Source organism: Streptococcus rifensis, from assembly GCF_053203525.1.
The window spans coordinates 115344-171883 of sequence record NZ_JBRUCW010000004.1 but is presented as its reverse complement, the minus strand read 5'-3'; the positions used below and the strand labels follow the sequence as shown (position 1 = coordinate 171883).

The window sequence follows — 56540 nt, the reverse complement described above, 5'->3', positions numbered from 1 at the left end:
TCCATAAGACTCTAGGAAGTTTATCTTTTTCACTAGGGATTTAGCCTGAATACAATTGATTAAGTCAAGACACGATTGACAGCTGGTTAAAAACTTGTTATAGTATAGGTATTCAATTATGAGTGGGCAAAATGAAGTTATGAGGATTTTAGTCCGCATACCATTCACCATTCAGATTAGTTAAGCGATGATAGCCTAGGAGATACACCTGTTTCCATGCCGAACACAGCAGTTAAGCCCTAGAACGCCTGAAGTAGTTGGGGGTTTCCCCCTGTGAGATAGGGAAGTCGCTTAGCGAATAGGAACCTAAGAAGGTTCCATCAGGGAGTTTAGCTCAGCTAAGGAGGACAGAAGTCCGACTTTGTCGTAGCGAAAGCGCACGACAGGGACCAGTTTGAGCTAAGCCCCGACAAGGGAGTTTAGCTCAGCTGGGAGAGCATCTGCCTTACAAGCAGAGGGTCAGCGGTTCGATCCCGTTAACTCCCATTTTAATAAGCGGGTGTAGTTTAGTGGTAAAACTACAGCCTTCCAAGCTGTTGTCGCGAGTTCGATTCTCGTCACCCGCTTTGAACATACTGATTTGTTCATCTACCAAGCATATTTGTGGCTTGGGCGCGTAGCTCAGATGGTTAGAGCGCACGCCTGATAAGCGTGAGGTCGATGGTTCGATTCCATTCGTGCCCATTAACTGAATAAGTTAAAAATGGTCCGTTGGTCAAGGGGTTAAGACACCGCCTTTTCACGGCGGTAACACGGGTTCGAATCCCGTACGGACTATTTTGGAGGATTACCCAAGTCCGGCTGAAGGGAACGGTCTTGAAAACCGTCAGGCGTGTAAAAGCGTGCGTGGGTTCGAATCCCACATCCTCCTTTTTTTATTATCGCGGGATGGAGCAGTTAGGTAGCTCGTCGGGCTCATAACCCGAAGGTCGTAGGTTCAAATCCTGCTCCCGCAATGTTGGCTCGGTAGCTCAGTTGGTAGAGCAATGGATTGAAGCTCCATGTGTCGGCGGTTCGATTCCGTCTCGCGCCATATTAATTTAATAAATCTGGAGAGATAGCGAAGAGGCTAAACGCGGCGGACTGTAAATCCGCTCCTTCGGGTTCGGGGGTTCGAATCCCTCTCTCTCCATACCTTTACGGGCATAGTTTAAAGGTAGAACTAAGGTCTCCAAAACCTTCAGTGTGGGTTCAATTCCTACTGCCCGTGTTTAAATATGGCGGGTGTGGTGAAGTGGTTAACACATCAGATTGTGGCTCTGACATTCGTGGGTTCGATTCCCATCACTCGCCTATTTTATTATTAATGGGGTATAGCCAAGCGGTAAGGCAAGGGACTTTGACTCCCTCATGCGTTGGTTCGAATCCAGCTACCCCAGTCAAACATTGTGCCGGCGTGGCGGAATTGGCAGACGCGCTGGACTCAAAATCCAGTGTCCTCACGGACGTGCCGGTTCGACCCCGGCCGCCGGTATTGCATAATGTAGTGGAAAAGACAAGGTTGTTAGACCTTGTCTTTTCTCTTTGTCTTCTTTAGTAAGTTTGTGATTGGCAAGTAATGGTTCTTTATCTATTTTAGGGGGGTACTGAACAGTTTACAGTTGTAGAAGATCGTATAGGATCTATTTTTTGTAAGTACTAAGGGTATGTCGTACATCAGATCTAAGTCTTCCTTGGATACCTGGTTACTGATAAAGTCAATAGGCTCTCTATTCTGCTTATGGTGGAGATGTGATCGAATGAGTTTTAAATTTTGGTTATACGAACATAAACGGGGATTTCAAGATGTGTATATAAGACGGGAACTTCAGATTAGTTTCTAATAGATTTCTATAGAGCCTGTATTAATTAGTTAAGAAGTGCCCTATTTTAAAATATTACATATAACGAAATCGTATAGCCATTTAAATGACAAGATTGTCATATAACGCTTTCAATGCTTGATATATTAGCTTTTTTTATGTCATACTACACTAACCTTAAAAGAATCTTAAACTTTTTCTTAAAAATAGCTTAAAAACGGTTGACATTTATTTAGAGGTGTTATATACTATAATCAACCCAAATGGGAAAAATAAAATTTTAGGAGATTTTTAAAATGAAAAAATCACTTCTTACACTTGCTTTGGCAGGTTTGTTAGTTGCTCCAACTGTAGTTTTTGCAGCGGATATTACAGAAACTAGTAAACAAGTTTTTGTTAATACTGATGAAGAAATTTCAGACGAAGAGTTGGCAAAACTTCAAGCTCAACACGATAAGGAAGTTGATGCTAATACCGTAACAGAAGAAGAAGAATGGGTTGAAAATCCAGTAAATGACAATCCAAATGCGATTGATGTTAAATTCCAAGGTAAAGAAGAACCAATGCCAGGTGCTCAAGGTTCAACTGCTAAACCTGAAGAAAAGAAAGCTGCAGAAACTAAAGCTTCTGAAGACAAAAAAGCTGAAGGTGCTAAAGCCGTTAAAGCAGCAGCTACTAAAACTGCAGCTAAAGCACTTCCAAAAACATCTGCAGCTAAATAATTTAGTTTGCTAAATGAAAAGTTGCCTTCGGGCAACTTTTTCTATTTTTAGAGGAGAAATCATGACAAACAATAAATTGTGGTCAAGACTTATAGCTCTCGTGACTGTTGCCCTTTTATTTTTAGCAGGTTGTGGAAATAAGGAAGCTGAGAAAGCTGAAAAAACAACAACACCGCTTCAGATTGAATCGACTTACACAGTTAGTGATGAGGAAAAAGCAGAACGTCAGGCTCAGTTTGAAAGCTTAAAAGCGATTAATAGTGAGACTGTTGCCTATGTCTATGCTCCGGGGACGATGTTAGATGAACCTGTTGTTCAGACGACAGATAATGCGACCTACTTGGATAAAACCTTTGAGGGGGGCTATGAACCATATATGGGGACTGTCTTTATGGACATGGATAATGCAGCTGACTTTAGTGATAATCTCACCTGGCTATTTGGTCATGCTCGTGGTAGCACGGTCCCTGATCACCGGATGTTCAATGATGTTAACTATTATGATGATCAGGCCTTCTTTGATGAGCATCCTTATGTGGTGGTTCAAACCCCTGAGAGAAACTATTATTATGAAGCAGCCTTCTTGATTATCGTTCCTGAGACGACAGCTTACTACCGGACAGAGTTTGATAGTGATGAGCAGTTTGCTCAGCAGTTAACAGAAGTGAGTGAGCAGGCCCACACGAAGAATGCTAATATCAAAATCTCTGAGTCAGATAAGTATTTGGTCTTATCAACTTGCCGTGAGGATGATGAAACGATTCGTTCTAATCTTTACTTGCGTCAGATTCCAGATTCTGAATTGACCGAATTCTTGGCTGAGAATGAAGGGAAATTGGCTTACACGCCAACCCGTTAATAAATAAAAAGAAGTTGGGAGACCAGCTTCTTTTTTGCTTATTTTAAAAGTAGGACTATTTGTGTAAGTGCGTGTCCCATTTGGTCGGAAAAGATAGTATAATAGAAGAAAATGATGAGGAGGAAAGATATGGCGGATTATGGGTTTTTAGGGGTGTTGGATGAAGTCTTAGAGCAGGCGTTCACCTATGATTATGAGATTAACTGGGATAAGAAGAACCATGCGGTGGAGGTTAGTTTTCTTCTGGAGGTGCAAAATGCGTCTGCTGTGCAGACGGTGGATGCGGATGGGGAGCTGTCTGATCAGGACATTCTTTTTGAAGATATTCTTGTCTTTTATAACCCAGCCAAAAGTAAGATAGACTTGGACGACTATTTGGTTGCTCTGCCCTATGAGCCGAAAAAGGGCCTCTCTCGGGAGTTTTTGACGTATTTGGTCTATTTCCTCAATGAGACGGCAGAACGTGGTCTGGATGAGGTGATGGACTTTCTAGCGGACCCTGAGGCGGAGGAATTTGCTATTGTCTGGGATGAGGAGGCCTTTGAGGCCGGATTGAAGAACATAGAGGAGGCACATTTTTATCCCTATCCGAGGTATTAAGATGTTAGATGAACGGTTTCTTTTTTCAGGAACAGTATAAAAGGACAGGCGATTGCCTGTCCCTTTTAACCAGTTAGCCAGCCTCCAAACAGCGAGGAAGAAAGCTAACAAACTGGGGACTGTTATCAGCCTCCAAACAGCGAGGAAGAAAATAAATAGTCCCACAAAATGATATTATATGTATCTATAAGAATATTCTAATCGAAATTATGCTGTTTGTCAAGTATTTTGAAATTTATGATAAAATAAGGGATATAGAAATTAGAGGAAAGCTATGAAGCATTATATCTTTTTTGATGAGTCTAAAAAAATTGACCGTGAATCAGAGTACTCCTATTATGGTGCTATTTCGATTGAAGAAAGTGAACTAAGTAAAATTGAGGAGGAGATTGAGAAACTTCTTATAAACCTTGGTAGAAAATCGGAGTTACATTTTGTGGATTATCAAGGTGCGGATCTTAAAAAGTATTTTCAAGTATTAGACTTCTTTTTGTCCTGTTCATCCATAAAATTTAATATCTATCGGTTGAATAATACGCATTACTTTAAGCTAGGTGATGCGCTTGGCTATTCTGATTCAGAATTGCGTAAGTATTTTTATGTCAAAATTCCAGAGCGTCTGTTTTATGGTTTAGTCAGAGATGATAGCCAGATTGATGGCTTAGAAATTATAATGGATGATAGCACTGAGTTTCAAACGTTGGGAGTGTTTGAGAAATTAATTGACCAGATGAACGCTCACTCACTTTATAGAGGCAAGAACTACCATGTGGAGTCCATTGGGGGCATTAATTCTCAAAATTCTCGTATGATTCAGATGCTGGATGTTATTCTTGGTATTGTTGTGTATTTGTTAGAATATGAGCACTTAGGAGACCAAAGTAATACAAATCTAAACAAACAGGACTTTATCTATCGACTACTTTGTGAGGGGGATAACCTTCATCGTTTTCATCAGATTATCTCAATTTATACCTGGGAAAGTGAGAAAATAGATTCTGTATCAAGGATGGAAATTTCTGCGTTTACAAGTCAATTTTTAGCTAAGTGTAATCAAAATGAATTTTCTCACATGACAGCTGTTCAACAAGTTTACCTAAACAATAGGGAATATCTTGCAACGTTATCGCCTGATGATCGCCATTCGCGTATTAACCTGTTAAAGCAATCTCTACAAAATCCCTATTCAGATGATAGGAAATTAACGAATACATTGGTTGAATTATTTTTAGGCTATTTAAGTCAAATTGAGTTTAAGGACCGTAATAAATTTTTAAGATAAAACTAAAGTATTTGGCAATTGATCAGAAGACTCAAGAATAGGTACATGGTACAAAAGAAGTCCTTATCAATAGCGCACATTATCGTACAAACTATATTTAAAGGTTTACAGGATATACTTTTAGGTGATAGTGGGATATATTCTTTTAGCTTATCAGCATCTAAAAATAAAGTAGTTTTTTATTACAGGAAATAAGATATGTAGCAAGTAGGTGGTAAAATTGACAGGACTCAATGAGTGCTTTATTAGATAGTCTTGCTGAAATTATAAGGTTATTGACTATAATAAAAGGAAACTGTAAGAATATGGAAAATCAAAATAAGAATAAAGAAATCATGAGAAAGGTTCTGACAGAACTGGCTAGGTTGATTGTAGAACTATTCAGAAAAAGCTGGGGCTACTTAATTATAGTTGTAATTGTCCTCTGTGCAGTGATAATAGTTCTAGAGTATTTTTCAGAAATTACCTCAGTAATAATTATTCCAGGTACAACAGATGCTTGGCTTGGATTTTGGGGAGCGATCATAGGGACATTCCTGTCGGTTGTATTTACAATTTTTGTTATGCTTTATACCATGCAGGTTGATAAGGACAGTAGGGAAGCAGAGAAAGAACCTATCATAGTAGCCAGCAATACAGAATATAAAGAACTAGTTATGTTTAATAGAGATGACGATGGTACTTCGATGAGAAATGATCCAAAGATTATTGAGAATAACCCATATTTCAAGTTGGCAAATTTAGGTTCTACAGGGATATTTGATATTAAAGGAACAGTAACTGTCTTAAATAATGTAGGTGAATCGGATGGAGTAACAATTAAAGTAGAAAATTTATATGTTCACTCATATTCCTCAGACATGAGAAATTTAACATTTATACGAAAGCAAAACCTTAAATCATTTGCAAATAACAGTTTGATGCCTGGAGAATCAGTAAATATAGAATTTCCACCAGAGGTCACCCTCTTTTCAGTTGCTGGAAGTCAGAACATAATGAAAAAAAGACCAGAATTAGACTTTTCACCAGAATTAGAAATTGAGATTAGATACAAAAATTATAAGAATAAAGAGAAATATTATCTTTTTAGAGCAAGAATAGAAATAGAGAAGTATCATGTTTTCTGGAATAGAGAGAAGAGCACAAGGGAGTACGCCCTAAATGGTATGACAATAGTTGAGCAATGATTTATTGCAAGTACATTCTAAGAGTAAGTGTGTCTGGGAGTGGTTGCTCCTAATCAGACCTCGGTCTTTATGGTTGGCGAGTTAGCTCGGTCGGATTATGAGGCGATAAGATTTGGCGATGAAGGTCAGGGCTATAAACTGATGCCTATTGAAGGTTTTTTGACCGACAAGCAGGTTATTCCGCAGTTACAGGAGCGGTTGAGGGATTGGATGGAGGAGAATGATGAGTGAAGTTTTGGCTGCCCTTGTTGGGGCATTGGTGGCGGCTCTGGTAACGTATGTTATTTCGAATCGTGACTTAAGTGACTCGCTAGATTCAAAATCTGGCTGGCGGGAAAAATTGTTTACTGTGGCTTCGAAGTATGAGTTGACTTTAGATGATGCACAAACAGTTCGAACTGCTCTTAGAATTTTCCCTAAGTTCGAAGAAGTAGAGCAGTACTCTTTCAGTTGGTTTAGTGATATTATGATTGTACATTTGGATAGATATATCTTAAATAAGGATTTTAAGGACAAAGTCACTGAGAAAATTAGTAAAAAAAAGTCAGTTCAAATAAAAAATTTGCAATTAATTACTATTGAAGATGTACCTAATTCAGAATCAAATCTCTTAGATAGTGATACAACTGCTATTGTTCGATTATTTGCAATGTTTCTTCTCAAGCACCATTTTGATTATAGGAGTTCGATGGGAGCAAAAGATTATTTATATAAACTAGGAAGAGATAAGAATAAAATTTATAATCCGATTGTTGAAGAAACTTATGATAATTATTTGAAACTAATGAGGAGAATTGATATGTGTGAAGATACTGATAAAAAAGACGAAGGTAAAGAAACAGAGGGAAAAAACGGTGATAAAACACCAGAGAGGATAGGCTGTTTAGTAGGTTCCGTGGTATTTTTTGTACTAACAATAATTCTATTATTATTATTATTTGATTTTCTAGGAAAAGGCCAAAATGGTATAAGATTTATTAATTTGGAATGGAGTGACTTAGGAATCAGTAAATTATTACTTATTCCACTTTTTTTATTTGCATTATTATTCATATTCTCAATGCCAATATCTATTTTATCAGGTTTGGTTATAAGTCAGAAACTAACTTCTAGGCCTGTATCAAAATCAGATCACAATATTGTAGAGTTAAAAGACTTATGGGAAAAGATTTATGAGAAGTGAGAAAATGAATAAAAAATTTAATAAAAACGAAATGAGAACAACATGAACAACTGGCAGGAATTAACCATTACGATTCACCGTGAGGCGGAAGAGGCGGTGTCTCATCTCTTGATTGAGACGGGCAGCCAGGGGGTGGCTATTGACGATAGTGCAGATTATCTGGGGCAGGTTGGCAAATACGGCGAGCTGTTCCCAGAAGTTGAACAGGCTGACATGGTCAAAATCACAGCCTATTACCCAGACAGCGCAGATATAGTAGCCATCACTGAGCAGGTCAACGAGCGCTTGGCCAACTTGACGGGCTTTGGTTTGGCAACGGGAGTTATCCAGCTGTCTACACAGGCTTTAGCTGAGGAGGACTGGGCAGAGAACTGGAAGAAATACTATGAGCCCACTCGCATTACCCATGATTTGACCATCGTGCCCTCTTGGACAGACTACGAAGCGGGAGCGGGCGAGAAGATCATCAAGCTGGATCCTGGGATGGCTTTTGGAACAGGGACGCACCCAACAACCAAGATGAGCCTCTTTGCCTTAGAGCAGGTCCTGCGTGGCGGGGAGACCGTGATTGATGTCGGGACGGGGTCTGGGGTTCTCTCTATCGCCAGCTCACTCTTGGGTGCCAAGGAGATTTTTGCCTACGATTTGGACGATGTGGCGGTGCGTGTGGCACGAGAAAATATCGAACTCAATCCCAATATGGACGATATTCATGTATCAACAGGCGACCTTTTAAAAGGTGTGGGCCATGAAGCAGATGTCATCGTGGCTAATATCTTGGCGGATATTCTCATTCATTTGACAGAGGATGCCTACCGTTTGGTCAAGGATGAGGGCTACCTGATCATGTCGGGTATTATCTCTGAAAAATGGGACATGGTGCGTTCTTCTGCTGAAAGTGCAGGCTTTTTCCTTGAAACCCATATGGTGCAGGGTGAATGGAATTGCTGCGTCTTTAAGAAGACGGATGACCGTTCAGGTGTGATTGGAGGCTAGATGCAACAGTATTTTGTAAAAGGCAAAGCAGAAAATCCGGTGACCATCACTGATAAGGAAACGGCTAAACACATGTTTTCGGTCATGCGTCTGACAGAGGGTGATGAGGTGGTCTTGGTTTTTGATGATGGGGTAAAACGTCTGGCGCGTGTCCTCTCTAGCCAAGACCAGCAGTTTGAACTGGTCAAAGACTTGGTGGACCATGTCGAGCTGCCTGTTGAGGTGACCATCGCTTCTGGCTTTCCTAAAGGGGACAAGCTGGAATTTATCAGCCAAAAAGCGACCGAACTGGGGGCGTCGGCTATCTGGGCCTATCCTGCAGACTGGTCTGTGGTCAAGTGGGATAGCAAGAAATTAGCCAAGAAAGAAGACAAGCTAGCCAAGATTGTTTTAGGTGCTGCGGAGCAGTCTAAACGCAATCGTGTGCCAGAAGTCAGCCTCTTTGACAGCCAAAAGGATTTACTAGCTCGGCTTGCAGATTTTGACAAAATCTTTATCGCCTATGAGGAAATCGCTAAGGCAGGGGAACGCTCTACCCTAGCTAAGGAGCTGACTCAGGTTGCACCTGGTCAAAAGCTTCTCTTTCTCTTTGGCCCAGAAGGCGGTATATCGTCTCAGGAAATCGAAGCCTTCGAGGCTGCTGGTGGCATCAGAGTGGGCCTTGGCCCTCGGATTATGCGGACAGAGACAGCTCCGCTCTATGCCCTGTCAGCAGTGAGTTATGCTTTGGAACTAGCTGATCATGATTGAGAAACAGGATACCTGTTTCTTTTTTTGAGCCGTTTTTATCAGAAGTTATCCACAAGTTGTGGATAATCAGTGAAAATTGACGTGAAAAGTTTGGAAAACAAGTGGTTATCAGTCTAAAATGGGGGGTTGTTTTCCACATTATAAAACTTTTATCCACAATTCTGTGGATAAGTCTGTGTATAGGAGGACTTTTTGACCTTAACAGCTGAAAAAAGCAGGTCGCTCTGCTATTTTTCCAAAAAAATGGTAAAATAAGAACAAGATTTCAAGGAGATGTGCGGGTATGCCGAAAGAAGTGAATTTGACGGGCGAAGAGGTGGTGGCCTTAACAGCTCGCTATTTGAGTGAGAGCGATGTTATTTTTGTAAAGAAAGCTTTGGATTATGCGGTGGAGAGCCACGAGGGGCAGTTTCGTCAGTCGGGTGAACCCTATATTATTCACCCTATTCAGGTAGCTGGGATTTTGGCGGGTCTGCATCTGGATGCTGTGACCGTTGCTTGTGGATTTTTGCACGATGTGGTCGAAGATACGGACGTCACGCTAGAAGATTTGGAACGTGATTTTGGTGAAGATGTTGCTAAGATTGTGGATGGCGTCACCAAGCTCGGTAAGGTGGAGTATAAGAGCCATGAGGAGCAGTTGGCGGAAAATCACCGCAAGATGTTAATTGCTATGTCAGAGGATATGCGGGTGATTTTGGTGAAATTAGCAGACAGGCTTCACAACATGCGCACCATTAAGCATCTGCGTAAGGATAAGCAAGAGCGGATTTCGCGGGAAACCATGGAAATTTATGCCCCATTAGCCCACCGTTTGGGGATTTCCTCCGTGAAGTGGGAACTGGAGGACATGAGTTTTCGTTACCTTAACGAAGAAGAGTTTTACCGAATTTCACGCCTCATGAAGGAGAAGCGTCGTGAGCGCGAAGCCCTGGTTGAAGAGGTTGTGGAAAAGATTACGACCTATACAGAGGAGCGGAATTTAAGAGGGCAGGTTTATGGGCGTCCTAAGCACATTTACTCGATTTATCGTAAGATGCATGACAAGCATAAGCGCTTCGATGAGCTATATGACTTGATTGCCATTCGGTGTCTCATGGACACGCCGAGCGATGTTTATGCTATGTTAGGCTATATTCATGAACTCTGGCGCCCGATGCCGGGTCGTTTTAAGGATTACATTGCTAATCCTAAGGCCAATGGTTACCAGTCCATTCACACGACGGTTTACGGTCCTAAAGGACCGATTGAGTTTCAGATTCGGACCTATGAGATGCACGAGGTGGCTGAATACGGGGTAGCAGCTCACTGGGCCTATAAAAAAGGTGTCAAGGGTAAGGTCGATGAGAAGGAAACCGCACTTGGCATGTCATGGATTGCTAATATGCTGGACCTTCAGGCTGATAGTGACGATGCCCAGGGCTTTGTGTCATCGGTTAAGGAAGATATCTTTACCGAGCGGATCTATGTCTTCACGCCAAATGGTGATGTTCGGGAATTACCCAAAGATTCAGGGCCGATTGACTTTGCCTATGACATTCACACCAATGTCGGTGAGAAGGCGACAGGTGCCAAGGTTAACGGTCGGATGGTGCCTCTGACGACCAAGCTTAAGACGGGTGATCAGGTGGAAATCATCACCTCAAGCAATTCCTTCGGTCCTAGTCGTGACTGGATCAACATTGTCAAAACCCACAAGGCTAGGAATAAGATTCGCCAATTTTTCAAAAACCAAGACAAGGAGCTTTCCATCACTAAGGGGCGCGAAATGCTCCAAGATATTTTGCAAGAAAATGGTTATGTTGCCAATAAATATTTAGACCGCAAGCATATGGAAGAGGCCTTGCAAAAAACGGGGTACAAGACTGAGGAAGCTGTTTATGCGGCCATTGGGTTTGGCGAGGTGTCACCGGTCTCTATCTTTAACCGCCTGACAGAAAAAGAACGCCGTGAGGCCGAGCGGGCTAAGGCCAAGGCTGTTGCGGACGAGTTGGTCAAGGGCGGTGAGGTCAAGCAGGAGAACCACAAAGAAAATCTCAAGGTTAAGCATGAGGGAGGTGTCATCATTCAAGGGGCATCTGGTCTCATGATGCGGATTGCCAAATGTTGTAGTCCTGTACCGGGTGACGAGATTGTGGGTTATATTACCAAAGGACGTGGAGTGGCCATCCATCGAACAGACTGTATGAACCTTAGGAGTCAAGAAAACTATGAGCAACGCTTAATCGATGTAGAGTGGGAGGAGTCAAACTCTAGCAAGGAATACTTGGCTGAGATTGATATCTACGGTCTTAACCGTTCAGGTCTTTTGAACGATGTTCTCAAGGTCCTGACCAACTCCAATCACAATATTTCAAGTGTCAATGCTCAGCCAACCAAGGATATGAAGTTTGCCAATATCCATATCAGTTTTTACATATCAAATCTCTCCAGTTTGACCACCATTGTCGACAAGGTCAAGTCGGTGCCGGAGGTGTACTCTGTTAAACGGACGAATGGTTAAAAAGGTCTGGGGGGCCTTTTTAATCGGGAAATGGGAAAAGGCGTCAGCCTTCTTCCTCTAATCGGAATAGTTCTCTTCTATCCATCGTCAGCTTGCTTTGATAGACTATAGCCTTATCTGCAGGATCGCTTCCTTGCCTATAAGGGAATTGTGTACAATAGAGAGGCTTTTTGGTTCAATTGTCGTCAATAGGAAATGGTAAATAGCTTATGAAAATCATTATTCAGCGGGTGTCCGAAGCCCAGGTAGAGATTGAGGGGCGCGTGCAGGGAAAGATTAGCCAAGGGCTCTTGCTTCTGGTTGGCATAGCGCCTGAGGATACGTCAGCGGATTTGGACTATGCTGTCCGAAAACTCGTCAACATGCGGATTTTTTCAGATGCAGCAGGAAAGATGAATCTGTCTGTTCAAGATATCGGTGGGCAAATCCTCTCGATCTCTCAGTTTACCCTTTTTGCGGATACCAAGAAAGGCAATCGTCCAGCCTTCAATGGTGGTGCTGCACCTGACAAAGCAAGTCAGCTTTATGACCAATTGAATGCCCTGTTAGCCCAGCATGTTCCTGTGGAAACAGGTCTCTTTGGCGCTGATATGCAGGTCAGTCTAGTCAATGATGGTCCTGTGACCATTGTATTGGATACGAGGGTAAGACAATAAAAGGCTATATGGTAAGGTCGACCAAAAATAGTTCAGCTTCTGTTCCTTATGAAAATATTGTTATTTCCCGTGGTGTTAGTTAATCAAATATCGGCTAAAGGGTGGTATAATACATCCTTTGGTTGACTCAACTTGGAATAATGCAACATGCCGTTAACAGAGGACGTGGTGTTGTTATTATCATTAATCAATATGGTGGAGTTTCTCTAATGTCACGATAGTTTTGAGGTCTTACAGATGAAAAAGTTTCTTAGAGGTTTACTATGGATGGTACGGATTTTAGGAATACTGAGCCTACTCTATAGTCTTTTTAGAGTGGATGAGCTGAGCCATAAAATATCATTTCGCCAATTGGGGTTTATACTGATTATCATAAGTTCATTAGGACAATTAGCGTTTAATAAATGGATTGCCTCTTCTAATGAGGACTAGTCCTCGCTGGTTCTATAAATATATTATGATGCGAAGTGCAGTGAATAATGGAAGAAGAGTCATTATCATGATTAATCAGTCTGGCGGGGTTTCTGTAATCTCTAGGTAGAAAAGGAGTGTTTATGAAAAAAATAGGAAGGGTTATATCTTGGCTGATTGCTCTTTTGGGGGTATTTGTTCTAATCTATGGTTTTCAATTTGATTATGGCCAAACTCGTGATAATTTTTACTTACTAGGTGGTTTTTTGATAATTCTAGGTGGAGTTTTACGTGCATTACTGGGTAAAAGCTGAATGCAGATGAGGCCAAAAAGATTAAAAATCGTCACGACAGCTAAATGCAAATCCACAGGTCAGTCTCATCAATGACGGCCTTGTGACCATAGTGTCTGATATGCAGATCAACTAAAAAATTCTCCAAGCCAAAACTTGGAGAATTTTTCTGTATAGATACTGGTCTTGCTCAAACGTTTGGTTAACAGGATGCTTTCAACTTATCCCAGATAAATAAAACTGGCGATGCCCATCATGATGGGGAAGCTGATGAGCGACAGGACAGTCGTTAGGAGGACTAGGCGTGAACCGTACTGGTAATCCCCACCATAGACTTGGCTGAGAAGGGCTGCATTCATGGCTGTTGGGGAGCAGGAGGCGATCGTTAAGGCCAGCTTGAGTGCTGGGACATTTAAAGGAAGCAACCAGATAATGAGGGTAGAAATGAGGGAGGTAAGGATTAGTCTAAGAAAGGCTGTCCAGTAAGCTGGCAGATAGCAGAAGACTTCGCGCCAATTGGCCTTATAAAAATAAGTCCCAAGGACTAGGGTTGATAAGGGGGTATTGAGTTGGGCAAAGCTACTGACAGCATCCATCAAGACATTTGGAAAAGTAAAGGGGAGGATATAGCAGGTCAGTCCAATGACTGTTGAAATGGAAGCCGGATTGAGAAGGGCAGTGCGCAGGGATATCTTTGATTTGTCCTGCGTGATAAGGTAGATGCCATAGGTCCATTGCATGATTTGGTTGGCAACGACAAAGCCTGAAATATAAAAAACGGCATCATTGCCGCCAACGGCGAGGGCTAACGGGGTTCCTAGGAAACCCACATTCGCAAAAAGAACAGCGTAAGTATCAATCGGACGGCCTTTTGGAACTAAAAAGCGGGTGAGTATAATACGGGTAATGAGGATAAAGAAGGCCATAGCGATGGTAATAAGAAGGTAAAGCAGGCGATCTCTGGAAAAATCAGCCTTCAAAAAGGTCGCTACAAATAGGCTAGGGGCCACATACATGGTTAAGAGCTTTGAGAGTTGGCGCGTGATGTCCTTGGTCAGGATGTTGCGGGCCAGAAAACAGCCCATTCCCATGAGGAGGAAAAGGACAAGAAGTTTTTGAAAGACCATGAGGGCTATTGACATACGAACCACCTTTCTAACTATTCATTATAGCATAATATGGAAGTGTTGATTTTGAAAAATTAGCCATTTTCAGAAAAAAACTCCGAAACTGGTTAAAAAGTTTTGACTATTTAACTGGTTAATGATAAAATGGTTTATGTTAACAAAAAATAAAGGAAATCATGATGACCGAATTAGCTAAACAAATTGATCAAGCGATCAATACCATTATTCTCAAATCTGAGAATCACTTAGAACTTCTAGTAGGCGCCTGCCAGAGCAATGTGTCATTGACCAATACGCAAGAACATATTCTCATGCTGATTAATGACGGCATTATCAACAATTCTGACCTAGCTAAGGCCCTCAATGTCAGCCAAGCTGCTGTGACCAAGGCCATTAAATCCTTGATTGCTCAAGGGATGTTGGAATCTGCCAAGGATGCCAAGGATGGCCGGATGACTTACTATCAGTTGACCGATTTGGCCAAGCCGATTGCGAAGGAGCATGAACATCACCATGCCCATACGCTGAGTACCTATGATGCTGTTATTGCTGGCTATTCTCAGGAGGAGCAAGCATTAGTTAGTCGTTTCCTCAAGGATTTGCTTGGCAAGATTGAGGAGGCTTAATGCGCTATATCACGGTTGAAAACTTAGCCTTTCAATATGACAAAGAGCCTGTTCTGGACAAGATTTCTTATCATCTTGATAGCGGGGAATTTGTGACCTTGACGGGTGAAAATGGGGCCGCCAAGACGACCTTGGTTAAGGCGACTCTAGGGATTTTAAAACCCCAAGTTGGCAAGGTTGATATTTCAAAGACCAGTATTTCGGGTCAAAAATTGCGCATTGCCTATCTCCCTCAACAGGTGGCTAGTTTTAATGCAGGCTTTCCGTCAACAGTCTATGAGTTTGTGAAATCAGGCCGTTACCCGCGTCAAGGCTGGTTTCGCAAGTTGAGCGAGCATGACGAAGAACATATCAAGATTAGTTTGGAAGCGGTTGGGATGTGGGAGCAGCGAGACAGTCGGCTGGGTTCGCTTTCAGGTGGGCAAAAACAACGGGCTGTGATTGCCAGGATGTTTGCCAGTGATCCCGATATCTTTATCCTAGATGAGCCAACGACGGGTATGGACATCAGCTCTAAAGAAGAGTTTTATGGTCTTATGCACCACTCTGCTAAACAACACGGTAAGTCAGTCCTCATGATTACCCATGACCCCGATGACGTGAGAACATTTGCGGACCGCAATATTCATCTCGTGCGTGACCAAGATTCGCCTTGGCGGTGCTTTAACCTTCACGAGACCCACCACCATCATGGAGCAGAGGAGGTGGATCATGCTTAGTCTTTTTGATTATGCCTTTATGCAACGAGCTTTCCTCGCTATGATTGCCATTGCAGCTTTCGCTCCGATCTTAGGAATTTTCCTGATTTTGCGGCGGCAGTCCTTGATGAGCGATACGCTCAGTCACGTTTCCCTAGCAGGAGTGGCTTTCGGCTTGATTTTGGGAATCGATGTCAGTGTGTCAACTATCATTGTCGTGCTGATCGCTGCGGTGTTCTTAGAATACTTACGGACGATTTACAAGGATTTTATGGAGATTGGGACTGCTATTCTCATGTCAACAGGGTTGGCTATTTCTCTGATTGTGACCAGTAAGTCTGGTGGCTCCTCTAGCATGAGCTTAGACCAGTACTTGTTCGGGTCGATTTTGACCATTACATCGACGCAGGTGACGGCCTTGTTTGCCATTGCGGTGATAGTGCTTATTTTGACGGCCCTCTTTATCCGTCCCATGTACATTTTGACCTTTGATGAGGATACTGCTTATGTGGACGGTTTGCCTGTGCGGACCATGTCTATCCTCTTTAACATGGTGACCGGGGTGGCGATTGCCCTCATGATTCCTGCGGCTGGTGCACTATTGGTTTCAACCATTATGGTCCTACCAGCCTCCATCGCTCTGCGTCTGGGCAAGAGCTTTAAGACGGTCATGGCACTCTCTGTGCTTATTGGGTTTGTCGGGATGCTGTCTGGGCTTTATATTTCCTACTATATGGAAACACCGGCTTCAGCAAGTATCACCATGATCTTTATCACCATTTTCTTGGTGGTCAATCTATTGAAAAAGTTTAAAAAATAAAGGAGATTTTCTCATGAAAAAATGGGCTTTATTAGGCTTATCGTTATCTGCAGCCTTATTAGCTGCTTGTTCCAATCAAGCAGGATCTGAAGAGCCGACGATTGTAACAACCTTTTATCCTGTCTACGAATTTACCAAAGAAATTGCAGGGGATGAAGCAAATGTAGAACTCTTGATTGAAGCAGGGACAGAGGTGCATGGTTATGAGCCATCTGCTAAAGCCATTGCGACTATTGAAGATGCGGATGCCTTTGTCTATGCCAATGAAAACATGGAAACCTGGGTGCATGAATTAGAAGAAAACCTTGAAAAATCAAAATCAGATGTCAAGGTCATCTCGGCGACAGAAGGAATGTTACTCCTACCGGGTTCCGATGATCATGACCATGACCATGCGCATGGTGAAGATGGTCACTCGCATGACTACGATCCCCATGTTTGGGTCTCTCCTTACCGTGCTGTACAGATGGTGGAGATTATTCGTGACCAATTGATAGAAGCTTATCCCGAAGACAAGGATACCTTCACTAAGAATGCAGAGGCCTATCTAAAGGAGCTCCAAGCGCTTGACCAAGAATATACAGATACCTTATCACAAGCTAAGCAAAAAAGTTTCGTAACCCAGCATGCGGCCTTTAATTACCTCGCCCTTGACTATGGATTGACACAAGTTTCTGTATCAGGTTTGACGCCTGAGGCTGAGCCGTCAGCAACGCGTTTGGCAGAATTGTCTGAGTACATTAAGAACAATGGCATCAAATACATTTACTTTGAAGAAACAGCTTCTTCAGCAGTGGCTGAGACCTTGGCCAAGGAAACAGGTGTGGAAACAGCGGTTCTCAATCCACTGGAGAGTTTGACAGCTGATGCCATGAAGGCTGGGGAAACTTATATTTCAACGGCTGAAGCTAACCTTGAAGCTCTAAAATTGACAACAGAAAGCGAAGGTCCTGAAATTCAACCGGAAGAAGCCGTAGATACGAAGACTGTTTACAATGGCTACTTTGAAGACAGTGACGTTGCAGACCGTGAGCTCTCAGACTACGCTGGCGATTGGCAGTCTGTCTATCCATACTTGCTAGATGGTACTTTTGACCAAGTTTGGGACTACAAGGCTAAAAAGTCTAATGGAGCTATGACAGCTGAAGAGTACAAGGATTACTATGACATTGGTTACAAGACAGATGTTGAACAAATCAAGATTGATGGTGACACCATGGAATTCTTTGTCGATGGCAAAGGTCATAAGAACACTTATAAGTATGTCGGCTATGAAATCTTGACCTACAAAAAAGGCAACCGTGGCGTACGCTTCCTCTTTGAAGCGACCAATGAAGATGCTGGGGACTACAAGTATGTTCAGTTTAGCGACCACAACATTGCCCCAGTTAAGACCGGTCACTTCCATATTTACTTTGGAAGCGACAGCCAAGAAAAACTGTTAGAAGAACTTGAAAACTGGCCAACCTATTACCCAACAGGCATGAGCTCTTTTGAAATTGCTCAAGAAATGTTAGCCCACTAATCACATGGACACTTCCTCAAAAATGAGGGAGTGTTTTCTTGACATTTAATGTTTACAGTTGTAAACTATAGCTATAGACAATGATTACAAATGTAAACGAAAGGAGTAGCTATGGAAAGAGAAACCATGTCTCAGGCAGAATGGCAAGTCATGCGCGTACTCTGGGCCAACCCAGGGGCGACTAGCGCCCAAGTGATCGCACATTTAAGCAAGGCTTACAATTGGCAGGCCGCAACCATTAAAACTTTGCTGGGACGTCTGAAAACGAAAGACTTGGTCAGAACAGAACAAGTGGGTAAAAAATTTGCCTACTATGCCCAGGTTTCTGAAAAAGACCAGTTGACCCAGAGCTTGAAGACCATACAAAGCAGTATCTGCAACACTAAGCATGTGGACTTGGTCTCCTTGTTGCTATCTCAAGGAGAATTCAGCCAAGTTGACCTAGAGCGGATTAGCCAGCAAGCCTTGGCTCAAAAACAGACAGCTCCAATAGCACTTACTTGCAACTGCTTAGCAGGTCAGTGCACTTGTGGGCAACACGGAGGACATTGCCATGACTGAAAAAACCTTTACCTTAACAGGGATGACCTGTGCAGCCTGTGCTGCAACCATTGAAATGGTAGTCGGGGAGTTACCGGGTGTTCGTGAGGCAACGGTTAACCTTGCGACAGAGCGCTTGGTTGCTAAGACAGAAGATCCTGATTTTGACTGGGGCCAAGTCATAGCAGAAGTTGCAGCAGCTGGCTATGGCGCTAGTGAAAAAACAGAGCGTGGGAAATCGGCTTATCAAGCTGAAAAGGCGGAACGCCAAGCGCGTTACCAAAAGAAGAAACAGGAAACCTTTCTTGCGCTAGCGCTGACAATTCCCTTGCTCTACTTATCCATGGGGACCATGGTAGGCTTGCCCGTGCCAAATAGCTTGTCTCCCGATCTAGTGCCCTTGAATTTTGCGCTGGCTCAACTAGTCTTGACCTTACCGGTTATGTGGCTAGGGCGCGGCTTTTACCAAAGAGGGTTTAAAAACCTCTTCAAAGGGCATCCCAATATGGATAGCCTGATAGCAGTAGGGACAGGCGCAGCCTTTGTTTACGGCCTTTATGCCATCTATGGGATTTCTCAGGGCGAACACCATTTTGCCCACCATCTGTATCTGGAATCAGTAGCAGTTATCATCAGCTTGATCATGGTCGGAAAACTCCTAGAAGCAAGAGCCAAGGGGCAAACGTCACAAGCTATTGAACACCTCATGAATCTGGCCCCTAGAAAGGCGACGGTTATTCGATACGATCAGGTTGTAGAGATTGATACTGAAGACATCCGAGTGGGGGATATAGTCCGTGTCAAACCAGGAGAAAGCATTCCGGTTGATGGGGAAATTATTGCAGGTCAAACCAGTATTGATGAAGCCATGATTACAGGAGAAAGCATGCCGGTGTCCAAGGCAGTTGGAGATACCGTTATCAGCGCCACCATTAACCAAAACGGTAGTATCGATTATCAGGCGACTCGGGTCGGAGAAGATACAACTCTAGCTCAGATTATTCAACTCGTCGAGCAAGCGCAGGGGTCTAAGGCGCCGATTGCTGCGATGGCAGATCGCATTTCCCTCTACTTTGTTCCCATAGTGATTGGCTTAGCCCTTCTAGCAGCCTTATCTTGGCTGATTTTTGGAGGCAAGGATATCGATTTCGCCCTTCAAATTTTTGTCTCTGTTCTTGTGATTGCCTGTCCCTGTGCTTTGGGACTAGCAACTCCGACAGCCATCATGGTCGGGACCGGTAAGGGAGCCGAACAGGGCATTCTCGTTAAGTCTGGTCAAGCTTTGGAATCCGCTCATCTCGTGGATACCGTTGTCTTAGACAAGACAGGAACCATTACAGAAGGTCGCCCACGCGTCACCAGTCTTCATCCTCAAGGCTCGTGGACCGAGCAAGAACTCCTGCGACTAGCCGCTTCTAGTGAGGTCGGTTCAGAGCACCCTCTGGCTAAAGCTCTTTTAGATGCCGCTAAAGAGGCGGAACTGGATTTGTTGCCGGTCACCGATTTCCAAGCCATATCTGGTAAGGGTTTAACAGCTCGCTACAAGAACCACCAGCTAGCCCTAGGGAATGCCAAATTAATGGCGCAGCAGGGGGTTGATATCTCCAGTCTAGCTAGTACCGACGCCCTGCTGGCCCAATCTGGTCAGACCCCTCTCTATCTTTCCTCTGATGACCAGTTGGCAGGCCTTATCGCTGTAGCAGATCAGGTCAAGTCAACCAGTAAGGCTGCCATCCAGCAGCTCAAGACGATGGGCTTGACAGTCGTTATGCTGACAGGAGATCATGCAGGCACTGCTCGAGCGATTGCGGCTGAGGTCGGTGTCACCGAGGTGATTAGCCAAGTGCTCCCCGCGGACAAGGTCCAAGCGGTCGAACGCCTACAAGCTAGCGGACAACGGGTAGCTATGGTGGGTGATGGGATCAACGATGCCCCTGCTTTAGTCCAGGCTGATGTTGGTATCGCGATTGGTTCTGGCACGGATGTAGCCATTGAATCCGCAGATATCGTGCTCATGCATGGAAACCTTGAAGACGTACCGGCAGCTCTTAAACTCAGTCGGGCAACCATTCGTAACATCAAGCAAAATCTTTTCTGGGCTTTTGCTTATAACATTCTAGGTATCCCTGTGGCGATGGGCTTGCTTTACCTCTATGGAGGGCCTTTGCTTGATCCTATGTTAGCAGGCCTAGCCATGAGCCTTAGTTCAGTCTCTGTTGTTACCAATGCTCTTAGATTACGCTATTTAAAATCCTAACGAATTCTTTGAAAACAAAAACTGACAAGCACCTCTGTATGGTGATTGTCAGCAATTCCAATCGTTTTATATGGCCTAGAAAAAAATTTTGGTCAAGAAAGAAGGTTTATGATGAAACAAATCCTTACCATTGAAAACATGTCCTGCGACCACTGTGTGGCGCGAGTTACTGATAAATTGAGCCAGCTAGCTGGCGTTGATCAAGTGGCGGTTGACCTTGAAAAAGGGGAAGCAACCGTCTCTACAACTGAAGCCTATACGCAAGAAGAGTATCAAGAGGCCCTAGCTAAAACCATCTATAAAGTCATTGCTGTAGCTTAATGGGTGACCCTCAAAGACGATTATATCTAGTAATCACGGATAAAGTCGTCTTTTTTTTTAATGACAATTTATCGAAAATAAGTTTAAAAAGTATAAAACTCTAACTAAGCAAAAAAGATAGCGCTTACTAATTTTGTGAAATAAAAAAATTTTACAATCATAAAAAGCTTGAAAGTAAGGCTATCAGGGAAGTTAACATACTAACGAAAGAAAAGTTTGTGAAATATTTATCAAAGTGTTTACAAAAACAAAAATTTAGTGTAGAATATAGTTGTGAAATAATTAACAAAGTTACAAAAGGAGTCAACAAATGAGTAAAAAAGCAAAAGAAGTTGCTGTGGCAGATGTTAACCAAGCGATTGATAGCTTGGTCCAAAAAGGTCTTGTTGCCTTAGATGAATTTCGTCAGTTGAACCAAGAACAAGTCGATTATATTGTAGCCAAGGCGTCTGTTGCTGCTTTAGATGCCCACGGTATTTTAGCTCAACACGCCTTTGAGGAAACAGGTCGTGGTGTCTTTGAAGATAAGGCGACGAAAAACCTCTTTGCCTGTGAACATGTTGTCAACAATATGCGGGGCGTCAAAACAGTAGGAGTTATCTCAGATGATCCGATTACAGGTGTGACAGAGATTGCCGAACCTGTTGGGGTTATTTGTGGTGTAACACCAACAACAAACCCAACATCAACAACTATTTTTAAAGCCTTGATTGCTCTTAAAACACGTAACCCAATTGTATTTGGTTTTCATCCATCTGCGCAAGAGTCTTCCGCCCATGCAGCTCAAATTGTGAGAGATGCTGCGATCGCTGCAGGAGCGCCTGAAAACTGTGTTCAGTGGATTACAGAACCATCTATGGAAGCAACAGCTGCTTTGATGAATCACGATGGCATCGCAACAATCTTAGCAACTGGTGGTAATGCCATGGTACGTGCGGCCTATTCTTGTGGTAAACCTGCTCTTGGTGTTGGTGCTGGTAATGTCCCAGCCTATGTCGAAAAATCAGCAGATATCAAACAGGCTGTACACGATATCGTAATGTCTAAGTCCTTTGATAATGGTATGGTCTGTGCCTCAGAACAAGCGGTTATCCTTGATAAAGAAATCTATGATGAATTTGTTGAAGAATTCAAATCTTACCATACTTATTTTGTCACTAAGAAAGAAAAAGCCCTCCTTGAAGAATTCTGTTTTGGTGCCAAAGCAAATAGCAAAAACTGCGCTGATGCGAAATTAAATGCCGAAATCGTTGGTAAACCAGCAACTTGGATTGCGGAGCAAGCTGGCTTCAAAGTACCAGAAGGAACCAATATTTTAGCAGCAGAGTGTGCAGAAGTTGGTGAAAAAGAGCCTCTTACGCGTGAAAAATTGTCTCCAGTGATTGCGGTGATTAAAGCAGAGGATACAGAGGATGGACTAGAAAAAGCTCGCCTTATGGTGGAATTCCATGGCCTAGGTCACTCTGCAGCTATCCATACGAAAGACGAAGCTTTAGCGAAAGAATTTGGTACCCGTGTTCGGGCGATGCGTGTCATCTGGAACTCTCCATCTACTTTCGGTGGTATCGGTGATGTTTACAATGCTTTCATTCCATCATTGACACTTGGTTGTGGCTCTTATGGTCGTAACTCAGTTGGTGATAACGTTAGTGCAGTTAACTTACTCAACATCAAGAAAGTCGGAAAACGGAGAAACAACATGCAATGGTTCAAAGTACCTTCTAAGATCTATTTCGAACGCAACTCTATTCAGTACCTACAAACAGTAGAGAATGTTGAACGCGTTATGATTGTTACTGATAAGTCTATCGAACGCCTTGGTTTTGTACAACGTGTCATTGACCAATTGAACGCACGCAGCAACCAAGTAACGATTCAAGTCTTCTCTGACATTGAGCCGGATCCAGATATTACAACTGTTGAACGTGGTGCGGAAGTCATGAAAGCCTTCGAGCCAGATACTATCATTGCTCTTGGGGGTGGTTCGCCAATGGATGCTGCTAAAGTGATGTGGCTCTTCTACGAACAACCAGAAGTAGATTTCCGTGATTTGGTTCAAAAATTCATGGATATTCGTAAACGTGCCTTCAAATTCCCATCACTTGGACAAAAAGCCAAATACATCGGTATCCCAACAACATCTGGTACAGGTTCAGAAGTGACACCGTTCGCCGTTATCTCTGATAAGAAGAATAACCGCAAATACCCGCTTGCTGATTACTCATTGACACCAACAATCGCTATTGTGGACCCTGCGTTGGTAGAGTCAGTTCCTGATTTCATCGCAGCTGACACTGGTATGGACGTCTTGACCCATGCGACAGAAGCCTATACGTCTAACTTTGCCAATGACTACACAGATGGTCTGGCTCTTCAAACCATCAAGTTGGTCTTCCAATACCTTGAACAATCTGTTAAAACTGCTGATCCAGAGGCGCGTGAGAAGATGCATAATGCGTCAACTATGGCAGGTATGGCCTTTGCCAATGCTTTCCTTGGCATGAGCCACTCAATGGCCCACAAACTTGGTGGTCGCTTCCACACCGTTCATGGTCGGACCAATGCCATCTTGCTTCCATATGTTATCCGCTACAACGGTACTCGTCCATCTAAAACGACAACATGGCCTAAGTACAACTATTGGAAAGCAGATGAGAAATTCCAAGATATTGCTCGAATGCTTGGTCTCCCATGCTCAACGCCAGAAGAAGCAGTTGAAGCATACGCTAAAGCAGTTTACGAATTGGGTGAACGTGTTGGCATTAAGATGAACTTGAAAGCACAAGGGGTTGATGAGAAAGAACTTAAGAAATACTCTCGTGAATTGGCTCTTCTTGCTTACGAGGACCAATGTTCTCCAGCCAACCCACGTTTGCCAATGGTTGATCATATGCAAGAAATCATTGAAGATGCTTACTATGGTTATGGTAAACGCCCAGGCCGTCGCAAATAATAGGTGACTCCACTAGTCAGACCTTAGTCTGGCTAGTTTTTTGTTTGATGTCACTTTACTAAAAACGATACCAGTATCTTAATCAGGTGATTTTTGGTATAATAAAAAGAAAATCTTGGAGATGACTATGAACGAAATTGCTGTTGCTTGGACCCTTGTAAAAGAAACGTATGCCCCTGAAGATGCGGTGAAACTGTTGCTTCCTGAAGAAGAAATTATTGCAGCTTTCAAAACGGTTAAGGACATTGCTATTTTTACAGATAAGCGTTTGATTATCAAAGATAGTCCGACCTTGGCCCCTAAAAAAGTAGAAACCTATGTCTTACCCTATCGGGCTATTCAAATGTGGTCTGGTGAGAATGGGAGACTCTTTTTGGATTCAGGTTCTGAAGTGGAACTTTGGACCACGATTGGACGGATTAAGATTGGTCTGAAAAAGGATATTGATTTGCAAAAGTTTGAGCAACTTTTATCAAGAGTAATCGTTGGTTAATGTGTGTAAATTTACTAAAAGAATCTCGGAGTTATCTCTAAGAGGTTCTTTTTTGGTTCGGAAATAGGATAAAAACGCTATCAAAATAAAAGGTTGGCGTTATTCCTTACAAAATTATGGTAAAATAGTAAAAAAGCTTTGAAGAGGGTACTCCTATGACACTAACATATCAATCAACTCGAGATGCCAATAATATTGTGACAGCCAGTCAGGCTATTTTACAAGGACTTGCTAATGATGGCGGGCTTTATACACCAACAAGAATGCCAGAGGTCGATTTGGACATGGCTGTCTTGAAAGATGCTTCCTATCAGGAGGTGGCTAAGCTTATTTTATCTGCCTTTTTAGATGATTTCACGAGTGAAGAGCTGGACCACTGCATTGCCTCTGCTTATGATGACAAATTCGATACCGATCTGATTGCGCCTTTAGTCAAAATTAGCGACGATCAGTACAATTTAGAGCTTTTCCGTGGCTCAACAATTGCCTTTAAGGATATGGCCTTGTCTATCTTGCCTCACTTGATGACAACGGCCGCCAAAAAACATGGCCTAGACAAGAAAATTGTCATCTTGACAGCGACATCAGGAGATACTGGAAAGGCAGCCATGGCTGGATTTGCAGATGTTCCAGGAACTGAAATCATTGTTTTTTATCCGCGTGACGGGGTCAGCAAAGTCCAAGAATTGCAAATGACCACTCAAACAGGAGAAAATACGCACGTAGTCGCTATTGACGGAAACTTTGACGATGCTCAAACCAAGGTTAAGGAAATGTTTAACGACAGTGCCTTGCGTGACAAACTAGCAGTCAATGGCTTCCAGTTCTCTTCAGCTAATTCAATGAATATTGGTCGCTTGGTGCCACAGATTGTCTACTATGTTTATGCCTACGCCCAACTGGTTAAGTCAGGAGAGATTGTAGCAGGTGAGGCCCTTAATTTTGCGGTGCCAACAGGTAATTTTGGGAATATCCTAGCAGCCTTTTACGCCAAGCAAATAGGATTGCCCATTGGTAAATTAATCTGTGCTTCCAATGAAAACAATGTGCTGACAGATTTCTTTAACACAGGAACTTACGACAAAAAACGGGATTTCAAGGTGACCTCATCACCTTCTATGGATATTTTAGTGTCTTCTAACCTTGAACGCCTGATTTTCCACCTAGTTGGTAACAACTCTGAGCAGACGCTAGAATTGATGACCGCTCTTTCTGGAGAAGGGCAGTACAGCTTAGGCGATGTGGATCGTGGGATTTTAGACCTTTTTGCGGCGGATTTTGCCACTGAAGCAGAAACGCTGGCTGAAATCAAACGTGTTTATGATGCTGCTCTCTATGTTGAAGACCCACACACTGCTGTAGCTTCTGCTGTCCATCAGAAATATAAGGCTAAAACAGGAGACCAGACGAAGACAGTTATTGCTTCTACGGCCAGTCCTTATAAATTCCCAGTAGTGGCTGTTGCAGCGATTACAGGAGAAACAAATTTAACAGACTTTGAAGCCTTAGAGCAATTACATGCCATTTCGAAAGTGGCCTATCCAGCAGCTGTTGACGGACTTGAGACAGCGCCGGTACGTCACAAAACAGTTGTTTCCGTTGCAGATATGCAAGGAGCGGTTGAACGTTATTTGACCATTACAGATTAAAAAAGGAGGGACGGGAAGAGATTTTCTATGACTTACCAAAGAGAGTTGAAGGCCATTGCTTTACCCGTCCTCATTGAAAATAGCTTGCAGGCGCTAATGACGCTGGTAGATACCTATCTGGTTTCCCAACTGGGTTTAGTCGTGATTTCTGGAGTAGCCTTAGCAGGAAATATTCTTGCGATCTATCAAGCTCTATTTATAGCGGTAGGAGCGGTTGTATCTGCAGCGATAGCGAAGTCTTTTGCTCAAAAAAAGGAAAACGAACTTCTCCATCTCAGCCAGATGGCTATTCAATTAACCTTATGGCTGAGCTTAATTCTGGGAGTTTTATCTTTAGGGTTTGGTGAAAGTATATTATCCCTTTTAGGGGCTGGGATGGCGGTTAGTCAGTCAGGTGGTCAGTATCTGGCAATCGTTGGTGGAGCAAGTCTTAGCTTAGGCCTGATGGTCTGCTTAGGCGCAATGCTCAGGGCTCAAGGCCAGACCAAGTGGCCCATGGTTGTCAGTTTCTTTGTCAACGCTTTAAACATTCTCTTATCGGGATTAGCAGTGTTTGTCTTTCATTGGGGAGTGGCAGGTGTTGCCTTAGGAACTGTTATAGCACGGTTTATAGGTGTCGGTCTCTTGTGGCATCGCTTATCGTATCGTCCAAAACGGTTGAATTTCCAGGTTGATCAGCAGTTATTGCACCAAGTTTTTCCGGCTGCAGGAGAGCGCCTCATGATGCGTGCGGGCGACTTAGTTATGGTGGCTATAATTGTCCAGTTAGGGACAAGGGTCGTTGCAGGTCATGCTATTGGGGAGACGTTGATACAGTTTAATTATTTACCAGCTATGAGTGTGGCTGTTGCAACGGTTATTTTATCAGCTCAAGCACACGGCCAACAAGATGTTCAGCTCTTAGACGAGATTCGAAAGGCGAGTTATTGGTTGGCTTTTCGGCTAGTAGCCCTGGTATCAGGGACGGTCTTGTTTTTGAGTCCTTGGTTGATTCGCCTCTACACACTTGATCTTCAAGCGATTGCGGCAGCTCAACAGGTCATTTGGATGTCTTTTATCGGTTTTCCTGTAGCGACGGGAACGCTTATCATGACGGCGCTTTGGCAGGGTGTCGGCCGAGCTAGAGTCCCCTTTGTTGCCACAACAGTCGGCATGTGGGTGATCCGAGTAGGATTGGGATATCTTTTGACTCTTGTCTTTGGTTTAGGACTTTCGGGAGTATTGATAGCTACGATTGTTGACAATGCTTATCGAGTCCTATACTTAGGTTATCGTTATCAAAAATCATTTAGGAGAGTTTTTCTTGTTAAAAAACCATAAAAATCTTATTTTGACGCTATTCATTTCGCTTATTGTTGTTTTAGCTGTTTTTCGTTATTGGGAAACTGCAGAAAACCTTTTAGGAACCCTCTGGAGTGCCTCACTGCCTTTCATTGGTGGAGCTATGATCGCCTATGTTGTTAATATCCTGATGTCCGGTTATGAACGCATCTACTATCGCCTTATTAAAGGAGAAACAGCGCGAAAATTTTCGCGGCCGATTACCTTGCTACTGGCTTATGCCACATTCTTTATCCTTTCACTTATATTGTTAGGAATCGTCATTCCAGAGCTGGTTGAAAGTGTCCATTCATTAGTGACGAACACACCTAAAGCCGTTCAAAATCTTATTACCGAAGTTCAACACAACCGATGGTTAAACCGCTTCTTAACCGAGTATCTCGGTTCAAGTACCTCTAGCGAAATTATTGATAAAGTCAATGCTTACACAAATGATATTTTAAGTGGTGTAGGAACTTTTCTATTAGGTCTTTTATCTTCAGTGACCAATGTCTTTTCAGCCCTTTTAAATATCTTAATGGCTCTTATCTTTTCCGTTTATGTCCTTGTGAGTAAGGAAGAGCTTGGGCAACAGATTCGTCGCCTGATCAAGGCTTATTTACCAAGTCTATATGAGCCTTTTGAAAATGTCCGTCAGGTCTTTCATGAATCTTTTCGGAACTTCTTTTCGGGTCAAATCACAGAGGCTGTTATTTTGGGAACGCTAGTCTTTCTAGGGATGACACTCTTTAAATTCCCTTATGCGTCAACCATTGGGATTTTGGTTGGATTTACCAATATTTTCCCTATTATCGGGGCCTATATCGGTGGCATTATCGGGATGATTCTAGTCATGACCCAGTCCTTTAATCAGGCCTTATGGTTCGTCGTCTTTATCGTTGTCTTGCAACAAATAGAGAGCAATCTTATCTACCCACGAGTGGTCGGGAACTCTGTTGGACTACCAGGCATGTGGGTGATTGTAGCCGTTACAGTTGGAGGCGCCTTGGGCGGTATTTTTGGCATGTTGGTATCGGTTCCCTTCTTTGCATCGCTTTATAAGTTAATCCGTCAAAATGTCCTATGGCGTGAAAAGCAACAATTATTGGAACAGGAGGAAGGTTCATGACGACCCTAATCTGGGATTTGGACGGCACGCTCTTTGACTCCTATAAGGCGATTCTGGCAGGGATTGAGGAGGCTTATGCCCACTATGGTCTAATCTATGATCATGAAGCGATTAAAAACTTCATCTTAAAAGAATCTGTCCATGCTCTCTTTGAGCGTGTGGCGCAGGAGAACAATTTGGACTATGATGCCTTTAATGCGGCGCGTGCTGAGCACCTCACGACCCACAATCACTTAGTTAAGCTCTTGCCAGGAGCTAAGGAAATTCTAGAGTGGGCCCATCAAGAAGGCTTTTCTCAATTTATCTTTACCCATAAGGGGCACAATGCCCACCGTTTGCTAGCGGATTTGGGAATTGCTCACTACTTTACAGAAGTGGTAACAGGAGATGATGGCTTTAAACGAAAGCCCGACCCAGAAGCACTGAACTATCTGGCAGACAAGTATGGCTTTGAAAAAGAAGACGCCTATTATATTGGTGACCGCCAGTTGGATGCTGAGTGTGCTCGAAAGGCTGGTGTCAAGAGCCTTAATCTCACGGTAGAGACGAATAGCTACAACCAACATATTCCAGATTTACTGGCTGTAGCGCAGCATGTCCAAAAAAAATAAAAAAAGTTGTCAAGTAACTTTACTTTACAAAAAAGATGTGTTATCATGGTTAAGTTGATGAAAATCAAAGACATTAACTTTTAAAGAGGGCTGAGCGCGAAACGGTGAGTTTTGCCTATGACTGGCCCAACCAATCTAACGGAGGAAACAAACAATGGCAGTACCTGCACGTCGCACATCAAAAGCGAAGAAAAACAAACGTCGCACTCACTACAAATTGACAGCTCCAACTGTAAAATTTGACGAAACAACTGGTGATTACTCACGTTCACACCGTGTATCTTTGAAAGGATACTACAAGGGACGTAAGATCGCTAAAGCTGGCGAATAAGAAGGAGGAGTCAAATGCGCGTAAATATTACACTTGAACACAAAGAATCTGGTGAACGCTTGTACCTCACTTCAAAAAACAAACGTAACACCCCAGACCGTCTTCAATTGAAAAAATACTCACCAAAATTGCGTAAGCATGTCGTGTTTACGGAAGTTAAGTAGACATTCAATACACGTCAGTTGACGGTGAAAACCTTGATTTAAAGCAATTCTTGAAATTCCAAATTTCAATAGATTGCAGTATAAATCAACTGAATGACTACATTTTTGACTACATTTTTTGTGAAATAAACAAGAAGTTCGGATATACAAAAAGCACCCTAACACAGTGTTAGGGTGCTTTTTATATGCTGTAATTTTAACGTCCTACATTTATAATTGCTTCAAATAGCTGTAAATATTCTTTCCGTTTTTCATCAGGAACTAGAAGTAAACTCTTTTTAAATTTTTCAAACGATGGATCAAGAATATCTATGCCAGATTCTTTTTCATAATCCATGAAAAAATTCTCTACTGAAAGATTAAATGCTTCAATAATTTTTTCAAGTGTATTTATCTTTATATTTGAACGTTCTCCTCGCTCAATCTTAGCAATAGACGAAATATCTATATTTGCTATTTCTGCTAACTGCTCTTGTGTTAGTCTGTATTCTCTACGTAATATTCGAACACGTTGTGCTACATATTGATCTAAAGCCACCAGCTATCCTCCTATTATTTATAGAATATAGGTTTTAGAGGATAGTTTAAAGAGTATATAAGGACTAAGAACCTCTCCTTTAGAGGATTTTTGTGCTATAATAGTTAATAACCTAATAGCAATCCGTAGGATATGTAGAATTGGGAAGTAAAATATAGAAAAAGAGGAAAATAGAATGTTTTGTCCAAAATGTGGAACTCAAAATAATACTGACAATAAATTTTGTATGTCGTGCGGTCATATACTTCATATCCAACAATCCACCAATTCAAATTATAGCGGTAGTTCACAACCAAAACTAGGTTCGCACCCCGACTTTTATACTTATTTATGCGTGGGGTTAAATTTGTTAGTAATATTTATGAAAAATAGCAATCCAGGTTTTGCTTTCATTATATCAATTGGTGCAATCATAGCGGGTATTCGTGGTTTGAAGCGAACAACGAATCCATCCTTGCACCGCATCGTTCTATTGATTACTCTTGTTATAGCATTCCTAGGTTTTATTTCCATATCTACTGGTGGTTGGTAAGGAGTATTAATGATGTCATTTTTAGAAGAACTTTCAGCTAAGCTTACAGATGTAAAAAATATTGCAAGCCAGAAAACTCATGAATTAACACAAACTGTCAAAAATCAAAATGTCATCCTGCAAGAAAAGCGCAAACAAGATACTTTATTTCAAAAATTAGGATCTGCATACTATGAAAAATATAGAGATGTAAGTGACAATGAATTCCAGGAACTTATCTCTCAGCTCATTATATGTGAGCAAACAATTCAATCTTTAACTATAGATATCTCTTTAAAAACCGAGCAATGTAAATCATGTGAGAAGTTTATTGAGAAAGGTTTAACATTTTGTCCACACTGTGGATTGAATCTTCATCATTCAGCGGATGAAAATTCAATAGAGGTAGTAACTTCATCCGTAGCTGTTACAGCTCGAGAAACTATTGATACAGTCAATAAAAGTTCTGAATTTTGTACGAATTGTAGCTCTATTTTAGCTGATGGAGCACTATTCTGTGTAGAGTGTGGAAATAGGATATAGAATAATTAGAAAGAGATAGAAGAACTCAAGATACTCATTATCCTTATAGTTCAGTAAGCCCGCAACAGAGTATATGGTCTGTTGCGGGCTTTTTGTTATACAACTGATTAAACCTTATAGAATTATTACCAGTATGACATTCTAGCTCTTACCTCATAGCTAGTTCACTTCACTTGTATTCTAAAAGCGACTCATAAAATACTTCTGACAAACATTACTCAAAAATTCCTCCAGGCATTTTTTTATTTCCACGTGATTATGGCATACTAATCATGTAACTCAGATATTCTAAAGATATGCAGGGCATCAACAAATATGTTGATGCCTTTTTTGCGTTCTCTTGGGATTTTGGATTACAGAAATAATTTTTTGGAGGAACCCAAATGTACAAAAAAGTTGCAGAACGCCGTGAGCGAAGAATTGAGGAAGCCGCAAAAGCTAGTGATTGGAAAGAAGTAACTCATCTTCTTGAGCAGGAACAGAGGAATGCCGAACGTCGTGACCGTTATCACAATAAAAGAAGTCTAGAAGAGAATATTTATCTAAATAATGGTAAGCAACGTGAACGCCATGAGTTAGTTGCTAGTTCCAGTCTGAATCCCGAAGAGGCACTAACTCTGAAGGAATTAAAGCAGGACATTCAAAAAGCTAAAGAAACCCTTTCACCTATTGACCGTGATATTGTCGAAATGATTGCTGAACAAAGGCTCAGCTATAGAGCAACAGCTCGCTATATCTCCGAACATCACCAGAAAATGAGTGATCTAACCGTCAAATCCCGCTACCTTAAAGCACTTAAAAAATTAACTCCTCTTTTAGCAGATTATAGCTAATCCCTACAATCCAGTGTTCACGCAACACTGGATTTTTATGAGATAAAAATTTTTTTCAAAGAAACTTTGCATTTTGGGTTCTCATTCTCCTTAGTAACGAGGAGGTGATTAGACAACCCAGTAATCAAGTCCAGCTCATGACCTCAAACCGAGCATGTCGTATTCACTTATTTTCCATAATATAGGAGGAACTGCTCTATGGCATTCAAAATGAAAACCACAAAAAGTGGTTATACAACTACATTGGCTGATAATATCATCAATCAGAATCAACCAATATATTCTATCAGTACAGAATTGGAACCGCAACAACGGTTCAAGGATGGAAAGCCGACTGGTGAAATTATCGCTTACAAGGCAACCTTTATCCAAGAGGGGCTTGAACCCTTCCAAGTTAAATTTGAAAACAAGGTCAAACTTCCTGATTTTCTGAGCTTGGTTGAATTCGATAACTTACAAGCCGTTGAGGTTCGCTACAACGTTTACTTCAAAGCTGATAGCATCAAGGAGGTTAAATAATGGTATCTAAAAGTGATACCGTCTTGCAATCCTATCTGCTCCAGAGTCTTAACATGGCTCTCGGAGCTTTGATGCAGGGCGAAACAAGCTATACTAATAGCTTCAATATCGTAATTCAAGAAGATGGCTTCATCTTTATTCCTAGGCTTCCTTGCGCCTATATCCTAGATGATGACCTCTACAATAAAATCTTCTTGATAGCTAACGCATCTCTATACCCTCACTACACACTTCTGAAACAGAATGCCACTTATTTTGTCCCACTCAAGACTGATGACATCCATGTTCAGCGTGGACTCTACTTTCCTTGGAAAAAGGGGATTTCAGAACGCTTAGTCATTCCTGATTTGGATAGCTTTTCAGCTAGCTTAACTCAGGGAAAAATTCCTATCATGAAGAACTTTGAACTCAATTTAGATAAAGTTAATCATTGGGCTATTGCTGGAACCTCTGGTTCTGGGAAATCGTACGCTCTCACTTACTTCCTAAGCGTCCTAAAACATATGTCTGACTTAATTATCATTGACCCAAAATTCGATACCCCAAGTCGTTGGGCAAGAGAAAATAAAATTGCTGTTATCCACCCAGTAGAAAACCGCTCAAAATCAGACTTTGTCTCACAAGTCAATGAGCAATTAAGCCAATGTGTCACCCTCATTCAGAAACGACAAGCTATCTTATATGATAACCCCAACCATCAATTTACCCATCTAACCATTGTTATTGACGAAGTACTCGCTCTATCAGAGGGAGTCAATAAGAATATTAAAGAAGCCTTCTTCTCTCTGCTCTCACAGATTGCCTTGTTGGGTCGAGCTACCAAAATACATCTCTTCTTGGTGAGTCAGCGATTCGACCACACTACCATTCCAATCTCCGTAAGGGAACAGATGAACGTAGTAATTCAGATAGGCACCATCAACTCGAAGACGACCCAATTTCTCTTCCCTGACACTGATATAGAAGGTATCGTTATTCCGATAGGTCACGGCACAGGATTAATACAAGTTATCGACAACGAACACCCATATCAAGTCCTACCCCTACTCTGTCCAACATACTATACAAAGAAAGGTATTTTGTAATGAAAAAATCTTTCTTTCAAAAAACATATAATGTAAATTTCCGGCTACTAGAATTCATCGGGCTACTCTGGTTTTTATCATTTGTCTCTTTCGTAATCCCTTTTGGGTTCCATGCAAGTATTTTTAATAGAAAAGTAATCATCAATATTCAAGAAATTTCAACAAAAGTTACTTTGGTACTTTTGTTACTGTCTCTAGTTCTATTGGTCATCTTATCAATTCTTCTTTCAATCGAAATAGTACATCGATTTTCAACAGACAGTCTTTCTAATTTCATTAAATCAATACAACAGACCAGCAAATTACGACAATTTCTTATACAGATTGAAGCACCTTCTTCTATCCATAATCGCTTCTTAAATACTGCATATCCTACCGTGAGTAAAGATTTTAACAAGATTACTCATTTATGTACGGTCGATAAAAGAAAAAATAGTATTTTAGTCTTTTTGAAGTATCCAAAGACGCAACAAGCACAGCAACTCTTTAAAGAAATGGAGGAACATATCAAAGAAGAAATTTCAAATTATAACCCTGAATATTACTTTTCTGCACCTACTCGCATTGGTAATAATTTATGGTTTAAGGGCTCAAAACGATAACATCAAGAGAGTATTTGACTGGCGAAGCAACAGTCAGAAAGACTCTCTTGCAACCCTAATCTTGATTCAATGGGGTCACTACGACCCCCATTGAATCAATAATCAATAATCACAAAAAGAGGTATAGTAAATGACAAAACAAATAGTAGATAACACAACGGATCAAGAAATGATTACTAAACAAGCACTAGATAATTCAAAGAATATCCAAAATTGGAGCATACAGCGTTCAAATAAATGGACTTTCATCCTTTATCAGGATAGCGCTCCTGAAAATTTTATTGAAATTTTAGACGCTCTACACATCCCTTATATCCTTAGCCCTTGGCATGATAAAGATATTAATAAAGAAACCGGAGAACTCAAAAAGATGCACCGGCATGGAGCCTTTTTCTTTGATTCTCTTAAAAGTAAACTTCAGGTAAGTAGGTTGTTAGTAGAAAAGCTTAATACACCTGCTCATATCGAAGTTGTCCACTCACCAAAAGGATTGTATGACTACTTTACACATGCAAATGATGAGCAGAAAACACAATATAATATTAATGATATTGTATCAGGCTGTGGCTTCGATCTGGATAAATTTATTTTAGAAAACAATGAAGAAGACTTTTTGGCAAGAGCAATCGATATTATCAATCAGTATGATTTTGTGGAATTTGGCAGCGTGGTCAATTATGCACGTGCGAATGATCCTCTTCTCTTGAAAGCAATACTTCAAAAACCCTACTTTTTTGCGAAACTGTTAGATTCTCTTCGTTATAACCGTCAACAACGTATCAACGAACTGCGAAAAGTAGAAAAAGAAGAGGCGGACACACGTGAGTTTCATCGCCGACAACATCAAAAGAAAAAAGATTCTAAAGAAGAGGAGAGAGAAAGATGAGTTCTCCTGAATTTGAAAAATTAAAACATATCGAACAGTTGCTTATTGGCTTATTAACTATTATGAAACAACAAGAGCACACCCAAAAAAGTAATAGCATTGTTACTCAAAAAGAATTGCTATCTATTCTTCAAATCTCACCTAACACCCTTAAAACATGGGAAAGTAAGGGTTTGAAGCGACTAGAGCCACCAATCGAAGGTACTCGCACCATCTACTATAAGTTAGATGATGTTGTACATTATTTAACCCCTTAAACCCCAAATGTGCTAAAATAGAACTATCACATCAAATGCATGTGAGGTTGTTATTTTAGCCTTTTGTATATCCGAACAAAGAAGGCTAATATGCAAAAAGAAACTATCATTCACAATAATCGAAAGGTAACAAAGACAACAAAAAATAACGGAACTATCAGCTACACTCAACGAGGCGTTTATCTTGGAATTGATAGCAAGACTGGTAAAAAAGTCACTTCATCCATCACTGCCAAAACTTTACGAAGTCTTGACCGAAAAATCATGCAGGCTAGACTAGACTTTGAAGAAAAAGGGGCTACCTTAAAAGAGACTCTTGTCATCAATAATTTTGAAGAACTCGCAGAAACGTGGTTCACTAGCTTTGTAACATGGGTGAGCTCACAAAATACTATCAACCGTGTTAGAGGATACTTAGATACTTATATCATTCCAAAATTTGGTACTTATAAGCCTGAGGAAATAAAATCTGTTGATATTCAAGTATGGGTGAACAAACTTGCTCAACAATCAAAGAAATCTGTGGAATCAGGCGCTAAAAAGTCTAAAAAAGGACATGCCAAAGATTTTGGGGCTGTTATCTATAAATTAAGTGATATCTTCGACTACGGTATTACCAACTTTGAACTCTCTTATAACCCAGCTAGAACAATAAAAATCCCCCCAAAACCAAAACCATCTAAAGAACGTATTATGGTGTTACACGAAGACGATTTAGCAACTTGGTTGAACTATCTAAGCACCTTACCGAATACACGGGCTAATAAACGATTTAAGGTCATTTGTGATACCTTACTAGCTTCTGCTTTGCGTATCAATGAGCTACTTGCAATGACTATTCATGACCTGGATTTTGATAACAATGAACTTATTGTTACCAAAACACTAATGTGGAGAGCTGCCAATAAAAAACTTAGGTTCAAGGGTGAAGTTGTCTGCAAAAATAGTGCTAAAACAGACTCAGGGAATCGCAGGGTCCCCGTTCCTAGAAAAACATTGGAAGACCTTAGGGATTTTCACAATGAAATGAATACTTACTTTGAAAAGCACGATTTACCACCTACAGACCTTATTTTTCCAACTATCTATGGAAATTATATGTGCGATAGAAACGAGCGAACAACACTTAAAAAGCGTCTCTCAGAACTTGGGTTGCCCGATTATGGTTTCCATCTGTTTCGTCACACACACGCCTCTATGATGCTTAATGCAGGTACAAACTGGAAAGAACTCCAAAGCAGAATGGGACATAAGTCAATCAAGACAACTATGGACACCTATGCTGAACTCGCACCAAAGAAAAAGTCTGAAGCTGTTAGTATTTACCTCAGGGAGATTGCAAAACTTACGTCCTAATAAATGACTACATTTTTGACTACATTTTATTAGATATGAACTCAAAAACGTTGATATACCAACGTTTATAGCATGCTGAAATAACACTAATAAACCTTTACGGAAGTGAAGTAGACCTTCAATACGTGTCACTAGACAGCAAAAACCGCCTATTTTAAGCGGTTTTTTGTTTTGCCAAAATCAGTGTATTGCCATATGTTGAGCTTTTATCTCTTTCAATTATCTTATAATGGCAGATTATTTAAGAGGTGTTATGGATGACAATCTTGAAATGACGAACCGATAGATCTTTATCCATTTTACTACTTGTAGCACTAGGGTAGAAAAAACAACTTTTATTCCGCTATATTATATGTGTAAATGTGGGGGTTTACGGGTTTTTATGATACTAATAACTGAGTGAACTTGTCAAAAGCTCCAATTTTGCTTCAATCCAGTCACTCATAGGTTTTCATAATCTTTTCTCATGGCTTTGTAGACAAGATGGGTTAGGTAGCAGTCGTTCAAGGCTCTGTGAAGGGAGCGTTGGTCGAATTGGTAATAGCTTACTAGGTCATCTAAACGATTTCGAGGAAGGCTCAGATAGCGCCTAGCTAGTCTCAGGGTATCAATCATGTCATTTGGGAAGGGCTCGCTAATAAAGCGATAAGAGTGGTCATATAAAAAGTTGACATCAAAATGAACATTGTGTCCAAGGACAATGTCATTCCCTAAAAACCGTTTGAATTCTTTCAGAACCTCTCTGATTTCAGGGGCTCCGCTGACCATGTCATCTGTGATACCAGTTAACTGTTTAATAAAAGGGCTCAGTTTTTCATGGGGATTAATCAGTGTCGAGAAATGAGCATCAGGTTCATTATTTCTGATGCGGATGGCAGAAATTTCAATGATTTTGCCCAGTCTTCCAATTTTACCGTTTGTTTCGATATCAACAACGGTATAGTTAGAAGTAAATAGGAGGAGGCTTTTTCCTTTAAATTCTCTTTGATATACCATCATAGCCCTTTCTTGTTTTTGAGTAGGTATTGTGCCAGACCATCATGAGTTGGAAGTCTCTTGACCACCAAAAAGTCTCAGGCTCGTTTCAGCTACTGGAAAACCAATGATGGTATGAAGATCGCCTGAAATCTTACTGATGAGTCTAGGGTCTAGTTCCTGAATGCCATAGGCGCCAGCCTTATCCAGTGGTTGTTTTTGATGGACATAATCATCAATGACCGTTTCTAATGCAGGGTAATAAGGGGAGAAAGTGACCTCGGCAAGGGTGTAAAAAACATCGAGGTAGTCTGTTGTCCTGAGGCAGACTGATGTGACCACATAGTGGCTTTTCCCTAAATAGGACAGGAGCATTTGCTTAGCTTGGACCAAGTTCGCTGGTTTATTTAAAATGGCGTCTTCAGAGGCGACGATGGTGTCGGCAGAAATGTAAAGAGTACCTTCTGATAAGGGCCGGTTGGACTTGGCTTTAGAAATTTCACAGCAGGTCATAGCGGTGCGTGTTAAAAAATCCTTATCGGCAAAGAGTCCCATAAACTGCTCTTCAATCACGCGTTCATCAATAGTTACTGGACAAATATCTGGGTTAAGGAAGGCCAATAACGCTTTGCGACGCGGTAACGCTGATAATAGGGTAACGTGATGAAAGGGCTGCAAATGGCCCCTTTTTTCGTAATTGTAGACAAAAGACACGGCTATTTGCCTCTCTTTCTTGGGTTAAATGGGCAGACCTTATTTCTTCGGTGATGGGCTCTAAAGTACTGCTGCCTTGTTCTTGGTCTGGCGGATGCTAGAAGTTTTGGACAAAAAAGGCAAGCCCTGTCAGTGATTCTGACCAGATGCCTGCCTTTTTGTTTATCGTTATTTATCAGGGGTTAAAATCATTGGAATGATAATCGGCTCGCGCTCAGTCTTCTCAGATAGGAAAGGTCTGAGGGCATTTACGATAGCACCATTAACTGTTTGAACAGAGGCATCCTTGTTTTTGAGGGCGACACGAATAGCGTTAAAGAGCAGACGCTGACTTTCGCGAATCAGCTCACCAGACTCCCGCATGTAAACAAAGCCACGGCTGAGGATATCTGGACCAGCCAGAATCATCTGGGTCTTAAAATCAACAGTAGCAACGGCAATGACAACACCATCTTCTGAGAGATCATGGCGGTCGCGCAGAACTGCGGCTCCGATGTCACCGATGCGGTTCCCGTCTACATAGATATCTTGAGCATTAAAGTGACCCGAAATACGGGCAGAATCCTTGGTTAGCGCTAAGACATCTCCATTTTCCATGATGAAGGTATTTTCTTTAGGAACACCAGTATCAACGGCAAGGCCAGCATGAATTTTTTGCATGCGGTATTCCCCGTGGACGGGCATGAAATACTTGGGCTTGATCAGGCGCAGCATGAGTTTTTGCTCTTGCTGACCACCGTGACCTGAGGTATGGATGTTGTTGATTTTACCATGAATGACATCAACACCAGCTTCGGTAATGGTGTTGATTAATTTGTTAACACTGGTCGTATTGCCAGGAATTGGGCTAGAGGAGAAGATGACTGTATCACCTGGTTGCAAGGTCACTTGACGATGAGTTCCGTTTGCGATACGGGCTAGGGCGGCCATAGGCTCTCCTTGGCTTCCTGTACAAAGAATTAACACTTCACCAGCTGGGTAATCTTTGATCGCATTTGGCTCAATCAAAGTCCCTTCAGGAACCTTAATGTAACCCAGCTCAATCCCATTGACAATGGCTTTTTCCATGGATCGTCCAAAGACAGCAATCTTACGTCCTGTTTTGACTGCAGCATCTGCCGCCTGTTGGAGACGGAAAATATTGGAGGCAAAGGAGGCAAAGATAATCCGTCCATGGATGCCCTCGATAATTTTCATGATTGACTGGCCAACCATTTTTTCTGAATTAGTAAAGGTTGGAATCTCAGCGTTGGTTGAATCAGACAGAAGGCAAAGCACGCCCTCTTCGCCGAGAGCTGCCATTTTATGTAAGTCAGCTGGCTCACCAACAGGGGTAAAGTCAAATTTAAAGTCACCCGTGCAGACAATTTTCCCTTGAGGGGTATCAATGACCACCCCTAGCGGTTCGGGGATAGAGTGGGTCGTACGGAAGAAGGAAACACTGAGGTGTTTAAAGGTCAACTCAGTATTATGGTTAATTTCGTGTAGTTTGGCGTTTCGCAATAGGCCATGTTCTTCCAATTTGCCACGAATGAGGGCAAGAGCTAGCGGTCCAGCATAGATTGGCACGTTAGCTTGTTTTAAGAGGAAGGGAATACCACCGATGTGGTCTTCATGCCCGTGAGTGATGACGAGGGCTTTGACACGGTTAATATTTTCAACGATATAAGAATAATCAGGGATGACATAGTCTATCCCTAGCAAATCATCTTCAGGGAATTTAATTCCCGCATCAACGATAATAATTTCATTTTGATACTCGATGCCGTAGGTGTTTTTCCCGATTTCACCCAGACCGCCGATGGCGTATACGCCGACTTCTTCAGGCTTTAGGTTAATAGTGGACATAGGTTAAAACTCCGTTAATTCAAAGGCACCAGTCTCTTTTTCATAAGCGAGATGCTTATCTGATAGCAACTCGATGAATTCGATATGGTAAGCAGTGTTGGCTTCAACAACTTGACGTGCCTTAATGCGACCTTCCAATTCGTTAGCTGCATCTACTTCGAGATAGAGAGCCTTCGTCATTTCTCGCTTAGGGTTAGTTGTTTTTGTTTCTTGGTAAAAAACTTTGTAAATCATAGGTTTCCTTTCATTAGTGACGGTCAAAATTGTCTGTAGGAAAATGCCCAGCTCGTAAACACAAGCTGAGAAGGGGTTATCCAATTAAGGGTAATAAATTGACCTGAATGTAATCGTACTAAAATTATATCATAGTTTTAGGAAAATGAGCAAGTTGCAGAAACGAAGGAAAACGATTTAACAGGGATTGGTCGAAATTTGAGGACTTTTTTCAGTTTCAGATAGTGAACATATACTCCTAATATTCCTCTTTCTAGGTCGACTAGCTCTGGCTTCAAGATGAAAAGCTAGGTTCAGGCGGTTCAAGTTTCCTTTTTGCCATTTATTTAGTAAAATAGAGGGTGATCCTTCGGTCATAGAAATGATAGACCGAATCGTAGGGAAAGGGAATAGAATGAATATTTTAGCTATAGATACCTCGAACAAAACCTTATCTGTTGCTCTTTTATCTGGCAATGAACTATTGGCAGAAGCAACCCTTAATATTAAAAAAAACCACTCAGTCACTCTCATGCCAACAATTGACTTCTTGATAGCTCAAATTGACTGGAAGCCTGCGGACTTGGACAGGATTGTGGTGGCTCACGGGCCTGGGTCTTATACCGGGCTTAGGATAGCGGTCGCAACAGCCAAGGTGCTAGCTCAAGCACTGGCCATTGACCTGGTTGGTGTATCCTCTCTCCAAGGCCTCCTTAGCGAAGAAACGTCTGGTCTTGTTGTGCCCCTGATGGATGCTAGACGTAACCACGTGTACACTGGGTTTTATGAAAATGGCAGAGCTGTTGAACCTGATGGATACCGCAATTTTGAGCAGGTATTAACAAAACTTGGCCAAATAGCCCCTGACCAGTTGACCTTTGTTGGCGAGACGGAAAACTTTGTGGAGCAGATTCTAGAGGTATTTCCAAACGCTAGCGTCAAACCGAGCCTGCCCTCAGCTTATCACTTAGGGCGTTTGGGAGCCAGCTTAGAACCTGTCGACATTGATCGCTTTGAGCCTCAATACCTCAAGCGTGTCGAGGCTGAGGAAAATTGGCTCAAAAATCATGAGGAGACGGACCGAGATGCCTATATTAAACGGGTTTAGCCTGACAGCCTCCGACGTGCATGAGATTTTAGCAGCTGTTTATGGAGTCTCGCCCTGGACGTTGGAGCAGATTGCGGCTGACTTAGCACGTCCTGAGACAACCTACTTTGCACTAGCAGAAGCAGATGAAGTCATCGGCTTTTTAGCGATTCAAGACCTGTCAGGAGAGCTGGAAATCACACAATTGGCAGTCTTACCTGATTACCAAGGAAAGGGGTATGGTCGTCAGCTCCTTGAGGCTTTAAAAGATAGACCAGAGGCCATCTTTTTAGAGGTCCGAGCCAGCAATCGATCAGCCATCAGCCTCTATCAGAAACAGGGCTTTAAAGAAGTCGGTAGACGTCAGGCTTATTACCATAACCCTACAGAAGACGCCCTCTTGATGGCAAGGTCTGCACAGATAAACCAGAATGAAAAATGAGAATGAGAACATGAGTGATAGATATATTTTAGCTTTTGAGACGTCTTGTGACGAAACTAGTGTTGCCGTCCTTAAAAACGAGGACGAGCTTCTATCTAATGTCATCGCTAGTCAAATCAAGAGCCATCAGCGCTTTGGCGGTGTGGTGCCAGAGGTCGCTAGTCGCCACCATGTTGAGGTTATTACGGCCTGTATCACCGAGGCCCTAGAGGAGGCAGGTGTTACTGCCAAAGACTTGTCGGCGGTAGCGGTGACTGAAGGTCCAGGCCTTGTTGGCGCTCTGCTCGTTGGGGTGTCAGCGGCCAAGGCCTTTGCTTGGGCGCATGGTCTGCCCTTGATTCCTGTTAACCACATGGCCGGACACCTGATGGCTGCTCGTCACGTTCAGCCTTTGGATTATCCGCTCCTCGCCTTATTGGTCAGCGGGGGCCATACGGAATTAGTTTATGTTGCAGCGCCGGGTGATTATAAAATTGTCGGTGAAACGCGAGATGATGCTGTTGGAGAAGCTTATGATAAAGTCGGTCGTGTGATGGGGCTTCCTTATCCCGCAGGTCGACTGATTGATGAGCTGGCTCATCAGGGTCAGGATAGCTACAATTTCCCTCGGGCCATGATGAAGGAAGACAATCTGGAATTTTCCTTTTCTGGGTTAAAATCAGCCTTTATCAATCTCCATCATAATGCCGCCCAGAAAGGTGAAGATTTGGTTCAAGAAGATTTAGCAGCCTCCTTTCAGGCGGCCGTTATGGATGTTCTCATAGCCAAAACCCAAAAAGCACTTGAGCGCTATCCTGTTGAAACCTTAGTTGTGGCAGGAGGTGTGGCAGCCAACCAAGGCTTGCGTGAGCGCTTAGCAGCGGACATCAAGGATGTGGAGGTCATCATTCCTCCTCTGAGACTCTGTGGGGACAATGCAGGCATGATTGCGCTGGCAGCGGCAGTTGCTTATGAAAAGGGGCAATTTGCAGATTGGTCCTTAAATGCTCGTCCGAGTTTGGCCTTTGAATCCTTGTAAAGGAATAGAATTAGGAAGTATGATGGATAAACAAACATTTCGTGCGGGCCTGAAGGCTGCCATTCCAACAGGGATGGGCTATTTAGGAATCGGAATGGCCCTGGGGATAATTGGTGCGACTGAAGGTGTCTCCCCTTTCCTTGTTTTGCTGAGCAGTTTAATGATATACGCTGGCTCAGGCCAGTTCGCCTTGGTAAGTCTGTTGGCAACAGGGGCTAGTTTGCAGGCCATTGCCCTGACCATTTTCCTCATCAACCTGCGTCATTTTTTGATGGGACTGCATACAGCTACCCTGTTTCCTCAAATGAGTCTGGTCAAGACCTTAGGGGTTGGTAGTTTGCTGACGGATGAAAGTTACGGTGTTATGTTGGGACAGGATATTCGAGACCAAAACCTGTCGCCTGACTGGATGTTGGGGAACAATATCCTCAGTTATTCGGTTTGGGTAGGGGCGACCTTTTTAGGTGCCTTACTTGGGGAACGAGTGCCAGATCCTTATATGCTGGGGCTAGATTATGCCTTAGTTGCCATGTTTATCGGGATTTTCGCATCTCAGTTCAGAGCCTTAGAGAAAACAGATAGCTGTAGTACTATTTTTAAAATTCTGTTGGTTGTTGGGGCCAGTTTTTTGGGTATGTCTTTGGTTTTGCCCAAATCTTTAGCCGTACTGACGGCGACGCTTTTAGGGTGTGCAATGGGGGTTTATTTAGATGGAAAATAGCTATGTTTTATCAGCCATTCTGGTTTCCAGTTTGGTCACTGTCATTCCACGATTACTGCCCTTTGCTCTTTTAAAAAAGGTTCAATTGCCAGAAAAAATCCTCAAATTTTTAAAATACCTACCAGTATCCATTATTTTTGCCTTAACTTTTTCCAGTTTGTTTGATGTGTCCTCAGGCGGTTTTCCAAAATTACTCCCCTTAGAAACGGTCGCAAGCCTTGTTGTGATTTGGGTTGCCTTTCGCTATAAAAACCTTCTCTTTACCGTCGGTGTGGGTGTTGTCCTCATGGCCTTTTTAAGGTTGGTGTTTTAAATGATCACGCTTCAAAAAGCAGACCAATCCCACATCAAAGGAATCCAAAGGGTTTGTTCAGCAGGGTGGCGTACGACCTATCAGGACATTCATGACACTGACTACATTGACCAAGTGATTGAAGAATACTATAACCTCAAAAGGTTGGAAAAAGAGGTGACTGTCCATAATCATTCATGGACAGGCTATTATGTGGCTTTAGAAAATGGGGAAGTCATTGGAGCAGCTGGCGGCGGTCTGATTGCTGATACTGTTGGCGAACTTTTTGTACTATACCTTGATCCGGCGCGTCGAGGAGAAGGGATTGGTAGCCGTCTTTTAGAAGCAGTAACAACTGAGTTAGTCGGTTTAGGTGCTAAGGAGCAATGGGTGTCTGTCACTTCAGGTAATCAAAAGGGTATTCCTTTTTATGAAGCTAAGGAGTTTGCTCTTGATGGTCCTCATCCAGATAAAGTCAATAGTTTGCGCTATTACAGAAAGCTTTAGAGGAGACGCTAATCTTCTCTCCTCCATTTTTCCAAAACCATTCCAGGGAAACATGGTATAATAGGGTGATTCAATTTGAGGTAAAATTCCAAGGAATGGTTGCGACAAGATCACAGAAGGTGTGCAAATCTTAGGATTTCTATTGACTGGGAGACTGCTATCAGTCGTTAGGATAGGTTTTTCGTTTTTGAAGATTTTCTAAGGATAGCGTTCAGGTTTTTTCTGCACTTCCGATTTGAGCGAATAAGAGTGAGAATGGGATGACTTCGGTAACAATGGTTATCGCTAGGAGCTGATTTGACAAGGGTTTGAACCTTTTTTGTCCTGAACTTTAGAGGAGATAAAAGAGACATGGCAAAGACAGCACAAGGACGTGCCAGTGGCAAGATTATACTGATGGGAGAGCATTCGGTGGTGTATGGGAAACCAGCGATTGCCCTACCTTTTGAGGCGGTTGAAGTATTGACAACCGTTACAGAAGGAGAGGGAGACTTAACGGTTAACTGCGCCTTTTATGATGGTTTGGTTCATGAGATGCCCAAGGTCTATGAAAGTTTAAAACATGCCATTCGGTTTTCTCTCTATCGCCTAGGGGTATCGCAAAACCCCGCTATAAAAATCGAGATAACCTCAACCATTCCTGCAGAGCGGGGAATGGGGTCGAGTGCAGCGGTGGCAGTGTCCGTTGCTAGAGCCTTATTTGCGTCCTACGAAAAGGAGCTAACTGAAAGTGAGCTTTGGGATATTGCCCAATCCTCAGAAAAAATTGCCCATGGGAATCCTTCTGGCGTTGATGTTACCACGATCAGTCGGGAGCAGTCGGTCTACTTTGTCAAAGGACAGCCGATTGAAATCTTAAACGTCGATTTGCCGGGTTATTTAGTAGTGGCTGATACTGGGCGTATTGGTCATACCCTTGAAGCTGTCCAACATGTGGCGGACTGGGTAGACATAGAAAATCAGGGTGGTGCGGACCTTTATTTTAGCCCGCAAGGGCATATTGAGATTTTGGGCGAGCTTGTTGCCGCTAGCAAGGAAGCCTTACTAGATCGAGATATCAATCGCTTAGGAAAGCTGATGAATCGTGCCCAAGGGTATCTTTATGACCTTGGTGTTTCGGATGATTCCTTAGAGCATCTGGTACGAACGGCCAGAGAAGCAGGAGCTCTTGGAGCAAAATTAACAGGTGGTGGCCGTGGTGGTTGTATGATTGCTCTAGCCTCATCAGCCGATCAGGCTCACTCTATCGCCCAAGCTCTCGAACAAGAAGGTGCTAGCCAGACCTGGGTTCAATCTCTAGCAAAGGCGAGCTTCTCACTAATCTGAAACTGACAAGGAGATAAGATGATAGCCATAGGACGAGCGCGTGCCCATACCAATATTGCCTTGATTAAATACTGGGGAAAGAGGGATAAGGCCCTCTTTTTACCAATGAACAGCTCCCTTTCCCTAACCTTAGACGCTTTTTACACAGACACTCAAGTGATTTTTGATGAGGACTTAACAGAGGATCAGTTTGTCCTCAATGGGCAAAATCAAACGGATTCTGAAGTGATCAAAATTAGCCAACTTCTGGATCTTTTTCGCAAGGCATTCAAGGAAACGCGGAAAGCCCAAGTGCTATCTTATAACTTTGTGCCTACTGCAGCAGGTCTAGCCTCTTCAGCCTCAGCTTTTGCGGCCCTAGCTATGGCGGTCAATCAAGCCTTGGGCCTCGGCTTAGACCGAGAAACCTTGTCGACTTATGCGAGACGGGGATCAGGATCTAGCACTCGTTCCCTTTTTGGAGGGTTTGTCGAATGGGATATGGGGACGACATCAGAAAACTCAGTTGCACGACCCGTAGATGATGCTAGTTGGGATGTGGGGATGATTGTTCTTGCTATCAATACCTCCAAAAAAACAATCTCAAGTCGGATAGGTATGGATCATACGGTAGCCACCTCGCCTTTTTATGAGGCATGGAAAGAAAGTGCCAAACATGACTTGGTAGCAATTAAGGAGGCCATCCTAGCGCGTGATTTTCAGACCGTGGGCCAGATTACTGAGCACAACGGTATGAAAATGCATGCGACAACCTTATCTGCTAATCCACCGTTTACCTATTTTGAGCCAGAAACCTTGCGTGTTCAGAATCTCGTGCGACAAATTCGTGAGGTTACAGGACTTTCAGCTTATATGACCATGGATGCTGGGCCCAATGTGAAAGTGTTGTGCCGAGCATCTGAGATGGAGCGTTTGGTTGCGGAATTGGCTAAGGATTTCCCCAAGGAAAAAATCATTACCAGCCTTCCTGGTCAGGCGGCCTATTACTTAACAGAAGAAGAGTGGCGGGAAAGTGAGAGACGTTTTTATGACGACTAAAGATAAGGTAAGGGTCCAGGTTCCCGGTAAACTCTTTATTGCAGGTGAGTATGGCGTCGTCGAAGGAGCGCCAGCCATCATAGCTGCAGTTGATAAGTATTTAACGGTCACCGTGGCAGCGAGCACTGACCAAGGGAGTCTGCAGTCCTCGCAAGATCCTAATCTTACCTTGGCTTGGACCCGTTCTTCGGGCAGGATTCAGTTTCAGGAGGACCATCCCTATGCCCTAGTTGTTAGAGCTATGCAGATGGCTGAAGACTATGTCAGCAGTCAAGATATTTTCGTAGATGACTATTATAGCCTCAAAATCACTAGCCATCTAGATGATACCAGTACAGGTCGAAAATATGGCTTGGGCTCAAGTGGCGCTGTGACCGTGGCTGTTTTACGGGGCATCCTTGCTTATTACCACTGCCCAGTACCAGCCTTAACCCTCTATAAGCTTGCAGCCCTTACTCATACGAGACTCGGAATGAGAGGCTCCATGGGCGATCTGGCAGCTTCAAGTTTTGGAGGACTCATTGCCTACCAACGACCAGATCGAGACTGGTTGTTAGGAAAAATGGCAGAGCAGTCTATCTTGCCTCTCATTGACCAAGATTGGCCGAATCTACGGATTGAGCGTTTGCCTTTGCCCCAATCTCTCAAGCTCTTAGCTGGCTGGACCAAAACCCCGGTCTCTACAGAACATTTGGTGGGGCAAATGCAAGGAGGCCTCTCAGAAGAACAGGCCGATCAGCTTCATCAGGCTTTCCTAGCTGATAGCCACTCCTGCGTCGATGGCTTGATTGCTGCCATTTACCAAGGAAAGACCAAGGCTATTTTAGCGGGCATACGCCAGAATCGTCAGCTTCTTTTGGCTTACACCAAGCAACGCGGGATTCTCCTTGAGACTCCTCTATTGGAGACGCTCATTGCTATTGCAGAGGGAGCAGGTGCAGCCAGTAAAACCTCTGGTGCAGGTGGAGGAGACTGTGGGATTAGCTTAGTTGAAACAGCAGAGCAGGCCTTAGAAATCACCACTAATTGGGAACGAGCAGGTATTTTACCGCTTGACCTCTCCCTTGCACCCATTACGGATTAAAGAGGAACCTTTATGACCCAGCAAACGAACCGCAAGGACCAGCATGTCGGCCTTGCCAATCAACAATACCAAGCGTCATCTGGACCTGATCTAGAAGCGGTGCGCTTTGTCCACCATGCTTTTGCGGAGGTAGATGTGGCTGACATTTCGGCTGACACCCAAGTAGCAGGCCTTGATTTTTCAACCCCTTTCTTTATCAATGCTATCACAGGAGGCAGTCCTCAAACCACCAAGATTAACCAACGCTTAGCGGTACTTGCTCGGGAGACAGGCCTAGCTCTCGCAACAGGTTCTGTCAGCATTGCCATGACAGACCCTGAGGCAGCAGCCTCCTTTAAAATTATCCGGCAGGAAAACCCCGACGGCTTAGTTTTCGCTAATCTTGGGGCCCACCATGGCCTTGAAAATGCCAAGCGAGCTGTTGATCTCTTAGAAGCCGATGCCCTGCAAATCCATGTCAATGTCCCTCAGGAAATCGTGATGCCAGAAGGGGAGCGTGCCTTTCGAGGCTGGCTAGATAATGTGGAAACTATTGTAGCCAATCTATCTGTCCCTGTCATTGTCAAGGAGGTCGGCTTTGGCATGAGTAGAGAAACCATCGCTGACCTCTACCAGCGTGGGGTGCAGATAGTGGATATCTCCGGTCGCGGTGGCACTAACTTTGCCCGTATCGAAAATGCCCGCAGAACGATAGCTAAATATGATTTTCTAGAAGATTGGGGGCTAACGACTGTAGAGAGCTTGCTAGAAGCAATGAGTTTGCCAGCGGACAAGCGTCCACAAATGATTGCCTCTGGCGGGGTACATCATGCCCTCGATGTCGTTAAATGTCTGGCCCTCGGGGCAGACTTGGTTGGTCTTTCGGGACAGGCCCTTCAGTGGGTGCGCCAGCCAGATAGTCTGGATACAGCTATCGAGACAGTTAAGGCTATGCAGGACCAAGTTCGTGAACTCATGACCATCTTAGGCGCCAAAAGAATTGCCGATTTGCGCCAGACCGATCTGGTCTTGCCAGCTAGCGCATACCACTGGGCCCAAGCCCGTGGTATTGACGCGCAGATTTATGCCGCGCGAAGCTCCAAAATATAAAAGGCTAACTTCTAAACTTCTGCGCAGTCACCTATTTTTAGTCGAACTTAGGCAGGTGTGTATTTTCTTATCTAATTATAGTCTTCTTGCCTATTATCACGATGACAGTTTATCTTAAAACACCCCTCTAGTTTTTAGGACTTGTTCCTAAATATTAGAGGGGTGTTTTTTGTTGTTATGGCAGTTATCCAACTTCAGCCGATATTACTGATGATTAGAGCGTCGTGATGTAATTGAGAATTCGAAGTACTCAATTGGAATATAATGCTTACTTGAGACAATCAATTTTTCTTTATTATAAACATTTTCCTGTATGAGAATGAAACGATCATGGTTAGAAAGAGTGTATTTTGTCGCACTGAAATTTCCTGACTGAGTGTAAACGAAGTCATTTTGAGAATGGTTGGCAATATCAGATTGATAAAGACGGTGTTCAAGAAAATGTGCCAACTCGACAGTGTCGTGCAAGGTCATCTCTAAGTCAGAAATGACTTCAATAGGGACAAAAGATAAAGAATAAGCAGATGGGCCATTTTCTGTATGGTACCAGCGATCAGCAATAACCACGACAGGTGTCTCGTGCTTTAAGGACGAAGCAACTGCTACAGAAGGCACTTCGAGGCGAAACTCTAGTTCCGTTTCAAGGATGTCAAGAGACATACAAGCCTTTATAGGATGTTGCAAATATTCTAAGCCCATCTTGCTATCTGATTCTGTTGAATAGTCCCTGATAAAATTCCCTTTACCTCGCACATTTTTCACCAAATGGTCTTCCTGCAAGAGAGCTAATGACTTTCTGAGGGTGGCACGACTGACATTAAGCTGTTCTGCTAGTTCGGGCTCAGAAGGCAACTGCATGCCAGGTGTGTATATACCGTCCTGAATCAGTTTAAAAATTTGATTGTAGACTTGAACATGTTTTAATTTTTTTAATTTGGTATCTAATTCATTTTTAGGCATATTAGCCTCCTAAAAGTCTATTTATAGGCTATTTTAATGAAATAATGAAAAAAAATCAACAAAAAGATAAAAAAGCGTTTACAAAATACAACTTGTATGTTATTATACAAGTATAACAAAAACAAACAAGACATATAGGAGGTCTTAAATATGCAAAATTATTCTGGTGAAGTCGGATTACAGTATCACTTACAGATTCGCCCGGGTGATGTGGGACGCTATGTGCTCATGCCAGGAGATCCAAAACGGTGTGCCAAGATTGCAGAGCATTTTGATAATGCTGAACTAATAGCAGATAGCCGCGAGTATGTAACTTACACAGGAACTTTAAATGGTGAAAAAGTAAGTGTCACATCAACAGGTATCGGTGGATCTTCAGCTTCTATTGCCCTGGAAGAGTTAAGGTTGTGCGGTGCAGATACTTTTATCCGTGTTGGAACCTGTGGAGGTATTGATCTCGACGTTAAAGGTGGGGACATTGTTATTGCAACAGGTGCTATTCGGATGGAAGGAACTAGTAAAGAGTACGCGCCCATAGAATTTCCAGCTGTCGCTGATTTAGAAGTAACTAATGCCTTAGTAAATGCCTCTAAAAAACTAGGCTATACAACCCATGCTGGTGTGGTCCAATGTAAAGATGCCTTTTATGGTCAACATGAACCAGAACGGATGCCTGTTAGTTATGAATTACTCAATAAATGGGAAGCTTGGAAGCGTCTGGGAACAAAGGCGTCCGAAATGGAATCAGCAGCTCTTTTTGTAGCAGCTAGTCATTTGGGAGTTCGCTGTGGATCAGACTTCCTTGTTGTCGGAAACCAAGAAAGAAATGCTCTAGGTATGGATAATCCGATGGTTCATGACACAGAAGCAGCTATCCAAGTTGCAGTAGAAGCGCTTCGTATACTTATTGAGGAAGATAAAGCGAAATAAGAAACAGTTAAATGGAGGAAGCCATGCAATTCGTTTATGGTATTATTGGTATTTTATTGGTTTTAGGTATCGTATATGCTATTTCCTTTAACCGACGTCACATTTCACTTGGTTTGATTGGAAAGGCATTATTGGTACAATTTGTTATCGCCATCGTTTTGGTCCGGATTCCACTTGGGCAACAGCTTGTTAAACTGGTTTCAGAAGGAGTTACCAAGGTCATTAACTGTGGCCAAGCAGGTCTGGATTTTGTGTTTGGCTCACTGGCAGACAGTGGTGCAAAAACAGGTTTTATCTTTGCGATACAAACTCTGGGGAATATCGTTTTCCTATCGGCCCTCGTCAGCTTACTTTACTACCTAGGTGTTCTCGGTTTTATCGTCAAGTGGATTGGTAAAGGAGTGGGAAAGATAATGAAATCTTCCGAGGTTGAAAGTTTTGTTGCGGTTGCTAACATGTTTCTTGGCCAAACAGATAGTCCGATTTTGGTCAGTAAGTACCTAGCAAGGATGACAGATAGTGAGGTAATGGTCGTTCTGGTATCAGGGATGGGGAGTATGTCTGTGTCCATTCTTGGTGGCTACATTGCCCTAGGCATTCCTATGGAATACTTACTGATTGCTTCAACAATGGTACCGATTGGCAGTATATTAATTGCAAAAATACTCCTTCCTCAAACTGAACCTGTTCAAAAAATTGACGACATAAAAATGGATAATAAAGGCAATAACGCTAATGTTATTGATGCGGTTGCTGAGGGAGCTAGTACGGGAGCTCAAATGGCCTTTTCAATCGGAGCTAGTCTCATTGCCTTTGTTGGCCTGGTTTCTCTCATAAATCTATTGCTAAGTGCTTTTGGTATTCGTTTAGAACAGATCTTTTCCTATATTTTTGCGCCATTCGGCTTCTTGATGGGATTTGATCGTCAAAACATTCTCTTGGAAGGGAATCTGCTTGGTAGCAAACTCATTTTAAATGAATTTGTCTCTTTTCAACAGTTAGGAAATTTAATTCAGTCTTTAGATTACCGTACAGCTTTAGTCGCAACAATTTCATTGTGTGGCTTTGCTAATCTATCTAGTTTGGGAATCTGTGTTTCTGGGATTGCAGTACTCTGCCCAGAAAAACGTGGCACCTTAGCACGATTGGTCTTTCGTTCGATGATTGGGGGGATTGCCGTCAGTTTATTGAGCGCCTTTATCGTGGGCATTGTGACACTATTTTAAGTTAAAAAATAAGGAGATGATATGATGGAAATGAAAGAGATATTAAATAAAGTAGACCATACATTATTAACGACAACAGCGTCGTGGGAGGACATAAGGCTCATCTTGGATGATGCTATGGCATACCATACAGCATCTGCTTGTATTCCTGCTTCTTATGTTAAGAAGGCAGCGGACTATGTTTCAGGGAAACTAGCGATTTGCACTGTTATTGGATTTCCTAATGGTTACAGTACGACAGCAACCAAGGTATTTGAATGCCAAGATGCTATCAAAAACGGTGCTGCTGAAATTGACATGGTTATTAACTTGACCGATGTTAAAAACGGAGATTATGCGGCCGTTGAAGACGAAATTCGGCAGATTAAGGCGGCCTGTGGCAGTCTTATTTTGAAGGTCATTGTCGAAACCTGTCAATTAACCAAAGAAGAGTTGATTGAACTTTGTGGTGTAGTGACGCGTTCTGGCGCAGATTTTATTAAAACATCTACAGGTTTTTCAACAGCTGGTGCAACCTTTGAAGACGTTGCTTTAATGGCAGAACATGTTGGTAAAGATGTTCAGATTAAAGCAGCTGGTGGGATTTCTTCTTTAGAGGATGCCGAAAAATTTATCTCGCTAGGCGCATCACGTTTAGGAACCAGTCGTATTATAAAAATCGTTAAACATCAAAAGGTGGAAGAAGGCTCTTATTAAGGCTCTATTGTCGGATAGTGGTGCGAGGATGGTTTCATTCATTTTTGACCAAGACTTTGGAAAGATGTGCTGAAGTCGTCAGTTAGCCGTTTGATTTTTAAGACATATAAGAATGAGAAGAAGCTGTGTACACGATGTTCCGGCTTCTTTCCATCCATGAAAGGAGAAACAATGTCGCAATTTGATCGTATTCATTTAGTTGTTTTAGACTCTGTGGGCATTGGTGCTGCACCAGATGCCAACAATTTCGTCAACGCTGGTGTGCCTGATGGGGCTTCAGATACTCTTGGTCACATTTCAAAAACAGTTGGTCTTGATGTGCCCAATATGGCTAAGATTGGTCTGGGAAATATCCCACGGGAAACACCATTGAAAACCGTTCCAGCGGTTGAGCATCCGACAGGCTATGTGACGAAATTAGAAGAAGTCTCTCTCGGCAAGGACACTATGACGGGACACTGGGAAATTATGGGGCTCAATATCACAGAACCATTTGATACCTTCTGGGATGGATTTCCTGAAGAAATCTTAACCAAGATTGAGGACTTTTCAGGCCGTAAAGTTATTCGTGAAGCCAACAAGCCTTACTCAGGAACAGCTGTTATCGATGACTTTGGTCCGCGTCAGATGGAGACAGGCGAGCTGATTATCTACACCTCAGCGGATCCAGTCCTTCAAATCGCAGCCCATGAAGACATCATTCCGCTTGAGGAACTCTATCGTATTTGTGAATATGCCCGCTCCATTACCCTAGAACGTCCAGCGCTTCTGGGTCGGATCATTGCCCGCCCTTATGTGGGAACGCCGGGTAACTTTACCCGTACCGCTAACCGTCATGATTACGCGGTGTCACCGTTCCAAGACACGGTCATGAACAAGCTGGACCAAGCCGGCATTGACGTGTATTCAGTTGGTAAAATCAATGATATTTTCAATGGCTCTGGTGTTAACCATGATATGGGACACAACAAAAATAATGCTCATGGGGTTGAAACCTTAATCAAAACCCTCCAATTACCAGAATTCAAGAAGGGCTTTTCATTCACAAACTTGGTTGACTTTGATGCCCTTTACGGTCACCGCCGCAATCCGCAGGGTTACCGTGATTGTTTGCATGAGTTTGATAGCCAACTGCCAGACATCATAGCAAACCTCGGAGACAATGATCTTCTCATGATTACAGCAGACCATGGCAATGACCCAACCTACGCTGGAACGGACCATACCCGTGAGTACATTCCACTTCTCATCTATGGAAAATCCTTGAAAGGGAGTGGGGTCATTCCACAAGGCCACTTTTCGGATATTTCAGCAACGATTGCAGAAAACTTCGGTGTTGAGAAGGCTATGATTGGAGAAAGTTTCTTAGATCAGTTGGTGTAGGAACACGCTTTCTAAAGCACTATGACCATCTTAGGTGCTAAAAGAATCGCTGAATTGCGCCAGACAGATCTGGTCTTACCAGCCAGTGCCCAGCACTGGGCCCAAGCCCGTGGTATTGACGTGACGGCCTATGGACAACGGTCTCGCAAGTTATTTTAAGAAAAACGACACTCGATTTTGGTCGAGTGTTTTTGGTTGCCTAAGATTCTTTTTAAAGAAAGTCAATTGTTCCGAAAAACAGAACGCTTCCCTGCTTTAACTTGCAAAAGAATTTTTTTTCCTCTAAAATAAGGAAAAATAGATTTGGTCACAGGAGGTCAGGCATGAAGGCGATTGTAACAGTTGTTGGTAAAGATCATACAGGTATTGTAGCGGGGGTAGCGAATAAGCTAGCCATGCTTAACATTAATATTGATGATATATCACAAACCGTATTAGATGGTTATTTTACCATGATGGCTATGGTGTCGACGGATGAAAAGGTTGATTTTACAGCTGTTCGTCAAGATTTAGAGGCTTTTGGTCAAGAGCTCAATGTCAAAATCAATATTCAAAGCACTGCTATTTTTGACGCCATGCACAATTTGTAAGGAGCCGATCATGGATATTAGACAAGTCACAGAAACGATCGCTATGATCGAGGAGCAACACTTTGATATACGGACCATCACCATGGGGATTTCCCTCTTGGATTGTATTGATGCAGATATTGACAAGGCTGCTGAGAAAATTTACCAAAAAATCACGACCAAAGCAGCCAATCTGGTCTCTGTCGGCGATGCCATTGCAGCAGAATTGGGTATTCCCATCGTCAACAAGCGGGTGTCGGTGACCCCGATTGCTATTATTGGCGCGGCGACGGATGCGACGGATTACCTGCCGCTTGCCAAGGCTCTGGACCGAGCGGCTAAAACCATCGGTGTCGACTTTATCGGTGGGTTTTCAGCCCTGGTGCAAAAAGGCTATCACAAGGGCGATGAAATCCTCATCAACTCCATTCCTCAAGCCCTGGCAGAGACGGACAAGGTCTGCGCCTCGGTCAATATTGGCTCCACCAAAACAGGTATTAACATGACAGCGGTCCGTGATATGGGCCGTATCATCAAGGAAACGGCGGAAGCCTCAGATATGGGAGCGGCTAAGTTAGTTGTTTTTGCCAATGCCGTAGAAGACAATCCCTTCATGGCTGGTGCCTTTCACGGTGTTGGCGAGACGGATGTGGTCATCAATGTCGGGGTGTCAGGTCCAGGTGTTGTCAAGCGGGCTCTTGAAAAAGTCAAGGGCGAGAGCTTTGATGTGGTCGCTGAGACTGTTAAAAAGACTGCCTTCAAGATTACCCGCATCGGTCAACTGGTCGGTACTATGGCCAGTGAGCGCCTCGGGGTTAAGTTTGGAATTGTGGACCTGTCACTAGCGCCAACACCGGCAGTTGGGGACTCAGTTGCTCGTGTTCTTGAGGAAATGGGGCTTGAGATGGTCGGCACCCACGGCACAACAGCGGCTCTAGCTCTTTTAAACGATGCTGTTAAAAAAGGCGGCGTTATGGCTTGTAACCAGGTCGGTGGCCTCTCAGGTGCCTTTATTCCGGTTTCAGAAGACGAGGGCATGATTGCTGCTGTTCAGGCAGGCTCTCTCAATCTGGAAAAATTAGAAGCTATGACAGCCATTTGTTCGGTGGGATTGGACATGATTGCGATTCCAGAAGACACACCTTACGAGACCATTGCAGCTATGATTGCTGATGAAGCAGCTATCGGCGTTATCAATCAAAAAACAACAGCTGTCCGCATTATTCCAAAAGGAAAAGAAGGCGACATGATTGAATTTGGGGGTCTTTTAGGAACAGCTCCCGTCATGCGGGTCAACGGAGCCTCCTCTGCGGACTTTATCAATCGTGGGGGGCAAATTCCTGCACCAATTCACAGTTTCAAAAATTAAGACTAACGGTTTAGAGTAGATGTTTTTGCATCTATTTTAAGCCTTTTTTGTCCAAGAAAGGAGATAGGATGTTACTTGGGTTACAGGGAGGAATGGCTGTTGGAAAAACGTCTAT

The 56540-nt window shown here is 42.8% G+C and carries 61 protein-coding genes, 12 tRNA genes and 1 rRNA gene (1 of these 74 only partly in view); 67 read left to right on the top strand and 7 right to left on the bottom strand.

Features of this window, described 5'->3' with window-relative positions:
- Positions 1-180: 180 nt before the first annotated feature.
- From rrf to ACVRYP_RS04000, 25 genes are all read left to right on the top strand, one after another.
- Positions 181-296, top strand: a 5S ribosomal RNA gene (gene rrf / locus ACVRYP_RS04120).
- 117 nt (positions 297-413) lie between these two features.
- Positions 414-486 (top strand) — tRNA-Val (locus tag ACVRYP_RS04115).
- A 9-nt stretch (positions 487-495) separates the two neighbouring features.
- A tRNA-Gly gene (locus tag ACVRYP_RS04110) sits at positions 496-566 on the top strand.
- 44 nt (positions 567-610) lie between these two features.
- Positions 611-684, top strand: a tRNA-Ile gene (locus ACVRYP_RS04105).
- Positions 685-705: 21 nt separating this feature from the next.
- Positions 706-777: transfer RNA gene (locus ACVRYP_RS04100), tRNA-Glu, on the top strand.
- 4 nt (positions 778-781) lie between these two features.
- Positions 782-871 (top strand) — tRNA-Ser (locus ACVRYP_RS04095).
- An 11-nt stretch (positions 872-882) separates the two neighbouring features.
- Positions 883-956 (top strand) — tRNA-Met (locus ACVRYP_RS04090).
- Positions 957-960: 4 nt separating this feature from the next.
- Positions 961-1033: transfer RNA gene (locus ACVRYP_RS04085), tRNA-Phe, on the top strand.
- Between the two features lie 18 nt (positions 1034-1051).
- A tRNA-Tyr gene (locus ACVRYP_RS04080) sits at positions 1052-1132 on the top strand.
- Positions 1133-1139: 7 nt separating this feature from the next.
- Positions 1140-1210: transfer RNA gene (locus ACVRYP_RS04075), tRNA-Trp, on the top strand.
- Between the two features lie 10 nt (positions 1211-1220).
- Positions 1221-1293 (top strand) — tRNA-His (locus tag ACVRYP_RS04070).
- A gap of 14 nt (positions 1294-1307) precedes the next feature.
- Positions 1308-1379, top strand: a tRNA-Gln gene (locus ACVRYP_RS04065).
- Between the two features lie 11 nt (positions 1380-1390).
- Positions 1391-1474 (top strand) — tRNA-Leu (locus ACVRYP_RS04060).
- A 624-nt stretch (positions 1475-2098) separates the two neighbouring features.
- A complete protein-coding gene (locus ACVRYP_RS04055; RefSeq protein WP_447467489.1) occupies positions 2099-2524 on the top strand; it encodes a hypothetical protein in 426 nt (141 codons plus the stop codon).
- Between the two features lie 61 nt (positions 2525-2585).
- Positions 2586-3383, top strand: coding sequence for a class B sortase, LPKTxAVK-specific (gene srtB, locus ACVRYP_RS04050; protein ID WP_447467488.1), 798 nt, complete (start codon positions 2586-2588; stop codon positions 3381-3383).
- 129 nt (positions 3384-3512) lie between these two features.
- Positions 3513-3983, top strand: a complete 471-nt coding sequence (locus tag ACVRYP_RS04045) for a DUF3013 family protein (RefSeq protein ID WP_447467487.1) — start codon at positions 3513-3515, stop codon at positions 3981-3983.
- A gap of 274 nt (positions 3984-4257) precedes the next feature.
- Entirely contained in the window at positions 4258-5265 is a 1008-nt protein-coding gene (locus ACVRYP_RS04040) for a DUF3800 domain-containing protein (RefSeq protein ID WP_447467486.1), read from the top strand.
- 305 nt (positions 5266-5570) lie between these two features.
- Positions 5571-6452, top strand: a complete 882-nt coding sequence (locus tag ACVRYP_RS04035; RefSeq protein ID WP_447467485.1) for a hypothetical protein — start codon at positions 5571-5573, stop codon at positions 6450-6452.
- A 27-nt stretch (positions 6453-6479) separates the two neighbouring features.
- Positions 6480-6683, top strand: a complete 204-nt coding sequence (locus ACVRYP_RS04030) for an NUDIX hydrolase (protein WP_447467484.1) — start codon at positions 6480-6482, stop codon at positions 6681-6683.
- Positions 6673-7635: a hypothetical protein gene (locus tag ACVRYP_RS04025; protein WP_447467483.1), complete on the top strand. Its 963-nt coding sequence runs from the start codon at positions 6673-6675 to the stop codon at positions 7633-7635. The genes ACVRYP_RS04030 and ACVRYP_RS04025 overlap by 11 nt, the downstream gene beginning before the upstream one ends.
- 42 nt (positions 7636-7677) lie before the next feature.
- Entirely contained in the window at positions 7678-8631 is a 954-nt protein-coding gene (gene prmA, locus ACVRYP_RS04020; RefSeq protein WP_447467482.1) for a 50S ribosomal protein L11 methyltransferase, read from the top strand.
- Complete coding sequence (locus ACVRYP_RS04015; RefSeq protein WP_447467481.1) at positions 8632-9381, top strand: 16S rRNA (uracil(1498)-N(3))-methyltransferase; 750 nt, start codon at positions 8632-8634, stop codon at positions 9379-9381. It abuts the gene before it with no gap.
- Between the two features lie 283 nt (positions 9382-9664).
- The gene (locus ACVRYP_RS04010) at positions 9665-11884 is read left to right on the top strand and encodes a RelA/SpoT family protein (RefSeq protein WP_447467480.1); all 2220 of its coding nucleotides are present in this window, start codon (positions 9665-9667) and stop codon (positions 11882-11884) included.
- Between the two features lie 209 nt (positions 11885-12093).
- The gene (gene dtd / locus ACVRYP_RS04005; protein WP_447467479.1) at positions 12094-12540 is read left to right on the top strand and encodes a D-aminoacyl-tRNA deacylase; all 447 of its coding nucleotides are present in this window, start codon (positions 12094-12096) and stop codon (positions 12538-12540) included.
- 554 nt (positions 12541-13094) lie between these two features.
- On the top strand, positions 13095-13265 hold the full coding sequence (locus tag ACVRYP_RS04000) for a hypothetical protein (RefSeq protein ID WP_447467478.1): 171 nt from the start codon (positions 13095-13097) through the stop codon (positions 13263-13265).
- A 200-nt stretch (positions 13266-13465) separates the two neighbouring features.
- Here ACVRYP_RS04000 and ACVRYP_RS03995 read toward each other — a convergent pair whose 3' ends face one another.
- Complete coding sequence (locus ACVRYP_RS03995) at positions 13466-14386, bottom strand: AEC family transporter (RefSeq protein ID WP_447467477.1); 921 nt, start codon at positions 14384-14386, stop codon at positions 13466-13468.
- 164 nt (positions 14387-14550) lie between these two features.
- Between ACVRYP_RS03995 and ACVRYP_RS03990 the strand changes: the two genes are divergently transcribed.
- The 15 genes from ACVRYP_RS03990 to rpmG all read left to right on the top strand — a co-directional run bounded on the left by ACVRYP_RS03990 (position 14551) and on the right by rpmG (position 29808).
- Positions 14551-14997: a zinc-dependent MarR family transcriptional regulator gene (locus ACVRYP_RS03990; RefSeq protein ID WP_447467476.1), complete on the top strand. Its 447-nt coding sequence runs from the start codon at positions 14551-14553 to the stop codon at positions 14995-14997.
- Positions 14997-15716, top strand: coding sequence for a metal ABC transporter ATP-binding protein (locus ACVRYP_RS03985; protein ID WP_447467475.1), 720 nt, complete (start codon positions 14997-14999; stop codon positions 15714-15716). Before ACVRYP_RS03990 ends, ACVRYP_RS03985 begins: the two co-directional genes overlap by 1 nt.
- Complete coding sequence (locus ACVRYP_RS03980) at positions 15709-16515, top strand: metal ABC transporter permease (protein ID WP_447467474.1); 807 nt, start codon at positions 15709-15711, stop codon at positions 16513-16515. Before ACVRYP_RS03985 ends, ACVRYP_RS03980 begins: the two co-directional genes overlap by 8 nt.
- A 13-nt stretch (positions 16516-16528) precedes the next feature.
- Positions 16529-18040: a metal ABC transporter solute-binding protein, Zn/Mn family gene (locus ACVRYP_RS03975; RefSeq protein ID WP_447467473.1), complete on the top strand. Its 1512-nt coding sequence runs from the start codon at positions 16529-16531 to the stop codon at positions 18038-18040.
- A 111-nt stretch (positions 18041-18151) separates the two neighbouring features.
- The gene (locus tag ACVRYP_RS03970) at positions 18152-18601 is read left to right on the top strand and encodes a CopY/TcrY family copper transport repressor (protein WP_447467472.1); all 450 of its coding nucleotides are present in this window, start codon (positions 18152-18154) and stop codon (positions 18599-18601) included.
- Positions 18594-20837, top strand: coding sequence for a heavy metal translocating P-type ATPase (locus ACVRYP_RS03965; protein WP_447467471.1), 2244 nt, complete (start codon positions 18594-18596; stop codon positions 20835-20837). The genes ACVRYP_RS03970 and ACVRYP_RS03965 overlap by 8 nt, the downstream gene beginning before the upstream one ends.
- A 111-nt stretch (positions 20838-20948) precedes the next feature.
- Positions 20949-21158 (top strand): heavy-metal-associated domain-containing protein, encoded by a 210-nt coding sequence (locus tag ACVRYP_RS03960; protein WP_447467494.1) that lies wholly within the window; start codon positions 20949-20951, stop codon positions 21156-21158.
- Positions 21159-21468: 310 nt separating this feature from the next.
- Positions 21469-24111: a bifunctional acetaldehyde-CoA/alcohol dehydrogenase gene (gene adhE / locus ACVRYP_RS03955; protein ID WP_447467470.1), complete on the top strand. Its 2643-nt coding sequence runs from the start codon at positions 21469-21471 to the stop codon at positions 24109-24111.
- Positions 24112-24238: 127 nt separating this feature from the next.
- Positions 24239-24604: a PH domain-containing protein gene (locus tag ACVRYP_RS03950; protein WP_447467469.1), complete on the top strand. Its 366-nt coding sequence runs from the start codon at positions 24239-24241 to the stop codon at positions 24602-24604.
- Between the two features lie 155 nt (positions 24605-24759).
- Positions 24760-26253, top strand: a complete 1494-nt coding sequence (gene thrC, locus ACVRYP_RS03945; protein ID WP_447467468.1) for a threonine synthase — start codon at positions 24760-24762, stop codon at positions 26251-26253.
- A 27-nt stretch (positions 26254-26280) separates the two neighbouring features.
- The gene (locus ACVRYP_RS03940; protein ID WP_447467467.1) at positions 26281-27573 is read left to right on the top strand and encodes an MATE family efflux transporter; all 1293 of its coding nucleotides are present in this window, start codon (positions 26281-26283) and stop codon (positions 27571-27573) included.
- Entirely contained in the window at positions 27557-28702 is a 1146-nt protein-coding gene (locus ACVRYP_RS03935) for an AI-2E family transporter (RefSeq protein WP_447467466.1), read from the top strand. The genes ACVRYP_RS03940 and ACVRYP_RS03935 overlap by 17 nt, the downstream gene beginning before the upstream one ends.
- Positions 28699-29313, top strand: coding sequence for an HAD-IA family hydrolase (locus ACVRYP_RS03930; protein WP_447467465.1), 615 nt, complete (start codon positions 28699-28701; stop codon positions 29311-29313). The genes ACVRYP_RS03935 and ACVRYP_RS03930 overlap by 4 nt, the downstream gene beginning before the upstream one ends.
- A gap of 154 nt (positions 29314-29467) precedes the next feature.
- Positions 29468-29644, top strand: a complete 177-nt coding sequence (gene rpmF / locus ACVRYP_RS03925) for a 50S ribosomal protein L32 (protein ID WP_307122060.1) — start codon at positions 29468-29470, stop codon at positions 29642-29644.
- A gap of 14 nt (positions 29645-29658) precedes the next feature.
- On the top strand, positions 29659-29808 hold the full coding sequence (rpmG, locus tag ACVRYP_RS03920; RefSeq protein ID WP_001265622.1) for a 50S ribosomal protein L33: 150 nt from the start codon (positions 29659-29661) through the stop codon (positions 29806-29808).
- A 196-nt stretch (positions 29809-30004) separates the two neighbouring features.
- On the opposite strand, the gene relB is transcribed toward rpmG, so the two are convergent.
- Positions 30005-30346 (bottom strand): type II toxin-antitoxin system RelB family anti-toxin, encoded by a 342-nt coding sequence (gene relB / locus ACVRYP_RS03915; protein WP_447467464.1) that lies wholly within the window; start codon positions 30344-30346, stop codon positions 30005-30007.
- A gap of 175 nt (positions 30347-30521) precedes the next feature.
- On the opposite strand from relB, the gene ACVRYP_RS03910 reads away from it, so the two are divergent.
- The 9 genes from ACVRYP_RS03910 (at position 30522) to ACVRYP_RS03870 (ending at position 36938) form a co-directional block, all read left to right on the top strand.
- A complete protein-coding gene (locus tag ACVRYP_RS03910; protein WP_447467463.1) occupies positions 30522-30878 on the top strand; it encodes a zinc-ribbon domain-containing protein in 357 nt (118 codons plus the stop codon).
- 12 nt (positions 30879-30890) lie between these two features.
- Positions 30891-31400, top strand: a complete 510-nt coding sequence (locus tag ACVRYP_RS03905) for a double zinc ribbon domain-containing protein (protein ID WP_447467462.1) — start codon at positions 30891-30893, stop codon at positions 31398-31400.
- Positions 31401-31783: 383 nt separating this feature from the next.
- Positions 31784-32233 (top strand): RNA polymerase sigma factor, encoded by a 450-nt coding sequence (locus ACVRYP_RS03900; RefSeq protein WP_447467461.1) that lies wholly within the window; start codon positions 31784-31786, stop codon positions 32231-32233.
- Between the two features lie 198 nt (positions 32234-32431).
- Positions 32432-32752, top strand: a complete 321-nt coding sequence (locus ACVRYP_RS03895; RefSeq protein WP_447467460.1) for a hypothetical protein — start codon at positions 32432-32434, stop codon at positions 32750-32752.
- On the top strand, positions 32752-33837 hold the full coding sequence (locus tag ACVRYP_RS03890) for a type IV secretion system DNA-binding domain-containing protein (protein ID WP_447467459.1): 1086 nt from the start codon (positions 32752-32754) through the stop codon (positions 33835-33837). Before ACVRYP_RS03895 ends, ACVRYP_RS03890 begins: the two co-directional genes overlap by 1 nt.
- Positions 33837-34439 (top strand): hypothetical protein, encoded by a 603-nt coding sequence (locus ACVRYP_RS03885; protein ID WP_447467458.1) that lies wholly within the window; start codon positions 33837-33839, stop codon positions 34437-34439. Before ACVRYP_RS03890 ends, ACVRYP_RS03885 begins: the two co-directional genes overlap by 1 nt.
- A 169-nt stretch (positions 34440-34608) precedes the next feature.
- Positions 34609-35325, top strand: a complete 717-nt coding sequence (locus tag ACVRYP_RS03880; RefSeq protein WP_447467493.1) for a replication protein — start codon at positions 34609-34611, stop codon at positions 35323-35325.
- Positions 35322-35582: a MerR family transcriptional regulator gene (locus ACVRYP_RS03875; RefSeq protein WP_447467457.1), complete on the top strand. Its 261-nt coding sequence runs from the start codon at positions 35322-35324 to the stop codon at positions 35580-35582. The genes ACVRYP_RS03880 and ACVRYP_RS03875 overlap by 4 nt, the downstream gene beginning before the upstream one ends.
- 90 nt (positions 35583-35672) lie before the next feature.
- The gene (locus ACVRYP_RS03870; protein ID WP_447467456.1) at positions 35673-36938 is read left to right on the top strand and encodes a tyrosine-type recombinase/integrase; all 1266 of its coding nucleotides are present in this window, start codon (positions 35673-35675) and stop codon (positions 36936-36938) included.
- Between the two features lie 441 nt (positions 36939-37379).
- Here the strand turns inward: ACVRYP_RS03870 and ACVRYP_RS03865 are convergent, their stop codons facing one another.
- The 4 genes from ACVRYP_RS03865 to ACVRYP_RS03850 all read right to left on the bottom strand — a co-directional run bounded on the left by ACVRYP_RS03865 (position 37380) and on the right by ACVRYP_RS03850 (position 40709).
- Complete coding sequence (locus tag ACVRYP_RS03865; protein ID WP_447467455.1) at positions 37380-37937, bottom strand: 3'-5' exonuclease; 558 nt, start codon at positions 37935-37937, stop codon at positions 37380-37382.
- Positions 37938-37976: 39 nt separating this feature from the next.
- Entirely contained in the window at positions 37977-38627 is a 651-nt protein-coding gene (locus tag ACVRYP_RS03860; RefSeq protein ID WP_447467454.1) for a Maf family protein, read from the bottom strand.
- A 168-nt stretch (positions 38628-38795) separates the two neighbouring features.
- Complete coding sequence (rnjA, locus tag ACVRYP_RS03855) at positions 38796-40475, bottom strand: ribonuclease J1 (protein WP_447467453.1); 1680 nt, start codon at positions 40473-40475, stop codon at positions 38796-38798.
- A gap of 3 nt (positions 40476-40478) precedes the next feature.
- Positions 40479-40709 (bottom strand): DNA-dependent RNA polymerase subunit epsilon, encoded by a 231-nt coding sequence (locus ACVRYP_RS03850; RefSeq protein WP_447467452.1) that lies wholly within the window; start codon positions 40707-40709, stop codon positions 40479-40481.
- A 394-nt stretch (positions 40710-41103) separates the two neighbouring features.
- Here ACVRYP_RS03850 and tsaB point away from each other — a divergent pair, with 394 nt between their 5' ends.
- From tsaB to fni, 10 genes are all read left to right on the top strand, one after another.
- Positions 41104-41796 (top strand): tRNA (adenosine(37)-N6)-threonylcarbamoyltransferase complex dimerization subunit type 1 TsaB, encoded by a 693-nt coding sequence (tsaB, locus tag ACVRYP_RS03845; RefSeq protein ID WP_447467451.1) that lies wholly within the window; start codon positions 41104-41106, stop codon positions 41794-41796.
- On the top strand, positions 41774-42217 hold the full coding sequence (gene rimI, locus ACVRYP_RS03840) for a ribosomal protein S18-alanine N-acetyltransferase (RefSeq protein WP_447467450.1): 444 nt from the start codon (positions 41774-41776) through the stop codon (positions 42215-42217). The genes tsaB and rimI overlap by 23 nt, the downstream gene beginning before the upstream one ends.
- Before the next feature lie 10 nt (positions 42218-42227).
- Positions 42228-43235, top strand: coding sequence for a tRNA (adenosine(37)-N6)-threonylcarbamoyltransferase complex transferase subunit TsaD (gene tsaD / locus ACVRYP_RS03835; RefSeq protein ID WP_447467449.1), 1008 nt, complete (start codon positions 42228-42230; stop codon positions 43233-43235).
- Positions 43236-43257: 22 nt separating this feature from the next.
- The gene (locus tag ACVRYP_RS03830; RefSeq protein ID WP_447467448.1) at positions 43258-43956 is read left to right on the top strand and encodes an AzlC family ABC transporter permease; all 699 of its coding nucleotides are present in this window, start codon (positions 43258-43260) and stop codon (positions 43954-43956) included.
- A complete protein-coding gene (locus ACVRYP_RS03825) occupies positions 43946-44269 on the top strand; it encodes a branched-chain amino acid transport AzlD family protein (RefSeq protein WP_447467447.1) in 324 nt (107 codons plus the stop codon). The genes ACVRYP_RS03830 and ACVRYP_RS03825 overlap by 11 nt, the downstream gene beginning before the upstream one ends.
- On the top strand, positions 44270-44755 hold the full coding sequence (locus ACVRYP_RS03820) for a GNAT family N-acetyltransferase (RefSeq protein ID WP_447467446.1): 486 nt from the start codon (positions 44270-44272) through the stop codon (positions 44753-44755).
- 351 nt (positions 44756-45106) lie between these two features.
- Complete coding sequence (mvk, locus tag ACVRYP_RS03815; protein WP_447467445.1) at positions 45107-46081, top strand: mevalonate kinase; 975 nt, start codon at positions 45107-45109, stop codon at positions 46079-46081.
- Positions 46082-46099: 18 nt separating this feature from the next.
- Positions 46100-47119 carry a diphosphomevalonate decarboxylase gene (gene mvaD / locus ACVRYP_RS03810; RefSeq protein WP_447467444.1) on the top strand — a complete coding sequence of 340 codons (1020 nt, stop codon included), beginning with the start codon at positions 46100-46102 and terminating at the stop codon, positions 47117-47119.
- Positions 47109-48203, top strand: coding sequence for a phosphomevalonate kinase (locus ACVRYP_RS03805; protein WP_447467443.1), 1095 nt, complete (start codon positions 47109-47111; stop codon positions 48201-48203). The genes mvaD and ACVRYP_RS03805 overlap by 11 nt, the downstream gene beginning before the upstream one ends.
- 12 nt (positions 48204-48215) lie before the next feature.
- Positions 48216-49292, top strand: coding sequence for a type 2 isopentenyl-diphosphate Delta-isomerase (gene fni, locus ACVRYP_RS03800; RefSeq protein ID WP_447467442.1), 1077 nt, complete (start codon positions 48216-48218; stop codon positions 49290-49292).
- Between the two features lie 204 nt (positions 49293-49496).
- On the opposite strand, the gene ACVRYP_RS03795 is transcribed toward fni, so the two are convergent.
- Positions 49497-50252, bottom strand: a complete 756-nt coding sequence (locus ACVRYP_RS03795; protein ID WP_447467441.1) for a GntR family transcriptional regulator — start codon at positions 50250-50252, stop codon at positions 49497-49499.
- A gap of 150 nt (positions 50253-50402) precedes the next feature.
- Here ACVRYP_RS03795 and udp point away from each other — a divergent pair, with 150 nt between their 5' ends.
- The 8 genes from udp to ACVRYP_RS03755 all read left to right on the top strand — a co-directional run.
- Positions 50403-51182, top strand: a complete 780-nt coding sequence (udp, locus tag ACVRYP_RS03790; protein ID WP_447467440.1) for a uridine phosphorylase — start codon at positions 50403-50405, stop codon at positions 51180-51182.
- A 23-nt stretch (positions 51183-51205) separates the two neighbouring features.
- Positions 51206-52408 carry a NupC/NupG family nucleoside CNT transporter gene (locus tag ACVRYP_RS03785; RefSeq protein WP_447467439.1) on the top strand — a complete coding sequence of 401 codons (1203 nt, stop codon included), beginning with the start codon at positions 51206-51208 and terminating at the stop codon, positions 52406-52408.
- A 24-nt stretch (positions 52409-52432) separates the two neighbouring features.
- Positions 52433-53104 (top strand): deoxyribose-phosphate aldolase, encoded by a 672-nt coding sequence (deoC, locus tag ACVRYP_RS03780; protein ID WP_447467492.1) that lies wholly within the window; start codon positions 52433-52435, stop codon positions 53102-53104.
- A 171-nt stretch (positions 53105-53275) separates the two neighbouring features.
- On the top strand, positions 53276-54487 hold the full coding sequence (locus ACVRYP_RS03775; RefSeq protein WP_447467438.1) for a phosphopentomutase: 1212 nt from the start codon (positions 53276-53278) through the stop codon (positions 54485-54487).
- Between the two features lie 21 nt (positions 54488-54508).
- Positions 54509-54646, top strand: coding sequence for a hypothetical protein (locus ACVRYP_RS03770; RefSeq protein ID WP_447467437.1), 138 nt, complete (start codon positions 54509-54511; stop codon positions 54644-54646).
- 164 nt (positions 54647-54810) lie between these two features.
- Positions 54811-55077 carry an ACT domain-containing protein gene (locus ACVRYP_RS03765; protein WP_447467436.1) on the top strand — a complete coding sequence of 89 codons (267 nt, stop codon included), beginning with the start codon at positions 54811-54813 and terminating at the stop codon, positions 55075-55077.
- Positions 55078-55087: 10 nt separating this feature from the next.
- Positions 55088-56425, top strand: a complete 1338-nt coding sequence (locus ACVRYP_RS03760) for a PFL family protein (RefSeq protein WP_447467435.1) — start codon at positions 55088-55090, stop codon at positions 56423-56425.
- A 68-nt stretch (positions 56426-56493) separates the two neighbouring features.
- A protein-coding gene (locus tag ACVRYP_RS03755; protein WP_447467434.1) for an AAA family ATPase crosses the window boundary here: on the top strand, positions 56494-56540 show its beginning. Its footprint extends 556 nt past the window's final position; 47 of the gene's 603 nt are visible here — the first part of the coding sequence; the start codon lies at positions 56494-56496; its stop codon lies off the right edge, out of view.

Excerpts from the sequence above, each read along its gene's own strand:
- tsaD (WP_447467449.1), top strand. The coding sequence starts at position 42,228 with ATGAGTGATAGATATATTTTAGCTTTTGAGACGTCTTGTGACGAAACT.
- ACVRYP_RS03820 (WP_447467446.1), top strand. The coding sequence starts at position 44,270 with ATGATCACGCTTCAAAAAGCAGACCAATCCCACATCAAAGGAATCCAA.
- ACVRYP_RS04035 (WP_447467485.1), top strand. The coding sequence starts at position 5,571 with ATGGAAAATCAAAATAAGAATAAAGAAATCATGAGAAAGGTTCTGACA.
- ACVRYP_RS04055 (WP_447467489.1), top strand. The coding sequence starts at position 2,099 with ATGAAAAAATCACTTCTTACACTTGCTTTGGCAGGTTTGTTAGTTGCT.
- thrC (WP_447467468.1), top strand. The coding sequence starts at position 24,760 with ATGACACTAACATATCAATCAACTCGAGATGCCAATAATATTGTGACA.
- ACVRYP_RS03770 (WP_447467437.1), top strand. The coding sequence starts at position 54,509 with ATGACCATCTTAGGTGCTAAAAGAATCGCTGAATTGCGCCAGACAGAT.
- srtB (WP_447467488.1), top strand. The coding sequence starts at position 2,586 with ATGACAAACAATAAATTGTGGTCAAGACTTATAGCTCTCGTGACTGTT.
- udp (WP_447467440.1), top strand. The coding sequence starts at position 50,403 with ATGCAAAATTATTCTGGTGAAGTCGGATTACAGTATCACTTACAGATT.
- ACVRYP_RS03805 (WP_447467443.1), top strand. The coding sequence starts at position 47,109 with ATGACGACTAAAGATAAGGTAAGGGTCCAGGTTCCCGGTAAACTCTTT.
- ACVRYP_RS03795 (WP_447467441.1), bottom strand. The coding sequence starts at position 50,252 with ATGCCTAAAAATGAATTAGATACCAAATTAAAAAAATTAAAACATGTT.
- mvaD (WP_447467444.1), top strand. The coding sequence starts at position 46,100 with ATGATAGCCATAGGACGAGCGCGTGCCCATACCAATATTGCCTTGATT.
- ACVRYP_RS03990 (WP_447467476.1), top strand. The coding sequence starts at position 14,551 with ATGACCGAATTAGCTAAACAAATTGATCAAGCGATCAATACCATTATT.
- fni (WP_447467442.1), top strand. The coding sequence starts at position 48,216 with ATGACCCAGCAAACGAACCGCAAGGACCAGCATGTCGGCCTTGCCAAT.
- ACVRYP_RS03900 (WP_447467461.1), top strand. The coding sequence starts at position 31,784 with ATGTACAAAAAAGTTGCAGAACGCCGTGAGCGAAGAATTGAGGAAGCC.
- ACVRYP_RS03965 (WP_447467471.1), top strand. The coding sequence starts at position 18,594 with ATGACTGAAAAAACCTTTACCTTAACAGGGATGACCTGTGCAGCCTGT.
- ACVRYP_RS03960 (WP_447467494.1), top strand. The coding sequence starts at position 20,949 with ATGAAACAAATCCTTACCATTGAAAACATGTCCTGCGACCACTGTGTG.
- ACVRYP_RS04045 (WP_447467487.1), top strand. The coding sequence starts at position 3,513 with ATGGCGGATTATGGGTTTTTAGGGGTGTTGGATGAAGTCTTAGAGCAG.
- ACVRYP_RS03880 (WP_447467493.1), top strand. The coding sequence starts at position 34,609 with ATGATTACTAAACAAGCACTAGATAATTCAAAGAATATCCAAAATTGG.
- ACVRYP_RS03890 (WP_447467459.1), top strand. The coding sequence starts at position 32,752 with ATGGTATCTAAAAGTGATACCGTCTTGCAATCCTATCTGCTCCAGAGT.
- ACVRYP_RS03980 (WP_447467474.1), top strand. The coding sequence starts at position 15,709 with ATGCTTAGTCTTTTTGATTATGCCTTTATGCAACGAGCTTTCCTCGCT.
- ACVRYP_RS03830 (WP_447467448.1), top strand. The coding sequence starts at position 43,258 with ATGGATAAACAAACATTTCGTGCGGGCCTGAAGGCTGCCATTCCAACA.
- ACVRYP_RS04025 (WP_447467483.1), top strand. The coding sequence starts at position 6,673 with ATGATGAGTGAAGTTTTGGCTGCCCTTGTTGGGGCATTGGTGGCGGCT.
- ACVRYP_RS03870 (WP_447467456.1), top strand. The coding sequence starts at position 35,673 with ATGCAAAAAGAAACTATCATTCACAATAATCGAAAGGTAACAAAGACA.
- adhE (WP_447467470.1), top strand. The coding sequence starts at position 21,469 with ATGAGTAAAAAAGCAAAAGAAGTTGCTGTGGCAGATGTTAACCAAGCG.
- ACVRYP_RS03905 (WP_447467462.1), top strand. The coding sequence starts at position 30,891 with ATGTCATTTTTAGAAGAACTTTCAGCTAAGCTTACAGATGTAAAAAAT.
- ACVRYP_RS04015 (WP_447467481.1), top strand. The coding sequence starts at position 8,632 with ATGCAACAGTATTTTGTAAAAGGCAAAGCAGAAAATCCGGTGACCATC.
- ACVRYP_RS03885 (WP_447467458.1), top strand. The coding sequence starts at position 33,837 with ATGAAAAAATCTTTCTTTCAAAAAACATATAATGTAAATTTCCGGCTA.
- ACVRYP_RS04010 (WP_447467480.1), top strand. The coding sequence starts at position 9,665 with ATGCCGAAAGAAGTGAATTTGACGGGCGAAGAGGTGGTGGCCTTAACA.
- rimI (WP_447467450.1), top strand. The coding sequence starts at position 41,774 with ATGCCTATATTAAACGGGTTTAGCCTGACAGCCTCCGACGTGCATGAG.
- ACVRYP_RS03930 (WP_447467465.1), top strand. The coding sequence starts at position 28,699 with ATGACGACCCTAATCTGGGATTTGGACGGCACGCTCTTTGACTCCTAT.
- ACVRYP_RS03785 (WP_447467439.1), top strand. The coding sequence starts at position 51,206 with ATGCAATTCGTTTATGGTATTATTGGTATTTTATTGGTTTTAGGTATC.
- ACVRYP_RS03765 (WP_447467436.1), top strand. The coding sequence starts at position 54,811 with ATGAAGGCGATTGTAACAGTTGTTGGTAAAGATCATACAGGTATTGTA.
- dtd (WP_447467479.1), top strand. The coding sequence starts at position 12,094 with ATGAAAATCATTATTCAGCGGGTGTCCGAAGCCCAGGTAGAGATTGAG.
- ACVRYP_RS03895 (WP_447467460.1), top strand. The coding sequence starts at position 32,432 with ATGGCATTCAAAATGAAAACCACAAAAAGTGGTTATACAACTACATTG.
- ACVRYP_RS03995 (WP_447467477.1), bottom strand. The coding sequence starts at position 14,386 with ATGTCAATAGCCCTCATGGTCTTTCAAAAACTTCTTGTCCTTTTCCTC.
- ACVRYP_RS03850 (WP_447467452.1), bottom strand. The coding sequence starts at position 40,709 with ATGATTTACAAAGTTTTTTACCAAGAAACAAAAACAACTAACCCTAAG.
- ACVRYP_RS03975 (WP_447467473.1), top strand. The coding sequence starts at position 16,529 with ATGAAAAAATGGGCTTTATTAGGCTTATCGTTATCTGCAGCCTTATTA.
- ACVRYP_RS03985 (WP_447467475.1), top strand. The coding sequence starts at position 14,997 with ATGCGCTATATCACGGTTGAAAACTTAGCCTTTCAATATGACAAAGAG.
- deoC (WP_447467492.1), top strand. The coding sequence starts at position 52,433 with ATGGAAATGAAAGAGATATTAAATAAAGTAGACCATACATTATTAACG.
- prmA (WP_447467482.1), top strand. The coding sequence starts at position 7,678 with ATGAACAACTGGCAGGAATTAACCATTACGATTCACCGTGAGGCGGAA.
- ACVRYP_RS03760 (WP_447467435.1), top strand. The coding sequence starts at position 55,088 with ATGGATATTAGACAAGTCACAGAAACGATCGCTATGATCGAGGAGCAA.
- ACVRYP_RS03775 (WP_447467438.1), top strand. The coding sequence starts at position 53,276 with ATGTCGCAATTTGATCGTATTCATTTAGTTGTTTTAGACTCTGTGGGC.
- rpmF (WP_307122060.1), top strand. The coding sequence starts at position 29,468 with ATGGCAGTACCTGCACGTCGCACATCAAAAGCGAAGAAAAACAAACGT.
- tsaB (WP_447467451.1), top strand. The coding sequence starts at position 41,104 with ATGAATATTTTAGCTATAGATACCTCGAACAAAACCTTATCTGTTGCT.
- rnjA (WP_447467453.1), bottom strand. The coding sequence starts at position 40,475 with ATGTCCACTATTAACCTAAAGCCTGAAGAAGTCGGCGTATACGCCATC.
- ACVRYP_RS04040 (WP_447467486.1), top strand. The coding sequence starts at position 4,258 with ATGAAGCATTATATCTTTTTTGATGAGTCTAAAAAAATTGACCGTGAA.
- ACVRYP_RS03970 (WP_447467472.1), top strand. The coding sequence starts at position 18,152 with ATGGAAAGAGAAACCATGTCTCAGGCAGAATGGCAAGTCATGCGCGTA.
- ACVRYP_RS03825 (WP_447467447.1), top strand. The coding sequence starts at position 43,946 with ATGGAAAATAGCTATGTTTTATCAGCCATTCTGGTTTCCAGTTTGGTC.
- mvk (WP_447467445.1), top strand. The coding sequence starts at position 45,107 with ATGGCAAAGACAGCACAAGGACGTGCCAGTGGCAAGATTATACTGATG.
- rpmG (WP_001265622.1), top strand. The coding sequence starts at position 29,659 with ATGCGCGTAAATATTACACTTGAACACAAAGAATCTGGTGAACGCTTG.
- ACVRYP_RS04000 (WP_447467478.1), top strand. The coding sequence starts at position 13,095 with ATGAAAAAAATAGGAAGGGTTATATCTTGGCTGATTGCTCTTTTGGGG.
- ACVRYP_RS03940 (WP_447467467.1), top strand. The coding sequence starts at position 26,281 with ATGACTTACCAAAGAGAGTTGAAGGCCATTGCTTTACCCGTCCTCATT.
- ACVRYP_RS03950 (WP_447467469.1), top strand. The coding sequence starts at position 24,239 with ATGAACGAAATTGCTGTTGCTTGGACCCTTGTAAAAGAAACGTATGCC.
- ACVRYP_RS03910 (WP_447467463.1), top strand. The coding sequence starts at position 30,522 with ATGTTTTGTCCAAAATGTGGAACTCAAAATAATACTGACAATAAATTT.
- ACVRYP_RS03875 (WP_447467457.1), top strand. The coding sequence starts at position 35,322 with ATGAGTTCTCCTGAATTTGAAAAATTAAAACATATCGAACAGTTGCTT.
- ACVRYP_RS03865 (WP_447467455.1), bottom strand. The coding sequence starts at position 37,937 with ATGATGGTATATCAAAGAGAATTTAAAGGAAAAAGCCTCCTCCTATTT.